The sequence below is a fragment of the Novosphingobium sp. IK01 genome (genome assembly GCF_033242265.1).
In the GTDB taxonomy this organism is placed as follows: domain Bacteria; phylum Pseudomonadota; class Alphaproteobacteria; order Sphingomonadales; family Sphingomonadaceae; genus Novosphingobium; species Novosphingobium pituita.
In genome coordinates this window covers 679203-732231 of sequence record NZ_BTFW01000001.1, presented here as the reverse complement: position 1 = coordinate 732231, position 53029 = coordinate 679203, and the positions used below count along the sequence as shown (strand labels likewise).

General features: G+C 62.6%; 73 protein-coding genes (2 of these 73 only partly in view). 47 read left to right on the top strand and 26 right to left on the bottom strand.

The features are described 5' to 3' along the window. The 12 genes from SBI20_RS03535 to SBI20_RS03480 all read right to left on the bottom strand — a co-directional run. On the bottom strand, positions 1-626 hold the 5' end (the start) of the coding sequence (locus SBI20_RS03535) for an RNA-directed DNA polymerase (protein ID WP_317973747.1). Its footprint begins 649 nt before the window's first position; the window shows 626 of its 1275 coding nt (coding positions 1-626); its start codon is at positions 624-626; its stop codon lies beyond the left edge, outside the window. Positions 627-672: 46 nt separating this feature from the next. Next, positions 673-1865, bottom strand: a protein-coding gene (locus SBI20_RS03530; RefSeq protein ID WP_411911491.1) for an IS3 family transposase whose coding sequence is annotated in 2 segments (ribosomal slippage) — positions 673-1607 and positions 1607-1865 — 1194 coding nt in all. Because the reading frame shifts where the segments join, the coding sequence is not laid out codon by codon here. 27 nt (positions 1866-1892) lie between these two features. Next, positions 1893-2282: a hypothetical protein gene (locus tag SBI20_RS03525; RefSeq protein WP_317973745.1), complete on the bottom strand. Its 390-nt coding sequence runs from the start codon at positions 2280-2282 to the stop codon at positions 1893-1895. Positions 2283-2612: 330 nt separating this feature from the next. Further along, complete coding sequence (locus SBI20_RS03520) at positions 2613-3128, bottom strand: hypothetical protein (protein WP_317973744.1); 516 nt, start codon at positions 3126-3128, stop codon at positions 2613-2615. A 14-nt stretch (positions 3129-3142) separates the two neighbouring features. Beyond that, positions 3143-3565 carry an N-acetylmuramoyl-L-alanine amidase gene (locus SBI20_RS03515; RefSeq protein ID WP_317973743.1) on the bottom strand — a complete coding sequence of 141 codons (423 nt, stop codon included), beginning with the start codon at positions 3563-3565 and terminating at the stop codon, positions 3143-3145. Positions 3566-3807: 242 nt separating this feature from the next. Further along, positions 3808-4545 (bottom strand): hypothetical protein, encoded by a 738-nt coding sequence (locus SBI20_RS03510; protein WP_317973742.1) that lies wholly within the window; start codon positions 4543-4545, stop codon positions 3808-3810. Then, positions 4545-6515 (bottom strand): hypothetical protein, encoded by a 1971-nt coding sequence (locus tag SBI20_RS03505; protein WP_317973741.1) that lies wholly within the window; start codon positions 6513-6515, stop codon positions 4545-4547. The genes SBI20_RS03510 and SBI20_RS03505 overlap by 1 nt, the downstream gene beginning before the upstream one ends. A gap of 1 nt (position 6516) precedes the next feature. Next, positions 6517-6756, bottom strand: coding sequence for a hypothetical protein (locus SBI20_RS03500; RefSeq protein WP_317973740.1), 240 nt, complete (start codon positions 6754-6756; stop codon positions 6517-6519). Positions 6757-6767: 11 nt separating this feature from the next. Next, positions 6768-7145, bottom strand: a complete 378-nt coding sequence (locus tag SBI20_RS03495; RefSeq protein WP_317973739.1) for a tail fiber assembly protein — start codon at positions 7143-7145, stop codon at positions 6768-6770. A gap of 3 nt (positions 7146-7148) precedes the next feature. Next, entirely contained in the window at positions 7149-8765 is a 1617-nt protein-coding gene (locus SBI20_RS03490) for a gp53-like domain-containing protein (protein WP_317973738.1), read from the bottom strand. Next, positions 8765-9403, bottom strand: coding sequence for a phage tail protein I (locus SBI20_RS03485; protein ID WP_317973737.1), 639 nt, complete (start codon positions 9401-9403; stop codon positions 8765-8767). The genes SBI20_RS03490 and SBI20_RS03485 overlap by 1 nt, the downstream gene beginning before the upstream one ends. Then, on the bottom strand, positions 9393-10346 hold the full coding sequence (locus tag SBI20_RS03480) for a baseplate assembly protein (RefSeq protein WP_317973736.1): 954 nt from the start codon (positions 10344-10346) through the stop codon (positions 9393-9395). The genes SBI20_RS03485 and SBI20_RS03480 overlap by 11 nt, the downstream gene beginning before the upstream one ends. Positions 10347-10459: 113 nt before the next feature. Between SBI20_RS03480 and SBI20_RS03475 the strand changes: the two genes are divergently transcribed. From SBI20_RS03475 to SBI20_RS03430, 10 genes are all read left to right on the top strand, one after another. Next, positions 10460-10972, top strand: a complete 513-nt coding sequence (locus SBI20_RS03475) for a phage baseplate assembly protein V (protein WP_317973735.1) — start codon at positions 10460-10462, stop codon at positions 10970-10972. A 14-nt stretch (positions 10973-10986) separates the two neighbouring features. Then, on the top strand, positions 10987-11334 hold the full coding sequence (locus SBI20_RS03470; protein WP_317973734.1) for a GPW/gp25 family protein: 348 nt from the start codon (positions 10987-10989) through the stop codon (positions 11332-11334). A gap of 13 nt (positions 11335-11347) precedes the next feature. Continuing rightward, the gene (locus SBI20_RS03465; RefSeq protein ID WP_317973733.1) at positions 11348-12454 is read left to right on the top strand and encodes a phage tail sheath subtilisin-like domain-containing protein; all 1107 of its coding nucleotides are present in this window, start codon (positions 11348-11350) and stop codon (positions 12452-12454) included. Positions 12455-12469: 15 nt separating this feature from the next. Next, positions 12470-12979, top strand: coding sequence for a phage major tail tube protein (locus SBI20_RS03460; RefSeq protein WP_317973732.1), 510 nt, complete (start codon positions 12470-12472; stop codon positions 12977-12979). A 115-nt stretch (positions 12980-13094) separates the two neighbouring features. After that, on the top strand, positions 13095-13442 hold the full coding sequence (locus SBI20_RS03455) for a phage tail assembly protein (RefSeq protein ID WP_317973731.1): 348 nt from the start codon (positions 13095-13097) through the stop codon (positions 13440-13442). Beyond that, positions 13439-13582 (top strand): GpE family phage tail protein, encoded by a 144-nt coding sequence (locus SBI20_RS03450; protein ID WP_317976027.1) that lies wholly within the window; start codon positions 13439-13441, stop codon positions 13580-13582. The genes SBI20_RS03455 and SBI20_RS03450 overlap by 4 nt, the downstream gene beginning before the upstream one ends. A gap of 4 nt (positions 13583-13586) precedes the next feature. Beyond that, entirely contained in the window at positions 13587-15737 is a 2151-nt protein-coding gene (locus SBI20_RS03445; RefSeq protein ID WP_317973730.1) for a phage tail tape measure protein, read from the top strand. A 12-nt stretch (positions 15738-15749) separates the two neighbouring features. Beyond that, positions 15750-16124 carry a phage tail protein gene (locus SBI20_RS03440; protein WP_317973729.1) on the top strand — a complete coding sequence of 125 codons (375 nt, stop codon included), beginning with the start codon at positions 15750-15752 and terminating at the stop codon, positions 16122-16124. Then, positions 16124-17140, top strand: a complete 1017-nt coding sequence (locus SBI20_RS03435) for a contractile injection system protein, VgrG/Pvc8 family (RefSeq protein WP_317973728.1) — start codon at positions 16124-16126, stop codon at positions 17138-17140. The genes SBI20_RS03440 and SBI20_RS03435 overlap by 1 nt, the downstream gene beginning before the upstream one ends. Continuing rightward, positions 17137-17619 (top strand): low molecular weight protein-tyrosine-phosphatase, encoded by a 483-nt coding sequence (locus tag SBI20_RS03430; protein ID WP_317973727.1) that lies wholly within the window; start codon positions 17137-17139, stop codon positions 17617-17619. The genes SBI20_RS03435 and SBI20_RS03430 overlap by 4 nt, the downstream gene beginning before the upstream one ends. Here the strand turns inward: SBI20_RS03430 and SBI20_RS03425 are convergent, their stop codons facing one another. Both SBI20_RS03425 and SBI20_RS03420 read right to left on the bottom strand, forming a co-directional pair. Then, positions 17620-18657 (bottom strand): class I SAM-dependent methyltransferase, encoded by a 1038-nt coding sequence (locus SBI20_RS03425; RefSeq protein ID WP_317973726.1) that lies wholly within the window; start codon positions 18655-18657, stop codon positions 17620-17622. Positions 18658-18834: 177 nt separating this feature from the next. Further along, positions 18835-19494 carry an XRE family transcriptional regulator gene (locus SBI20_RS03420; RefSeq protein WP_317973725.1) on the bottom strand — a complete coding sequence of 220 codons (660 nt, stop codon included), beginning with the start codon at positions 19492-19494 and terminating at the stop codon, positions 18835-18837. On the opposite strand from SBI20_RS03420, the gene SBI20_RS03415 reads away from it, so the two are divergent. From SBI20_RS03415 to SBI20_RS03370, 10 genes are all read left to right on the top strand, one after another. Then, the gene (locus SBI20_RS03415) at positions 19415-19888 is read left to right on the top strand and encodes a transcriptional regulator (RefSeq protein ID WP_317973724.1); all 474 of its coding nucleotides are present in this window, start codon (positions 19415-19417) and stop codon (positions 19886-19888) included. The two genes, SBI20_RS03420 and SBI20_RS03415, sit on opposite strands and share 80 nt — an antisense overlap. After that, positions 19885-20337, top strand: coding sequence for a hypothetical protein (locus tag SBI20_RS03410; RefSeq protein ID WP_317973723.1), 453 nt, complete (start codon positions 19885-19887; stop codon positions 20335-20337). Before SBI20_RS03415 ends, SBI20_RS03410 begins: the two co-directional genes overlap by 4 nt. A gap of 3 nt (positions 20338-20340) precedes the next feature. Then, positions 20341-20685 (top strand): Ogr/Delta-like zinc finger protein, encoded by a 345-nt coding sequence (locus SBI20_RS03405; protein ID WP_317973722.1) that lies wholly within the window; start codon positions 20341-20343, stop codon positions 20683-20685. Positions 20686-20781: 96 nt separating this feature from the next. Further along, positions 20782-20979, top strand: a complete 198-nt coding sequence (locus SBI20_RS03400; RefSeq protein ID WP_317973721.1) for a hypothetical protein — start codon at positions 20782-20784, stop codon at positions 20977-20979. Next, positions 20979-21233 carry a hypothetical protein gene (locus tag SBI20_RS03395; protein WP_317973720.1) on the top strand — a complete coding sequence of 85 codons (255 nt, stop codon included), beginning with the start codon at positions 20979-20981 and terminating at the stop codon, positions 21231-21233. The genes SBI20_RS03400 and SBI20_RS03395 overlap by 1 nt, the downstream gene beginning before the upstream one ends. Then, entirely contained in the window at positions 21233-21442 is a 210-nt protein-coding gene (locus tag SBI20_RS03390) for a hypothetical protein (protein WP_317973719.1), read from the top strand. Before SBI20_RS03395 ends, SBI20_RS03390 begins: the two co-directional genes overlap by 1 nt. A gap of 8 nt (positions 21443-21450) precedes the next feature. Next, positions 21451-21726, top strand: coding sequence for a DUF2312 domain-containing protein (locus SBI20_RS03385; RefSeq protein WP_317973718.1), 276 nt, complete (start codon positions 21451-21453; stop codon positions 21724-21726). A 26-nt stretch (positions 21727-21752) separates the two neighbouring features. Beyond that, the gene (locus SBI20_RS03380) at positions 21753-22013 is read left to right on the top strand and encodes a helix-turn-helix transcriptional regulator (RefSeq protein WP_317973717.1); all 261 of its coding nucleotides are present in this window, start codon (positions 21753-21755) and stop codon (positions 22011-22013) included. Positions 22014-22258: 245 nt separating this feature from the next. Next, entirely contained in the window at positions 22259-23524 is a 1266-nt protein-coding gene (locus tag SBI20_RS03375; RefSeq protein ID WP_317973716.1) for a tyrosine-type recombinase/integrase, read from the top strand. Positions 23525-23546: 22 nt separating this feature from the next. Beyond that, positions 23547-24497, top strand: coding sequence for a helix-turn-helix domain-containing protein (locus SBI20_RS03370; RefSeq protein WP_317973715.1), 951 nt, complete (start codon positions 23547-23549; stop codon positions 24495-24497). 502 nt (positions 24498-24999) lie between these two features. On the opposite strand, the gene SBI20_RS03365 is transcribed toward SBI20_RS03370, so the two are convergent. Together SBI20_RS03365 and SBI20_RS03360 are read right to left on the bottom strand one after the other, a co-directional pair. Beyond that, positions 25000-25329 carry a ribbon-helix-helix domain-containing protein gene (locus SBI20_RS03365; RefSeq protein ID WP_317973714.1) on the bottom strand — a complete coding sequence of 110 codons (330 nt, stop codon included), beginning with the start codon at positions 25327-25329 and terminating at the stop codon, positions 25000-25002. Then, complete coding sequence (locus SBI20_RS03360; RefSeq protein WP_317973713.1) at positions 25326-25967, bottom strand: nucleotide-binding protein; 642 nt, start codon at positions 25965-25967, stop codon at positions 25326-25328. The genes SBI20_RS03365 and SBI20_RS03360 overlap by 4 nt, the downstream gene beginning before the upstream one ends. A 354-nt stretch (positions 25968-26321) precedes the next feature. On the opposite strand from SBI20_RS03360, the gene SBI20_RS03355 reads away from it, so the two are divergent. From SBI20_RS03355 to SBI20_RS03340, 4 genes are all read left to right on the top strand, one after another. After that, complete coding sequence (locus tag SBI20_RS03355) at positions 26322-26753, top strand: hypothetical protein (protein WP_317973650.1); 432 nt, start codon at positions 26322-26324, stop codon at positions 26751-26753. Positions 26754-26804: 51 nt separating this feature from the next. Continuing rightward, positions 26805-27571 (top strand): IS5 family transposase gene (locus SBI20_RS03350; protein WP_317973651.1). Its coding sequence is split into 2 segments (ribosomal slippage): positions 26805-27117 and positions 27117-27571, totalling 768 coding nucleotides; the frame shifts between segments, so codons are not numbered across the junction. A gap of 138 nt (positions 27572-27709) precedes the next feature. After that, entirely contained in the window at positions 27710-29137 is a 1428-nt protein-coding gene (locus tag SBI20_RS03345) for an AAA family ATPase (RefSeq protein WP_317973712.1), read from the top strand. Between the two features lie 9 nt (positions 29138-29146). Beyond that, positions 29147-29752 carry an RloB family protein gene (locus SBI20_RS03340; RefSeq protein WP_317973711.1) on the top strand — a complete coding sequence of 202 codons (606 nt, stop codon included), beginning with the start codon at positions 29147-29149 and terminating at the stop codon, positions 29750-29752. A gap of 68 nt (positions 29753-29820) precedes the next feature. Here the strand turns inward: SBI20_RS03340 and SBI20_RS03335 are convergent, their stop codons facing one another. After that, complete coding sequence (locus SBI20_RS03335; protein WP_317973710.1) at positions 29821-30867, bottom strand: phage portal protein; 1047 nt, start codon at positions 30865-30867, stop codon at positions 29821-29823. Between the two features lies 1 nt (position 30868). Then, positions 30869-32716 carry a terminase large subunit domain-containing protein gene (locus SBI20_RS03330; protein ID WP_317973709.1) on the bottom strand — a complete coding sequence of 616 codons (1848 nt, stop codon included), beginning with the start codon at positions 32714-32716 and terminating at the stop codon, positions 30869-30871. A gap of 159 nt (positions 32717-32875) precedes the next feature. Here SBI20_RS03330 and SBI20_RS03325 point away from each other — a divergent pair, with 159 nt between their 5' ends. The 9 genes from SBI20_RS03325 to SBI20_RS03285 all read left to right on the top strand — a co-directional run bounded on the left by SBI20_RS03325 (position 32876) and on the right by SBI20_RS03285 (position 37918). Further along, positions 32876-33775: a GPO family capsid scaffolding protein gene (locus SBI20_RS03325; protein ID WP_317973708.1), complete on the top strand. Its 900-nt coding sequence runs from the start codon at positions 32876-32878 to the stop codon at positions 33773-33775. A 48-nt stretch (positions 33776-33823) separates the two neighbouring features. Further along, on the top strand, positions 33824-34852 hold the full coding sequence (locus SBI20_RS03320; RefSeq protein WP_317973707.1) for a phage major capsid protein, P2 family: 1029 nt from the start codon (positions 33824-33826) through the stop codon (positions 34850-34852). Positions 34853-34961: 109 nt separating this feature from the next. Next, positions 34962-35699 (top strand): phage terminase small subunit, encoded by a 738-nt coding sequence (gpM, locus tag SBI20_RS03315; protein WP_317973706.1) that lies wholly within the window; start codon positions 34962-34964, stop codon positions 35697-35699. Next, positions 35696-35896: a hypothetical protein gene (locus SBI20_RS03310; RefSeq protein WP_317973705.1), complete on the top strand. Its 201-nt coding sequence runs from the start codon at positions 35696-35698 to the stop codon at positions 35894-35896. The genes gpM and SBI20_RS03310 overlap by 4 nt, the downstream gene beginning before the upstream one ends. Before the next feature lie 104 nt (positions 35897-36000). Then, positions 36001-36483 (top strand): head completion/stabilization protein, encoded by a 483-nt coding sequence (locus tag SBI20_RS03305; RefSeq protein WP_317973704.1) that lies wholly within the window; start codon positions 36001-36003, stop codon positions 36481-36483. 19 nt (positions 36484-36502) lie between these two features. Next, on the top strand, positions 36503-36730 hold the full coding sequence (locus tag SBI20_RS03300) for a hypothetical protein (protein WP_317973703.1): 228 nt from the start codon (positions 36503-36505) through the stop codon (positions 36728-36730). Then, positions 36727-36945, top strand: coding sequence for a tail protein X (locus tag SBI20_RS03295; protein ID WP_317973702.1), 219 nt, complete (start codon positions 36727-36729; stop codon positions 36943-36945). Before SBI20_RS03300 ends, SBI20_RS03295 begins: the two co-directional genes overlap by 4 nt. Positions 36946-36949: 4 nt before the next feature. After that, positions 36950-37432: a phage tail protein gene (locus tag SBI20_RS03290; protein WP_317973701.1), complete on the top strand. Its 483-nt coding sequence runs from the start codon at positions 36950-36952 to the stop codon at positions 37430-37432. A 6-nt stretch (positions 37433-37438) separates the two neighbouring features. After that, positions 37439-37918, top strand: a complete 480-nt coding sequence (locus SBI20_RS03285; protein ID WP_317973700.1) for a phage virion morphogenesis protein — start codon at positions 37439-37441, stop codon at positions 37916-37918. A 169-nt stretch (positions 37919-38087) separates the two neighbouring features. Here the strand turns inward: SBI20_RS03285 and SBI20_RS03280 are convergent, their stop codons facing one another. The 8 genes from SBI20_RS03280 to SBI20_RS03245 form a co-directional block, all read right to left on the bottom strand. Continuing rightward, positions 38088-38876, bottom strand: coding sequence for a hypothetical protein (locus SBI20_RS03280; RefSeq protein WP_317973699.1), 789 nt, complete (start codon positions 38874-38876; stop codon positions 38088-38090). A 53-nt stretch (positions 38877-38929) separates the two neighbouring features. Beyond that, complete coding sequence (locus SBI20_RS03275; RefSeq protein ID WP_317973698.1) at positions 38930-39646, bottom strand: TIR domain-containing protein; 717 nt, start codon at positions 39644-39646, stop codon at positions 38930-38932. Positions 39647-39656: 10 nt separating this feature from the next. After that, on the bottom strand, positions 39657-40304 hold the full coding sequence (locus tag SBI20_RS03270) for a hypothetical protein (RefSeq protein ID WP_317973697.1): 648 nt from the start codon (positions 40302-40304) through the stop codon (positions 39657-39659). A gap of 281 nt (positions 40305-40585) precedes the next feature. Then, entirely contained in the window at positions 40586-40984 is a 399-nt protein-coding gene (locus SBI20_RS03265) for a hypothetical protein (RefSeq protein WP_317973696.1), read from the bottom strand. Then, a complete protein-coding gene (locus tag SBI20_RS03260) occupies positions 40984-41700 on the bottom strand; it encodes a hypothetical protein (protein WP_317973695.1) in 717 nt (238 codons plus the stop codon). Before SBI20_RS03260 ends, SBI20_RS03265 begins: the two co-directional genes overlap by 1 nt. Next, a complete protein-coding gene (locus SBI20_RS03255; protein WP_317973694.1) occupies positions 41697-42293 on the bottom strand; it encodes a lysozyme in 597 nt (198 codons plus the stop codon). Before SBI20_RS03255 ends, SBI20_RS03260 begins: the two co-directional genes overlap by 4 nt. Next, positions 42286-42513: a DUF7940 domain-containing protein gene (locus SBI20_RS03250; RefSeq protein ID WP_317973693.1), complete on the bottom strand. Its 228-nt coding sequence runs from the start codon at positions 42511-42513 to the stop codon at positions 42286-42288. The genes SBI20_RS03255 and SBI20_RS03250 overlap by 8 nt, the downstream gene beginning before the upstream one ends. Then, the gene (locus tag SBI20_RS03245; RefSeq protein ID WP_317973692.1) at positions 42510-42722 is read right to left on the bottom strand and encodes a hypothetical protein; all 213 of its coding nucleotides are present in this window, start codon (positions 42720-42722) and stop codon (positions 42510-42512) included. Before SBI20_RS03245 ends, SBI20_RS03250 begins: the two co-directional genes overlap by 4 nt. Positions 42723-42891: 169 nt before the next feature. On the opposite strand from SBI20_RS03245, the gene SBI20_RS03240 reads away from it, so the two are divergent. The 14 genes from SBI20_RS03240 to SBI20_RS03175 form a co-directional block, all read left to right on the top strand. Continuing rightward, complete coding sequence (locus SBI20_RS03240) at positions 42892-43896, top strand: baseplate assembly protein (protein ID WP_317973691.1); 1005 nt, start codon at positions 42892-42894, stop codon at positions 43894-43896. Beyond that, positions 43893-44444 carry a phage tail protein I gene (locus SBI20_RS03235; protein WP_317973690.1) on the top strand — a complete coding sequence of 184 codons (552 nt, stop codon included), beginning with the start codon at positions 43893-43895 and terminating at the stop codon, positions 44442-44444. Before SBI20_RS03240 ends, SBI20_RS03235 begins: the two co-directional genes overlap by 4 nt. Before the next feature lie 15 nt (positions 44445-44459). Beyond that, positions 44460-46079 (top strand): gp53-like domain-containing protein, encoded by a 1620-nt coding sequence (locus tag SBI20_RS03230; RefSeq protein WP_317973689.1) that lies wholly within the window; start codon positions 44460-44462, stop codon positions 46077-46079. 3 nt (positions 46080-46082) lie between these two features. Next, positions 46083-46472 (top strand): tail fiber assembly protein, encoded by a 390-nt coding sequence (locus SBI20_RS03225; protein WP_317973688.1) that lies wholly within the window; start codon positions 46083-46085, stop codon positions 46470-46472. Between the two features lie 2 nt (positions 46473-46474). Beyond that, the gene (locus tag SBI20_RS03220; protein WP_317973687.1) at positions 46475-46747 is read left to right on the top strand and encodes a hypothetical protein; all 273 of its coding nucleotides are present in this window, start codon (positions 46475-46477) and stop codon (positions 46745-46747) included. 75 nt (positions 46748-46822) lie between these two features. Then, positions 46823-47359 (top strand): phage baseplate assembly protein V, encoded by a 537-nt coding sequence (locus tag SBI20_RS03215; RefSeq protein ID WP_317973686.1) that lies wholly within the window; start codon positions 46823-46825, stop codon positions 47357-47359. Continuing rightward, positions 47359-47709 (top strand): GPW/gp25 family protein, encoded by a 351-nt coding sequence (locus SBI20_RS03210; protein WP_317973685.1) that lies wholly within the window; start codon positions 47359-47361, stop codon positions 47707-47709. Before SBI20_RS03215 ends, SBI20_RS03210 begins: the two co-directional genes overlap by 1 nt. An 11-nt stretch (positions 47710-47720) precedes the next feature. Then, positions 47721-48872: a phage tail sheath subtilisin-like domain-containing protein gene (locus SBI20_RS03205; protein ID WP_317973684.1), complete on the top strand. Its 1152-nt coding sequence runs from the start codon at positions 47721-47723 to the stop codon at positions 48870-48872. 42 nt (positions 48873-48914) lie between these two features. Next, complete coding sequence (locus SBI20_RS03200; RefSeq protein WP_317973683.1) at positions 48915-49424, top strand: phage major tail tube protein; 510 nt, start codon at positions 48915-48917, stop codon at positions 49422-49424. 90 nt (positions 49425-49514) lie between these two features. Further along, positions 49515-49865: a phage tail assembly protein gene (locus tag SBI20_RS03195; RefSeq protein WP_317973682.1), complete on the top strand. Its 351-nt coding sequence runs from the start codon at positions 49515-49517 to the stop codon at positions 49863-49865. A 23-nt stretch (positions 49866-49888) separates the two neighbouring features. Further along, the gene (locus SBI20_RS03190) at positions 49889-50005 is read left to right on the top strand and encodes a GpE family phage tail protein (protein ID WP_411911490.1); all 117 of its coding nucleotides are present in this window, start codon (positions 49889-49891) and stop codon (positions 50003-50005) included. Next, on the top strand, positions 50005-52491 hold the full coding sequence (locus SBI20_RS03185) for a phage tail tape measure protein (RefSeq protein WP_317973681.1): 2487 nt from the start codon (positions 50005-50007) through the stop codon (positions 52489-52491). The genes SBI20_RS03190 and SBI20_RS03185 overlap by 1 nt, the downstream gene beginning before the upstream one ends. Positions 52492-52503: 12 nt before the next feature. Further along, entirely contained in the window at positions 52504-52884 is a 381-nt protein-coding gene (locus SBI20_RS03180) for a phage tail protein (protein WP_317973680.1), read from the top strand. Next, positions 52881-53029, top strand: the 5' portion of a protein-coding gene (locus tag SBI20_RS03175; RefSeq protein WP_317973679.1) for a contractile injection system protein, VgrG/Pvc8 family. It continues 862 nt past the right edge of the window; only the first 149 of its 1011 coding nucleotides appear in the window; its start codon is at positions 52881-52883; its stop codon lies off the right edge, out of view. Before SBI20_RS03180 ends, SBI20_RS03175 begins: the two co-directional genes overlap by 4 nt.

Below are 53029 nucleotides of genomic sequence, written 5' to 3'. Positions count from 1 at the left end.
GATTTCTTTAATTTCTCATATTCCTCTCTCGCATTATCAGAATATGGGTCGAAATGTAGATCTATTTCTCGAAGATCTGTACTTGAATCGTCGCCGACACCTAGTTGCGTTGATATGAAATCTTTATAATGCTTGGCACTGAGGAATGTCGTTTTGCTTCGGTTCAAAGACAAGCCATAGTCGGTGAGGGCATGTGACAGTACGGACAACGCTTTATAGGCATCCTGCTGTGATCGGCAGACCAGTGTAAAGTCGTCGACATAGCGGTGCCAAATTAGTCCCGCATCAGACAGCGATTGGTCAATTGGGGTCATCATGACCTCTGCGAGCACCCGGGCACATTGCCCCCCGACCGGCAAGCCGAACGAGCGACCCGAGGCCAACTTGTTCAAAATGCGGTCGATCTGGAGCGCAATGGTTGATCCATTTGCGGCTAAGTCTAAGATGACGTTCTCAAGCCTGTGATGATAAATATGTTCGTAGAAGCTCGCGATGTCGGTTTGGATGACGACTGCGTCATCCTCCTTTAGTACAGGCTCTTGGAGCGTGGCTTCCTTATAGGAACGCCAAGACCTAGCCCGATCGAAAAAATCGGCTGCGTCTTTACTCAAGCGATAGGAATGCACGCGCGGGCTTCGATTGCCCTTGACCTGCCCCCCGTCAGTCCCTCGATCATAACGAGAGTCCAGCAGTTAAATACGATGCCCCCTGCGCCTGCACAAGCGCGTCGTGCGTGATGGCTTCGTCCTGCTCGAACGCTCGACGCGCTTGTGCAGGCGTTCGATTTCCCAAAGATGAGTGTGGCCGGACGTGGTTGTAATCGTAGCGCCAGATGGCCAGCTTCCGGCGGGCATCGGCCAGGCTGTCGAACAGTTCCTCGTTGAGGAATTCATCGCGCAGCGAGCCGTTGAAGCTCTCGATGAACCCGTTCTGCTGAGGCTTGCCCGGGTCGATGTAATGCCACTCGATCCCATTCTTGCCGGCCCATTCGAGGATGGCCCGACTGGTGAATTCGGTGCCATTGTCGCTGACAATGCAGGCCGGTTTGCCATAGAGCCGCACCAGCGTGTCGAGTTCACGCGCCACCCGGGCACCAGAGATGCTGGTATCCGCGATCAGGCACAGGTTCTCGCGGAAGCAGTCATCATTGATGGCCAAAATCATGAACTTGCGTGATGCGCCGAAGGTGTCGGACACAAAGTCCATCGACCAGCGTGCCCCCGGTGCCAGCGGCACGGGCATCGGCGTGCGGCTGCCCCGCGCCCGTTTGCGGCCACGCCGCCGCCGCACTGACAAGCCTTCCTCCCGATAGAGCCGGTAGAGCTTCTTGTGGTTCATGATCATCCCCTTGCGTTCGAGCATGATGCCGATCCGCCGGTAGCCAAACCGGCGGCGCTTGCCCGCAACCTCCTTCATGGCGGCACGGATGGCGCTATGGTCAGGCGGGCGTTCGCGCCGGGCTCGGCTTTGGGCCATGCCCCCGGCATGGCCGTCGCCTGCGCTCTTGGGATCGACACCAATCAGCACGCAGGCCCGGCGTTGCGAGATCTCATAGTCCCGCAACACCCGCCGCACTGCGTCCCGCCGCTGGCCCGGTGTCGTCAGACTTTTCCCAGCAAGTCCTTCAGGATCGCGTTGTCGAGCATGCTGTCGGCCAGCAGGCGCTTCAACTTGCCGTTCTCGTCCTCAAGCTGGCGCAGGCGGCGGGCGGCGGATACCTCCAATCCGCCGTATTTGGCCTTCAGCTTGTAGAACGTGGCCGTGCTCAGCCCATGTTTGCGGCAAACCTCCACAGTCGGCAGCCCGGCCTCCTGCTCCTTGATCATCCCGATAATCTGCGCCTCGGTGAAACGGCTCTTCCTCATGCGTCTGCTCCTTGCAGTTGGCAGACTCTACATCAGAATGAGGGATCTTTCGGGGGGCAGGTCACCCTCGTTGGCTTCCGCAATGGCCAGTCCGAGGCCATTCAGATAGAGATTCCAGAAAGGGTGGATTTTAGCGGTGATGCGAAATCCATGCGGACCTGACGGAACGAGCAATCGTTCGTATATAATCATCAGACCGTTCAGAAATTCTTTCACCTTTAAGTCGTTCGGCTTTCCGATATTTTCGAGCTTTCCACTTTCGATTGCTATGAATAGCTCGATGCAGATTCCAGCCAGATCGTCAGCCTGTTCCTTTACAAACGCGGCATCGATGTCATACGGAAGGGTGTCATTTTCACCACTTTGGCCAATTTCCAATGCGGCGCGCAGAAAATGATTCTTGTCGACTTTGATCATGCCAACCTTGTGCCTTGGTTAGATCGCTTCGCCAAGCCACTTGCCCCTTCTTAGCCCACATTAAAGGCAAACCGGCATTTGAGGGTAAGCTTTTCAGGAGCGACCGAACGCTGGCGCTATCAATCCTCACCTTCGATCATTCGAGCCTCACCTCGGTTTGCGAACGAAGTCAGCTAAGATCGATCCGCAAGGCGAAGGTGCAAAACGGTTTGTCCTCAGTACGGACTTAGGTGAGGTGGATCGCGCGGTACCTGAAACGCCCGGTTTCGGTGTAACCAGACGGCCTCTGTAGCTATGTTGACCGGCCGGACTGTCCCATTCCTTGCCATTTCAGGGCGTATTTTGTCCCTCGCCCAGGCCGAGCGCCCAGTCGCGCAGGGACAGGGCATAGGCGGTCACTTCGGAGCAGGCTTGCACGTCTGCTTCGGATACCACGACACCAACGGCGGGCAGGCTTTCGCGAAGGCCGGGATCGCTACTCTGGGCGCCGAGGGCGGGGTTGCCGGGTGTACTGCCAGCGGTTTGGCCACGCACGCGGTGAGCATCAGCATAGGCAGCGCCAGCAGCGCGAGCCTGGGCAAGTTCGGTTTCATGGGCGGTGTCCTGCTTGGCGGCCTTCATCTGATAGACCGCTTCCTGATGGTGGATCGCTTCGGCAGACAGGCGCGTGGCCTCGGCCTGGGCGGCGACATAGCTGGCGCGGTCGGCGGCGCGCCCGGCCTGTTCGGTGCGCAAGGCCCCGCGATAGTGGAGAGCCGCTGCGCCCAGCCCCGCGAAGGCGAGCAGCCCGGCCAGCGCCAGCCCCCACTTCCAGCGCGACAGCAGCGGAATGATCGTTTCGAGCATGGTGCGCCCTCCCCTCAAGCCGCTTGCGCCAGCCACGCGGCGACGTCGAAGCTCGGGCAGGCCTTGGCCACGCCCGGCCAGTCGCGGTGGCCGCGCACGATCAGGTCGGGGATGCGCGCGCGATAGGTTTCGACCAGCTTGCGCAGGGCGGCGCTCTGGGCCGGGGTGCGGGTGTCCTTCGGCTTGCCTGCCTTGTCGACCCCGCCGACATAGCAGACCCCGACATTGCCGGTATTGGCCCCGCCCACATGGGCGCCCTTGAAGGTATCGGGCAGCGTGGCATGGACCGAGCCGTCCAGCTCGATCACATAGTGATACGACACCTGCCCGAACCGGGCGGTGTCCCAGGCGCTGATCTTCTCGGCAGGCACATCGCGCCCCTCGGGCGTGGCCGCACAGTGAATCGTCAAAAACCGGATCGGACCGAGCGGGGGCATGGCAGACACCTCGTGTTGGGGAGAGGCCCTGCCATGCCATCATGCGCGCGCGGTTGAATCAGTGCGGGGTTGTGGTGCCGGTGCCTACAACCCCGCACTGATCTCCGCGGAGAATATTAACTGAAAACACCGCGCGCCATCGTGCGGGTATAGTCTGCATCCAGGCTCGCTGGTTTCGAGATGCGGGAACATCCCAAGCCCCCTTCCGTAAGGGGCGATAGGGACGCTGTGAAGCGAGCTGGTTAAACCGCTGCACCGCAATAGGCAGCAAGGGCTTTAAGGCGCGTCTCAACCGCACCTTTCTCGATGGTGGAAAGCACCCGGTTGTACCAGAGCAGAGCCATTATTTCCTCGCTGGCTTGGAACGTAGACAGGAAGCCTGCGCCTATGCGCATCGGCCTGGTCGATCGAAGATCGCGGACCAGACCAGATGTCCAGGTCTGTTGGGAGGACGTACCGGCGGTCAGGTCTCGCAGCGTTGCGGTACGGGCCAAGCTGTCAACCTCCACTCGCAGCATACGCCAGGGGGCATCAGCAAGAGCGATGGCCGCATAGCCGCCAAGCGTTGCGACCACTCGCGTGCCCGCGCTGGTTGCTCCGTCATATGTACCGGTGTGGAAGTTCAGCACACCGCCGTTCTCCATGTACAGGGCAGTGCCCCACGGGCCGTTCGTCTCGTAATTACCGATGAAGGTGCCGCGTCCCATCGCGTTCGGCCTTGCAATTGCATAGACCGTGCAGTCGGCTGTTTCGGCGACCTGTGTATCGACCCAGCCTGCACTGCCGTAGACCGCCGATTTCGGCGATACGGCGGGATTACCGGTGGCGGTGAACGCAAGACCGTCCTCGGCCATGTTCAAAGTCGAGCGGTCCACCGAGACGCCTGCGACGAGGGCAGCCTTGAGACCGGTTTCGACGCCAGGATGCCACTTCCTGGCAGTGGCATAGGCATCCGTGTCTTTGAGGAGGAAAGTAGGCATCAGGCTTCCTTCACGACATCAAGGCAGAACTGCACACACCAGTTCGCCCCGCAGTAAGGTTGATTGTTGAGGGCGGAAATGTTCTCGCCAGCGCTCAGATCGGGGGCAGGGTAAGTCCAGACAAAATCGTGCGTCCAGGGATCGCTGTCGCACAGTTGGCCCATGCCAGCGTGGTAGGTCTTGTCACCATACCAGAGCCGGGCGGTGCCGCTGATCACGCGGGAAAGGGTGATCCTGACCACAGTGTCCGCCACAATCTCGACTGCCGTGAGAGGGACTTCGCCACCGCCATCGGTCACCCGAAACCCCTTGTCGGTCGTATTGACCTCAGCGGCGCCATTGTAAGGCGTACCAAATCGCAGCGGGGCCGAGGGTACAAGGAAATCGACCAGCAGGGTCGTTTCCCTAACCGTTGCCTTGCGCGGGCGAAGCGGGTGCCACGCGCGCCCCAGCACCTGCGTGATGAAGGCGACCTTTCCGATCTGGCAGCCGTGCCAGCGATAGCTGTTGGCAAGGAGATGAGCGCCCGGGTCCGGATACTGGTAATAAGGTCCGACCAGATAGACGCCAGGTACCTCGTCGGCGACATCAAGGAAGGCCATCTGGACCCCCAGCAAGTTGTCATCCCGGGTATAGCTCCCTCCGGGAGGGGTCAGGTATACAAGGGGGGCGACAGCCTGCCCGGTCAGGGCCATATAATCGGCTCGCTTGTTGGAAATCCAACTGATTAGTGCGGCCTTGTAGGCAGCACGCGCCGCCCCCGCGTCATTTTCGCCCTGTGACCAGGACAATGACGAGACGATGGCAGTTTCACCCTGCGCAGCGGCAATAGCCGCGATCTGACGCACGGCATCGTTGCCACGCAAGTAGATTTCCGGCGCTGCGCCTTTTGACAGTTGCGCGATCGAGCGACCACCTACACCTGCCGCGACGGCAACCAATTTGCGGGACGGGATATCGGGTTGGAAAACCATCGCGGCCATCCTGGCCTTGAGCGTTCGCAGCCACCCACTCATGTACGTTTCACCGTAATAGGCGGTACCCTCGCCAGCGGGGACCACGGTGCTGCCACCAGATCCTGGACCCTGTCGCCCTTCGCTCAAAGGCTTGAGCATAGCCGGGCCGATCGGGGTATAATGGACGTCGTCGATACTGGCAGCACGAACCTGATCGCCCAGCATAAGGCAGGACAACCCCGATGTCGTGGTCAGCGCTGCCCCTGCCTGTGAACCGATGGAAAACGACTGGCCTTCGCTGACGGCAATCGCATAGTCACACGTCATCGGCGGTGCCGGGACGATCTGAGCGCGGATGTAGCTTGAGGCCGCCTTGTTTGCCTCGTCCCGTTCGGCAATCGTGGGGGTGGCCGCCGCAGCGGGGACACCAACGGTGGCTCCGGGCAGTTCGAAACCAAGCCCGTCGACGAAGTTCAGCCGCGATCCGCCCCCGATATAGCCCAGGAGCGGCGTATCGAACCGCTCGGCAGACAATTCGACGTGGTCGAGAACGGATTGGGTCAGATGAGACTGGTCGATATCAGAGCCAGACAGGCTTATGTGTTCAAAGCCGAGTGAATCAACAAAGTTCATTTTACGTCCGTCGCCAGCATAGCCCAGCAGCGGTGTGTCAAACGCGCCAGCAGTGAGCCAAACATGGCTCAAACGGCTGCTCTCGAAGCCAAGAGCATCCGTGAATGCAACGCTGCTGCCTACGTCGGTGGAAAGCAAATCGAGCCGCGCGCTGCTGGCGGCCATTTCCTCTGCATATATGCGCGCGCTCTTGCTGCCAGGACCATCTGGCTCGATCCCCTCGGCCCACGCCTGTGCCTGTTGCACATGAGGCTGCGCGAGCGCGTCCACGAGCGGCCTGGCCCGCAGGCGCACCATGTCTTCGCCCTTCACGACAGGCAGCGTTTCCTGGCCATCCACGTCATCGGGTGCAAGCACCGGCAGATCGGTAATCTTTGCCATGTCAGGCGTCCTCGTCGGGCGTGGCCGGTTGCGCCGCGATGGCGCCGACCGCGATCTTGTGGGCGACGCCCAGCGCGACCTGCGCGACGCGGGCCTGGGTGGCGGCCTGGTCGTAGCGGCCATCGTCGTTCAGGACCGCGTTGACGCGACGGTCATGGACGATGGCGCCGCTGGTGAAAGTCACTGGGACAGTGCGGGTGGCGCGGTCATAGGCGCCGATCTTCGTTTTCAGGTCAGCCATGGGGTGTCCTTTCAGGCGGGCGGCAGGGGCCATGCGAGAGGGGTGAGATCGGCAGCAGTGCCGGGTAGATCGCGCAGGGCCTGGCGGTATGCGGCCCAGGCGCTGCGAGCAGTGTCGGGGATCGGGCTGTCGGCGGCCTGCGTCCAATCGCAGGCCGCCAGCAGGACATTGCGGCGGCGGCGGATCACGGCCAGCACGTCGTCACGGGAGAGCGGGGCCGCGGCGACCACCGGCTTTCCATCGTCCCCGGCGACAATCCTGTGGCCGGGCCGCAGATCGGCCAGGGCGCGGTCGCGTTCGTCGGCGGTGATCGCGATGGCGTCAGGCGGCGCGGGAGCGCCGTGCCCGTCCTCATAGAAGCCGCAGGTCGAGGGGCTGAAGTAGATCATCGTTCACCGTCCGATTGCGATGTAGGGGAGCGTGACATTGGAGATGTCGGCGGCCTGAAAGACGGTAAAGCCGTTGACCGTCCTGGCCGTCAGCAGGGTATTCTGGTCGGACGCATTGTTGACGGCATCGATCGTCGGGAAGACCACGGCCGGGACGTTTTCAAACGCGATGGGAAAGGTTGCGTAGCTGTAGGTGTCCTGCGTCAACGGAACGGTCCCGTAGACGATCTTCAACCCGTTGCTCAGAGCGAGATAGCCGGTGCTGCCGATCGACTGGGCGGTGATCCGCGCGAAGGCATCGGCCTGAAAACCGTCGAACAGGTCCGCGTCGAGGCCTGAGCCGGAACCGTCGTTGTCGGGCCCCCACAAGTGGTTGTTGTTGCGCTGCACGTAGGCGGCGTTCACGTTCAGGGTCGCGTTCGCCAGATTGGGCTCGGTGACGATGTTGCCCTGATCGTAAGTGTCGACGGTCAGCTGCAACTTGCTGCCGTTCCAGCCAATCTTGATGGCATTGGACTGCTGGCCGACACCCGTGCCCTGTTGCACCGGGGCATAGCCCAGTCGGCCGATGATGTCCGCGTACCAGCTGCCCTGCTGCCCATCGAGCAGATCGGCATCGAGACCAGAACCGGCGCCGTCGTTACCCGCGTTCCACGTCAGCGAATTGCTGGGACCACTGTATATCTCGCATTCGTTGAAGTAAAACCGTGACCCATTGTATTCTATGTAACGCGTATTGCTGTCACCGAAGCGCAATATGCCGCGATCGGGTCCTGTACGGGTGTGCAAGTCGCCGCTGGCGCGTGCCTCCGCCCGGTTCCCACCTGCCGTTCCGAAAACAAAGGTGCCGGTAACGTTGTCCCCCGCCTTGTTGACCGGGGTGTATCCCAGACGCGCCGGGATGTTCACGAAATAGCTGCTGTCCAGACCGTCGAGCAGATCGGCATCGAGGCCACTCCCCGCCCCGTCGTTGGTCGGTCCCCATGGCACATAGCCGAGACGCGCGGCGATGTCGGTGTAATAGCTGCCCTGCTGGCCATCGAGCAGGTCCGCGTCCAGGCCCGAACCTGCCCCATCCTGCGTCAGCAGCCATCCGAGGATGGCCGCCTGGGCGGCCTGGGGTGTGAGGGCGCGCAGGGCGTCGATCCCGGCCTGCGCCTCGGCCACGGTGGCCAGTTCGACAAGGCCCCGGGTCTGTGTCGTGGCGGGCGGCGGGGTGAACGCCGGATTGCCGAACGAGATATTCTCGACGATTTCGGCAGTGAACGCGACGTCGAAGGCGACCAGGGCAAAGGCCAGACCGGCCTTTGACAGGATCGGGTCGGGCGAACTGATCGCGGCGAACAGGGTGCCATCCGACAGGTAGATCCCGGCACCGGTTGCGGTCCAGGTATCCTGCGAATTATCGAATGCCTCAATGTGGACGATGTTGTCCCCGGCAGAAGTACCGGCAACGCCATCGAGGCGCTTGAACTCACCGGGCAGCGCGGTGAGCGTGGGGGCAAAATCAAAGGCGGTGGCGGTCAGCCCGACTTGGGCGATCACCGTGGACGCCGAACCGGCAGCAGCGGTCACCGCCGCGACACCGGCAGCGGTGAGGTGGAAGACCAGGGAGGTCATCAGTGTGTCTCCAGATAGTCGCTGCCATCAGGCAGGAAGAGCGGCTCGCCTGTTTCTGTCTGGAACACCGCCGACCAGTCGCGGGAGGTGTCCAGCTGCGCTGCGGCATCGGTGCGGAACATCGCGCCACCGGCGCCCGCCACGGCAAGGAACAGGCTTGCACTCGTGTCGAGTACATGGACGAAGTGGAAATGGGAGCGGGCCGGTTTGGCGATGTCGACATCCGCGATGATCTGCTCGGACATCGCCGGTGTCAGGAAAAAGGCACCGACGTCCGCCGGGGCGCGTACCTCGAACGTATGCGGCTCGCGGCGGGGCACGGCCTCATGCCACTCGATCAGCTTGAGTGAGGGATGGTAGCGGCCCAGCACCTCTTCGACGGCGCTGCGGGTGCCCTTGCGACGATGATAGGGGATCGCGTCCGCGATGGCCGCGCGTTTGGCCTCCACACTCCAGCCCGTTTTCCAGTGGCTGATCGCAAGGCCCCAGGCGAGCCAGGGCAGCGCGGGCAGCGGGCAGGTCTGCGGGTTCCACAGATCGGCAATCGGCAGTTCCACCGCCGAGAGCCGCTGGCCAAGCCGCGCCAGCCCGGTTTCGAGCGGGGTGGCATTGGGCGGGAGCAGGCTATCAGTCGACATGGCCAGCAATCCGCACCGCCACGCCCAGGCATGCTCCCGCCTGCTGGCGGGTGATCGGCACATCCGCCGGGGGCTGGTTGATCACCGCGTTGTGAACCCCGCTGACCATCGCCGCGCCGAACAGCCCGGCGCGGGTGATCGCCCGGCCCAGCTTGCGCGCCCCGGCGCGATAGGCCTCGACCGCCTGCTGCACGGCGGCCAGCACCACGGTCTCGTCAGGGCCGGTGTAGATGGTCAGGTCGATGTCGATCTCGTAGGGCACGATGCTGGCCGAAACGACCTTCGGCCAGTCAGTCAGCGGGCGCACGTCTTCGGCGACGGCCATCTCGACCGCCTCGATCTCCGCCGCGCTGGCCGAGCCATCGCCCAGACTGGAGAGCAGCGAGATGATCACCGTGCCCGGCCAGACCATCGCATCGAGCGCGGCCTCCATCGCCGCGACCAGATCGGCCACGGCCCCTTGCGCGGCCAGGCACCCCATGACCACCGCGCGGATGTCGTCAGGCCGGGGCGCGGCGACGCTGGCATCGGCAATCGTGGGCGCGGCGGAAAGCGCATAGAAGCGATAGGCACTGGCAGGCCCGGCCACCGAGAACGCCTCGGGAGCCAGCTGGATGCGCGCGCGATAGGCCGTGTCGTCCTCGCCTTCCAGACGCCCCACATCGAGCAGCGCGCCCAGCTGATCGAGATTGCTGCCCGTGGCATAGGCCAGCATCACCTGTCGCGCCCGCTCGTTGAACTGCTGGCGGATCAGCATCTCGCGATAGGCGACCACCTCGAGCACCTTGACCGCCGGATCACTGGTCACCGTCGCGTCGAAGGCGGGCAGTTCGGCCACCAGCTGATCGACAATCGCGGCCCGGATCGCCTCATAGGAAAGCTGCTCGACCACCTCGGGAGGGGCGAGTTGCGACAGGTCGAGGGCGGACGTGCTGGATACCATGGCCCCGCTATCACCCCGGCCCCGGCCCCTGTGCCACCCGCGCGCGTTGTGAGGCCTGCTCTCACAACCGCGCCCCATGGCCCGATGCGCGCGGCCATGGCCAATGAGCATCCATGCGTAGCCCCGAAAGCACCCTCACCGATCCCGACGAACTGATCCGCTTTGGCCATGTGGTCTCGGTCGATCTGACCGCCGGAACGTGCGTGGTCGAGATCGACGACAACTTGCGCACCGGCCCGATCCGCTGGGCCGCGCCGCGCATGGGCCAGACCCGCGTCTGGGCACCGCCCGCCGTGGGTGAACAGGTGCTGGTGCTGTGCCCGGCGGGCGAGATCGGCGCGGCCATCGCGCTGGGCGGCATCACCTGCGACGCCTTCCCCCTGCCCGGCAACGGGGTGACCGACCTCGTCCGGTTCCGCGACGGCGCGGTGCTGTCCTACGATCCGCAAGCCCATGTTCTGGCCTTCGCGCTGCCCGATGGTGGCAAACTGGCCCTCACCGGCGATCTGGCCGTGAGCGGCACGATCACCGCGACGGGCGACGTGACCGGGGCCGGGATCAGCCTTTCCGCCCACCGGCACGGCAGCGTGCAGGGTGGCTCGGGCCAGAGCGGCGGTCCCCTGTGATAGTCTCGACCGGCATGAGCCGCACGAGCGGCGCCACGCTCTCGGGCGACGAACACCTTGCCCAGTCGTGCGAGGACATCGTCACCACCCCGCTGGGCACCCGCGTCATGCGCCGCGACTATGGCTGCCTGCTCGCCGAACTGGTCGACCGCCCGCTTAACCGCGCGACCTTCCTGCTCGCTTCGATGGCCATCGCCCTCGCGCTCGCCCGGTGGGAACCGCGCATCACGGTGCGCCAGGTCACCGTCTCGGGCGATCTGGCCTCGGGCCGGGCCGTTACCGAAATCACCGGCACCCGCGCGGGCACCACGGCCAATGCCCTCACCCGCCTGACCATCCCCCTCACCCGTCTCGCCGCCTGATCAGGAGAGCAGCATGTTGCACGGCATCAAGACCAATTTTCTTACCGATGGCGCCCGCTCGATCGCCTCGCTCTCGACCGCCGTGATCGGCATCGTGGGCACCGCGCCCGATGCCCCGGACGCAGCCTTCCCGCTCGGCGCGCGCGTGCTGATCACCGACGTCGGCAAGGCGCTGGCCACGATCGGCAAGACCGGCACCCTGCCCCAGGCGCTGGCCGCCATTGCCGATCAGGCCAGCCCGGTGATCGTGCTGGTGCGCGTGGCCGTCGACGCCCAGGATCAGGACACCGTGACCATGGCGGGCATCGACCTGCTGCTCGGCGCCGAGATGGAGACCGGCCAGCGCCCGCGCATTCTGGGCGCCCCCGGCCTCGACACCCAGACCGTCACCGCGCACTTTGCCGGGGTGGCGAAGAAGCTGCGCGGCTTCCTCTATTTTGCCGGGCAAGGCGCAAGCGTGGCCGAGGCGATCACCTATCGCGCCAACTTCGGCGAGCGCGAGATGATGATGATCTGGCCCAACTGGAGCGCGTCCTTTGCGGGCGATGCCGTGGCCCGCGCCATGGGCCTGCGCGCCCGGATCGATGCCGACACGGGCTGGCACAAGACCATCTCGAACGTCCCGGTCACCGGGGTCACCGGCATTGCTGTCGACGTCACCTTCGACTTCGGCAGCGAGGACACCGACGCGGCCCTGCTCAACGCCGCCGGGATCACCACGCTGGTCCGCTTTGCCGGTGGCTATCGCTACTGGGGCAACCGCACCTGTTCGAGTGAGCCGCTCTATGCCTTCGAAAGCGTTGCGCGCACCTCGCAGGTTCTGGCCGACGAGATCGCGCAGGGCCTCGCCTGGGCCAGCGACAAGCCGATGACCATCCATCTGGTCAAGGACGTGATCGAGACCATCAACGCCCGCATCCGCACTTATGTCACGCAAGGGCGGCTGATCGGCGGCGCGTGCTGGTACGACCCCGCGCTCAACGCCGAGGCCGATCTGGCCGCTGGCAAGGCCGTGCTCGACTACGACTTCACCGGCGTCGCCCCGCTCGAAGGCCTCGAACTCAACCAGCGGGTGACCGCCCGCTACTACGCCGATTTTGCCAGCCAGCTGGCCTCGTAACCAGGAGCATTCCCCATGGGGTTCCCCTTCAAGCTCAAGCAAATGGACATGCTTCTCGACGGCCTTGGCCATCTGGCCGAAACCGAGGAAGTGACCATCCCCAAGCTCGTCCTCAAGACCGAGGACTGGCGCGGGGGCGGCATGCTCGGCCAGGTGCCGATCGACATGGGCCTCGACAAGCTCGAGTTCGAGTTTTCCATGGGCGGTCTGATTCAGGCCGCGCTCGCCCAGTTCGGCACCACCGCGCTCGCCGGTGCCCTCGTGCGCTTCGTGGGCGCCTATCAGGAAGACCAGACCGGCACCGTCAAGACCATCGAGGTCGTGTGCATGGGCCGCTACACCGAGATCGACTTCGGCAATGCCAAGGCGGGCGACAACACCGTCCACAAGTACAAGATGGCGTGCAGCTATTACCGCCTGATCGTCGATGGCGTCGACTGGATCGAGATCGATCTGATCAACATGATCTTCATCGTCATGGGCGTCGACCGCTACGCCGACATTCGCGCCGCGCTCGGTCGCTGATCCCCCTTTTCCGTTCCGGGCAGTTTCCTGCCCGGCGCCCCTGCCGACAGCAAGGCGGTCCTGTCGGCAGGGGATCTGCCCGACCGCTGCCCTTCTTCTCACAGGATCGCCTCCCATGACCGAGCTCACCCCTGCTTCCCCCGCAACCGTCACCATCGCCTTCGGCCAGCCCATCGTGCGCGACGGTGGTCCCGTCGAAAGCGTGATCGTGCGCAAGCCCAAAGGCGGCGATCTGCGCGGGGCCAAACTGACCGAACTGATGGCCGCCGATGTCGATGCCGTCGCCCGCGTGATTCCGCGCATCACCACCCCCGCGATCCTGCCCCACGAGTTCTACGCCCTCGAGGCCGACGATCTGGCCGAAGTGGTCGGCACGGTGGTCGGTTTTTTTCTGAACAAGGCCCAGCGCGAGGCCATGGCCTCGATGGCAGGGGGGATGGCCGGGGAGATGAGCGGGGCCTGAGTGTCGAAAGCCTGATCGCCGATATCGCCGCCGTCTTCCACTGGCCGCTCTGGGAACTCAACCAACTGGAGCTTTCCGAACTGATCGACTGGCGCCGCCGCGCCGTGGCGGTGTGGAACCGCATGAACAACCCGGAGTAACCCCTTGGCCGACAACCGGCTCTCGCTGATCGTCTCGTTCACCGGCAACGACAAGCTCTCGGGCGCGATCAGGAACCTGATCGGCCTGGGGCGCAACGGCGACCAGGCCCTCAAGGGCATGTTCAAACAGGCCAATAACCTCAAGAAGGAAATGGCCAATCTCGACAAACAGATCGGCAAGACGAGCGGGAATGTTTCCCCGCTGATCGACCAGCAAAAGGATCTGGCCGCCCAGCTCGAAAAGGTGAACGCCCAGATCGACCGGCAGAAGGCGCTCAACGCCTTCCATGCCGATACCAACCGGATCGGCCAGCGCGGCGCGGCCCTGCGCAGTGCCGGCACCGACAATGTGCTGGGCGGGGCCGCCATGGCCGCACCGCTGATTCTGGCGGGCAAGGCCGCGATGGATTTCTCCTCGGGCATGGTCGACATCGCCCAGAAGGCGAACCTGTCGCAGGACCAGACCAACGCCATGGCCCAGGGCATCCTGCGCGCCGCGCAGGCCGCGCACCAGATGCCCGAGGCCATGCGCCAGGGCGTCGATGCGCTTTCGGGCTTCGGCATCGACCCGCGCGAAGCCATGCAGATGATCGGACCCATTGGCCGTCTGGGCACGGCGATGAAGGTCGACATCGCCGATGGCGCGGCGGCGGCCTCGGCCAACCTCCAAAACCTCAAGGTCGGACTGGGCGATACCGGCAAGGCGCTCGACATCATGGCGGCGGGCGGCAACGTGGGCGCGTTCGAGGTCAGGGACATGGCCCGCTACTTCCCCAGCCTCACCGCGCAGGCCCAGGCGCTGGGCCAGTCGGGCCTTGGCGCTGTGGCCGATCTGACCGCCGCCCTCGAAATCGCCCGGCGCGGCGCGGGCACCAGCGAGGAAGCGGCCACCAACATCGCCAACCTGCTGGCCAAGATCAACTCGCCCACCGTCACGCGGGCTTTTGCCAAGAACTTCGGCGTCGACCTGCCCGCCGCGCTCAAGGCCGCCTATGCCCAGGGCAAGACCCCGATGGAGGCCCTGGCCGCGATCACGCAAAAGGCCACCGGCGGCGACTTGTCCAAGCTGGGCTTGGTGGTCGAGGACATGCAGGCCCAGTCGGCCCTGCGCACCCTGATCCTCAACATGGACGACTATCGCAAGATCAGGGCCGATCTGGGCAAGAGCGGCGGCACGGTGCAGGCCGCCTTCGCCCAGCGCGAGGCACTCGATGCCTCCGTCGCCTGGCAAAGCTTCACCGGCACGATGAGCGCCCTTGCCATCACGCTGGGCGCCACCCTGCTCCCGTCGGTAACGCAGTTCTTCGGATGGGTGAACACCGGCGTCTCGGCCATCGCGCGCTGGGCGCAAGCCAATCCCGAACTGGCTGGCCAGATCATGACGCTGGCCAGCGCCTTCATCGCGGGCCGCATGGCGCTGGGCGCGCTGCAATTTGGGTTCGGGTCGGTGCTTTCCGGGCTTGCGACGTTACGTAACGGCTTCATGATGGTCCGCGCCGCATTTGCGGTACTGGCCCCGATCATTGGTGCCATCGGTCTCTGGCCCATCGTGATCGGCGCCGTCTTCGCAGCGCTCGCCTATGTGATCTACAGCCATTGGGGCGCGATCACCGGGTTCTTCCAGCGCACCTGGGCCTCGATCAAGGCTGTATGGGACGGTGCGCCCGCGTGGATGCGGGCGATCGGCGGCATGATGATGGACGGCCTGCTCAACGCCCTGATCCCCGGACGCCTCGCCTCGCGCCTGCTCGAAATCGCCCAGGCAGGGATGACCGCGTTCCGCAATTACTTCGGCATCAAAAGCCCTTCGCGCCTGATGATGGAGATGGGCGGCCACATCACCACCGGCCTTGGCCAGGGTATCACCGGCGGCACCGCACAGCCCTTGCGCGCCATGGGGCAGATGGCCCGCCGCGTGGCCGGCGCCGGGGCACTCTCGCTGGCCGGTCCCTCGCTCGCCCCCTCGGCCATGCCCGGCTTTGCCCGCACGGGGCCGCAAGGTGCCAGTGCCCGCGCAGCCCCTGCCGCGCCGATCACCATCAACATCCACCAGCAGCCCGGCGAAGATGCCGAGGCGCTGGCCCGCCGCGTCATGCAGCTGATCGACCGCGAAAAGCGCGCCTCGGGCCGCTTTGCCGACGATTTTGACACCTGAGAAAGGCCCGCCATGCTCGCCGCCATCGGCATGTTCGTGTTCGACACCCAGACCCTCCTGCCCGACCGCATCGGGCGCGATCGCGCCTGGCGCCACGCGCGCGATGATCGCTTCCTCGCCCCGGCGGCCTCGCAGTTCGTCGGGCCGGGCGACGACAAGGTGACGATCACCGGCACCCTCGTCCCCGAACTGGCGGGCAGCGCCTCGGCCATCGAGACCCTCGCCGAAATGGCCAACGAGGGCGAGGCCTGGCCCCTGATGGACGGCACCGGCACGATCCTTGGCACCTACACCATCGACCGTCTGGCCAACGAAGGCGCGCTGCTGATCGACAACGGTCTGGCCCGCAAGGTCGATTTTACGCTCGAACTCACGCGGGTGGCCTGATGTCTGATCCGTCCCCTTATGCCCAGCCCCGCGCCGCGTGGCGCGTCACGCTCGACGGCGCGGATCTGACCGCCACCCTCGCCCCGCGCCTGATCTCGCTGCGCCTGACCGAAAAGTCCGGCGAAGAGGCCGACGCCCTCGAAATCGTCGTGCAGGACACCGACGCGCAGTTCCTGCCCCCGCGTCAGGGCGCCACGCTGTCCCTCGCGCTGGGCTGGTCGCGCGGGACGGGCGTTCCCCTCGGCCTCGTCAACAAGGGCACGTTTACCGTGGACGAACTCACATGGTCCGGACCGCCCGACCGAGTGACCATCACCGCCCACAGCGCCAACTTCAAGGGCAGCTTCCGCACCCGCAAGACCCGGAGCTGGCACGCCACCACGCTGGGCCAGATCGTGGAGCAGATCGCCGCCGACAACGCCCTCACGCCCGCCTGCCACCCTGATCTGGCCGGGCAGATCGTCCCCTCGGCCGAGCAGCACAACAAGAGCGACATGCAGTTCATCCGCGATCTGGGCCGCCAGTTCGACGCCTTGGCCACCGTCAAGGCCGGAACCCTGCTCTTCGCCCCGCGCGGCACCACCACCAGCATCAGCAACAGGCCCCTGCCCACGCACACCATCACCCGCCAGCAATGCAGCACCGCCTCGTGGCGCCGCGCCGCGCGCGAAAAGGCGCACGACGGCGCCCAGGCCCAGTGGCACGACCAGCAGGCTGGCCGCCGCAAGACCGTCTCGACCGGCGGCACCAACCCCCGCCGCCTCAAGCGCATCTACCCCAACGAACCCGCCGCCCGCGCCGCCGCCCAGGCCGAAATCACCCGCCTCGCCCGCGCCTCGGCCACGATGGAAGTGACCCTCCCCTACGGAGACCCGGCAGCCACCCCCGGCACCCGCATAACCCTGTCCGGCTTCCGCCCCCACATCGACAAGGGCGTCTGGAAAGTAACCGCCTCCACCCACGACCACGGCCCCAACGGCCTGACCACCCGCCTCTCGCTGGAGACCGCAGCATGAGGCCCTATGCCATTTCATCGGTCCTGCTCGTGTGCTGGGGCAACTTCTGCCGCTCTCCCATGGCCGAAGCCGCCCTGCGCGCCGAGATGCGCCGCACCGGCACCATGGCGCCGGTTCTATCTGTCGGGATCGGGGCGAGGCGCATCGGCCAGGCCGTGGACAAGCGCGCACGCCGCGAAGGTTTCGTGCGCGGCATAGACATGTCGTCTTATCGCGTGAAAAAGCTGGCCCCGCACCACTTCCGGCAGGCCTCCCACATCTTCGTGATGGATCGCCAGAACCTCGCCGATGTGCGGGCGCTGGCCCCGGCAGACTGCACTGCCGGGATCAGCCTTCTGCTCGACACCATCAACGACCACAAGGGCCGCGAAATCGCCGATCCCTATCGCGGCACCCAGCAGGACTTCGCCCGCGTCTGGCGCCAATGCGCCATGGCCGCGCGGGAAATCGCAAAACAATTACCGCCGGGTGTGCTCTGATCAGATAACCTTCCCGACGACCAGAAGTTCATCGCCATCATGGTTCCCTGCCAACAGGCTGGCGTTCCCTCGCAAAACCTTTCTGTCCTCTTGCCACCATCCAAACAATTTCGATGAATTATCAGTACCGCTTGCGCGGGCGCTTTCCCGGTCCCAAGCTGGCGCCGCACGGGCGGAGCAGCGAGCCAGATGGATTCCGAAGCCGGTATCCCGCAGGGCATCCTGCATTGCCGACAACGTGTAGAGCCGCAAATGACGCGGCGCTTCATACCCGCGCCACCAGCGCCCCCATTTTCTGCGGTTGGCGCTATCGAGGTTGGGAGTGGCGATGACCACATGCCCGCCCTGGCGCAATACGCGCTTCGCCTCGGTCAAAGCAGGCCTGACCTCCCACAGGTGTTCGACAACATGGTGCAGGAAAATAATATCTACCGAGTTGTCATCCATCGGTATATTTTCAGCAGACCCCAGCAAAAGCTGACGCCCTGCCCTTTTTCCATTGGCTACAGCGATGGGATCAGGATCTACCCCGAGCGCTGTCCCCCATCCAATTTTGGATAAATAGTCGAGCCTTTCCCCCGAACCGCAGCCGACGTCCAACGCGACCTTCTGCTTTGAAGACGGCACAGCACCGGACAAAAGTATCCGATATTCTGCTTCTCGGAACAGAAATGGCAGAGAAGGAAACTTATCGCCATGGTGGCGATTACGCCGGTTTATCCAGCGACCAAGCGCGACTTCGATTTTATCAGGTGGCGAAGCACTATGCGTATAATAATTGCCATAGGCTTCAGCCAATTTTTCGGGCGTCAAAGGGTTGGCAATATGTGCAATCCCACATTTCTTTGACGAACAGCGATCATATCGCCACGCCCCTGGATACCCAAACCATGGATCGGTAACGGATTCTTCCAGAATGAAGGATTGGGAGCCGCAAACAGGGCACAATCCGGGAGCATCTGACATGCGCTCCCGTCCTTGCGATTGCTGCTCATCTGCAACGCTACGCGTCGCAGGAATGGCTGTGGCTTGTTCCATACTGCCCCTGAAAACACATCAAGTCCCCGTGCGAGCATTCGTGAAACGAATCGGGGGGATGCGCGGCCTTCTGAAGCAAGGCCTTGGAAGAGGCAACATATTGAAATTAAACATCCATTATGGATGTTTTTAACTCTCGGGCGTAATCTGAGGGAGCCATCCGGCCCCCTTCGCGGGTCACATCTTCCGAAAGAACGCGACCACGCGGCCCAGAACGTGGAGTTCGCCGTCGTAGGCGGTGATGGGGCTGATGGCTGGGTTGTCGGACAGGAGGAGCCAGCCTCCGTCGTTGGTGGGGCGCAGGCGTTTGACGCAGCCCAGGCCGCAGTAGCTTACAGCCCAGACCTGATCGGTCAGGCGCGGCGCATTTTGCGAGGTGTCGATCAGCAGCAGGTCATTGTCATGCATCGTGGGGACCATGCTGTCCCCTGAGCCTTTGACGATGAGGAGCTTTTCCGCCGAAGCGCGGGTATAGATATTCAGCCATTCGCGCGGGAACAGGTGCTGAACTTCCTCGACGGGCTGATCGAGATAGGTGGCGCCCATTCCGATCGCCAAGTCGACTTGGCGGACCTCGACCATGCCCATCTCGGCTGCAACGGCAGATGCAGATGGAACCGGCACGAATCCGGCAGAAGGATCGTCGGTCACCCCAGTCAGATATTCCGGGGTCGTTTCGAGTTCCCGTGCAATCACATGAAGGTGTTTTGAGCCAACTTTATTACGATTTATCAATGCGTGAATAGATGATTGGGCCATGCCGACCCGACGCGCAAGCTCAGACTGCGACAGCCCCATCACACTCAAACGTTCGGAAATTCGCTGGCCTAAGGTCATGCCAAGGCAGTCTATAGGTTTAGCTATAGATGCCCATTGCGCTTTTTCGTTTGACGCACCTAACGCTTTTTCGATAGATGGCGTTATGCACACTCAAATGTCCCCATTTGAAGCCCTACAGGCAGCCGTACATGCAACAGGTGGCCAATCTGCGCTGGCTCGTGTGTGCGGTCGTTCACAGCCTGCCGTATGGAAGTGGGTCCAGTCTGCCCAACGTCTCCCGGCAGAGCATGTCCTCACCGTCGAAGCCGCCACCGGCATTCCGCGTCACCTCCTGCGCCCCGACATCTACCCGGCCGATCTTGGCCCCTCGCCTGCCTGGAAAGGTGTAGATCAGGGCACGCAGCGCGTCTCTTTCAATCAGAACAGCGCTTTGCAGGAGCGCGCGGCATGACCAAGCGTCGCGATCCCCTCACCTTTCACCGCGCGCTCACGGTCATTGCCGGGCGCATCGGGTGGGACAAGTGCGCGATGATCGTCGGACGCAGCGAGCGTCTGGTGCGCATGTGGTCCGACCCGGATGCCGACAGCGAGATCTCGATCATCGACGCGCTGCGGCTCGACAAGGCCTTCCTCGCCGCCGGGGGCGATCATGCGCCCCTGCACCGGGTCTACAGCTTTCAGGTCGATCTGGAGACCGCCGCTGGCGATCTGTGCATGACCCGCGCCGCCGCCTCGGTCGCCAAGGAAAGCGGCGAGGCCGTGGCCGCGCTGCTCGATGCCGCGCTCAATCCCGACGATGCCCAGGCCCTTCGCCGCGCCCGCAAGGAAGGCGAGGAGGCGCTGGCCGCCCTCACCGATGGGCTGGCCGCGCTGGGCCGCTCGCAAGCCGGGGCGGCCTGACCCATGGCCTCGCTGCCCGATCCCGGCCATGATCCGCTGGCCCTTGGCCGCACCGACCGCTTGCGCTGCCCGCACTGCAAGTTTGCCGGGCGCCGCCGGTCGAGCCGCGAGATCACGCCGACCCATCGCGACATCTACTACCAGTGCACGAACCTGTTTTGCGGCCATACGTGGAAGGCCAGCGAGACCTACGACTATGGCATCGTGCCCAGCGCCATCCCCGATCCGCGCGTGACCCTGCCCCTGCGCGCCGTGAGCCGTCAGGACGCCATGGAGATCACCCGCCCCCGCGACACGGCCCAGCCCGAACTGTTCGACAGCGCCTGCCCGCCCGAGCTGCCCGGCTGATCGCCCCTCTTTCCTGACCGCCGCCACATTTTCGCTTCCCCGCCGCCGGGCCTCGTTTCCGGCGACGGGAAAGCCTTGCCCGAAAGGACCGCCTCCATGCGTCTTTCTGCCCAATCCCAACCCGCCAGCTTCGAATGCAGCTGCGGCAACGAACACCGCGCCGCTGACGGCCTCCTGCCTATGGGCTGGACTGCCCGCCACGGCGCCTGCTGGTGTCCGGACTGCACCCGCTCGGGCGCTCCTGCCCGCCAGCTGCTCCACGGCGGCACCCGCCAGCGCCGGAGGGCCGCCTGATGCCCCGCGCCGCGCCCGCCCACTTCCCCTACGACCACGGCTCGCTCGCCCGGAACAACACCAGCAACCCGCGCGCCTGGCATCTGGCCAACAAGGCCCACTTCGACGCGCTCTACCCCGTGCCCGATCACAGCACCGGGATGCGGCATGTGCACAGCAAGGACCGGCAGGCCTGTCTCGAAGCCGCACGCCAGTGGCGGCGCGACAACAAGGCGCGCTTCGACGCCCTCTATGGCCCGGAAGGAACTTGCTGATGCTGCGCCCCCGCTCCCGCCGCCTCACGCGCAAGCAGCGCGAGGAAATCCGCTACCAGCACGCGACCCACCGCCTCCAGCGCCATCGTGACGACCTGATCGACGCATCCGAAGCCGTAGGCGTGGGCGGTGTTGTGCTGGGCGTGGTCTGCGTCCTGTGGATGCTCACGCGCTGCGGCCCGACACTGCTGCCCGGCCTGTTCGGATGAGGGCCGCCATGAAAGACCAGCTCACCATCCCCGTCCCCCTGCCCGACAAACATCGCGCCGCCGACGAGCGCCTGGAACACGAGATCGAACGCATCGAGCGGCTCGAAGAGGAAAAGCGCGGGCTCAGCGAGGATATTCGCGACGTCTACAACGATATACGCGCCGCCGGATACGACACCAAGTGCGTCCGCCAGATCGTGCGCCTGCGCCGCATGAAGCCCGAAGACCGCCGCCAGATGGAAGCCATCCTCGACGTCTACAAGAACGCGCTCGGCCTCGACTGACCGCCCCCTTTCAAAGGATCACCTCAATGGTTCGCCGCGCCACTGCTCCCGCCCTGCCCGAAGACTTCGACATCCACGTCATCGCCCGCCCCGAGCGCCAGCTGCGCCGTCAGGAGGTGGAAGTGATCACCGGCCTCTCGGCCAGCTCGATCTACCGCCTCCTGGGCACCGGAGACTTCCCGCGCCCGCTGCGCATCACCCCGCGCTGCGTCCGTTGGCTCGAATCCGAAATCGCCCACTGGCAGGCCAATCAGGCCAGAACCGGTTCCCCAACCTTGGGGAACTGATGGGGGTATCGAGCAAAAAAGCATCCTTCGAACCCACGTAATTCTGCGAGTTTTCGGCAAATGTCAGACAGTCACCTCTTCCGCCATTAGCCCTTTCCCAGGGCTTCCAAACCGTCCCGAAAAGCTTGATTTTTGGTGGATTTTCAGCAATTCGCCCGGATCAAGTTCACCCATGCCTTCCCACGGCTTCCCCCATTATGCGGGGGCGTTGTGGGGGCATCCATTTGCGCGACTGGGGGCGTTTGGTGCTGACCGACAAGGAGTGCAAAGCAGCGAAGCCGGGCGACAAGCCCGTCAAGCTGTTCGACGGGCATGGCCTGCACTTGCTTGTCAGCACGACCGGGCACAAGAGCTGGCGCCTGAAATATCGCGTGCGGGGCAAGGAAAAGCAGTTTTCCCTGGGGCCCTATCCAGAGGTGCGGATCTCGCAGGCGCGCGAAATGTGCATGAAGGCGCGTGCGATTCTCAGGGACGGGCGAGATCCTGCCCTGGAGTTCAACACCAAGATACAGCGGCGCAAAATCACGGCTTCGCACGAAAGCAAGTTCGCGTCGGTGGCCGAAGCCTGGCACAGCAGGCAGGTTCCCCGGTGGAAGGAACGGCATGCGGACGATGTGATCCATTCGCTCCGGCGGGATGTGTTCCCGATCATCGGCGAAATGGATGTGCGGCTGATCCGTGCCGGGGATATTCGCGACCTGCTGCTCGATGTGCAGGAACGCGGCGCGCTGGAAACCGCGCACCGGCTGTTGCAGCGGATTTCCTCTGTCTTTCAGTATGCGATTGCGTTCGAGTTGACGGAATTCGACCCGACAGCGGGCGTGTCGCTGGTGCTGCAAAAGGTAATCAAGCGAAAGCAGCCGGCAGCCCTGTCGATCGATCAGGCGCGGGACTTCTTGCGGGCGTTCGAGCGCATCCCGGCGCACCCGTCGACGAAGCTGGCCTCGCGCCTGCTCGCGCTGACCGCCGCAAGGCCGGGCATGGTGCAGATGGCGCAGCCGGGCGAGTTCAAGGATCTGGACGGCCCCTCCCCGCACTGGCGCGTGCCTGCCGCGAAGATGAAGCTGCGCAAGGTCGACTCGCAAAGCGATGCCTTCGACTTCGTCATCCCGCTGTCCAGGCAGGCGGTCGAAACGGTGAAGGCGGCCATGGAACTGGCCGGGGCCTGCAAGTATCTCTTCCCCTCGGCGCGGCATTCGCATCGCCCGATCACCAGCAACGCCTTGAACATCGCGTATCGTCGCGTGCTGGGCTGGGAGGGCAAGCATGTGCCGCATGGCTGGCGGGCCAGCTTCAGCACGATCATGAACGAGCGGGCGCTCGATCTGGAGCGGCCCGGCGACAGGGCGGTGATCGACCTGATGCTGGCGCACGTCCCTTCGGGCGTCGAATCCCGGTACAACCGGGCCGCGTACATGGCGCGGCGCAGGCAGCTGGCGCAGGAATGGGCCGATATGCTGCTCAAGGGCTTCTCCTCGCCAGAACACTTCATGGATCTGCCGCGCCGCTGATCCCCGCCTGGGAGGCCGCACGATGAGCGCGGTCTCTTTCGGCTCGCTGCTGTCGAGCATCAGCCACAAGACCCCAACCGAAGCCACAGTCCGCTTCTGGCGCCGTACCTACAAGGTCAGCGATCCGCGCGCGCGCGTTGGGCGCCTCTGGGGCGACGGGAGCCCGGCCCAGGGCCGGATCGTGGGCGCTACGATCATCGAAGTGGCGACCAGGTGGTTCAAGCAGTCCAATCAAGATGCCCGGACGAGCTATGCGAAGGCCTGGCAGGAATATGTCGAGGCGGGCCGCCCGGAGGGCAAGGCTCCCAAGAAGGCCAGAAAGCTGAAATGGAACGTTCTGGCGACGCTCGAAGCGGTCTTGAGCTTCATGGACTACGCCACGGGCGAGTGCATCGCGACCTATGAGATGATCAAGGACGCTGCCGAGTGCTGCCGCGATACGGTCTATCAGCACCTCAACATTCTGCGCGACCTCGGGCTGATCGATTGGGTGCGTCGCTGTGAACCCACGGGCAACACTGAAGGCCAGATGACCAAGGCCGCGCCCAACGCCTATTTCTTCGAAATCTCCCGGCTCCCCCTCAAGGCACAGATCCTGATGCGCCAGATCCTGAAGCGCCGTGGCGTGAAGCTGGAAGCTCACCCGGATCGCCAAGGATCTGGCCCTGTGCCCAATCGGGCGCAGCGCCTGGCCGGGCGTATCGCCAAGAGCCTGTCCAGCACTGTCGGCACCATTCGCAGCCATGCACAGCGCAAGGCCCAGCTGGCAGATGCCGAAGCCGTCAGAAGCGAAATGGCGCTCATGGGGGACATTCCGACGCACCAGTGGGCCGAAATCCGCCACCCCGGCGATCTTGTCGCCCAGGAGGCTTACAACGCCCGCATGGGCATCCTTCCTTTTACCCCTGAGAGTCTGGAAATTCCGCTTCATTCCCCCCTTGCAGAACGAAGGGAAAAGGACAGAGGCCGCTAACGCGCCCTCTGGGCAAAATTTGAATTGCCCCCAAGGCCTGAAACTCGATTTTCCCCTTCAACGACCCGCTAGCGGACCTGTCGTGTAGGGGCGGCTGCGCCGCCCTGGGCTATCCAGAGGGGGCAAGAGCAAAGGGCGTGCCAGACCTGCCCCCGAAGTGCGTTCCGAGAGGGCATTGACCTGCGTAATTTTGCATAACGGGTCACATTGTAATGTGATGGGTCGGAAGGGCCGGAAAACGGCGGATTTCGGGCTGTTCCGGCTTCGCCTCGATCTCGGCCGAAGTGCGTAATTTCGGGGGAAAGAGCGCGGAGGCGAGGCGTGGGGGAAATGCCGATAGCCGGGGTGGTGGTGGCCCCCTTCCCCAAAGTTTTGGCCGGGGCGGGATAGGCAAAAAAATGGGGCCGGGGATCGATCCCGGCCCCGCTCAGGGCGCTTGTGCAGTCGCATGCGGGCCATGTCCATTCAAGCCCGCCCCCTCTGGGCGGGGCTCCCAGCCCGCCTATCGGGCGATCTTCCGACCGGCCTTCTTCGTCAACAGGTCTGCAATCGCCTCGGCCAACAGGGCCTGGACGGTGGTGTCCTCTTCTGCCGCGATCATGCGCAACTGCATGCTGATCTCGGGCGGGAAGTGTCCGCCGATCATCTTCGTCCCGACCCGCGAGGGTTTGATCTGCTTGCCCCCGGCGGTTTCGGTCGCTGCGCGATCCCGGCCACGAGGGCGCGCCCCTGCCATGCCCGATGGCGTGGCGGCGGCGACCGGACCTTCTTCTGCGCTCGATGCGCGGTCGAGCATCGCCTGGAGCGAGTTGCCTGCGGTCTTCTTGGTCATGTGGCCGAATCCTTCATGCCATCATATAGGCGTATACACGTATACTTGTATAGATTGAGGATTTCAGCCGCTGCCGCGCCCTTCGGCTCGAACTCTTGCGCGGTCAGTCCGGCGCCCTGGGCGCGGAAGAATGCCTTCCGGTTGCCGATGGTTACGGGGCAGACAGCGGCCCCCAACTGCTCGACAGCGGCTATGGCGTCAGCCGTTTCGGTGCCTTGTGGCGAGACAAAGGTCAGCACGACGGCTGAAGGCTTGGCAAGTTGTCGGACCAGATCCAGCGTGTGGGTCATGCTCATGGTGTCGAACACTGCCGCCTTCGTCGGGACCAGGACGAGATCCGCGTGGGCAGCAGCCTGATAGGCAACGTCGCGGGCGACTGCCGCGCCGTCGATGATGACCAGGTCTGTTCCGGCGCGTTTGGCCGCCGCGATCACCGGGCCGAGCCGGACGGCCTGCAACGAACTGACTGCCGGGGTTTCGCTCTCGCGCACGTCCGACCAGAAAGATGCCGTCGCCTGCGGATCAAGATCGAGGATGGCGGTCGACTTGCCGTCGGCTTCCGCTGCCACAGCCAGGCACGTCGACAATGTGGTCTTTCCGACGCCGCCTTTCTGGGAAAGAATAGCGATCACCTTCATGGCCTTGGGGTTCCTTCGATACCATGTGTATGCCCGTATAAATGTATACACGAATACACATAGAAAGCTAGAAAAACCCTGGCAACGTAGGCAAATTTGAATGGTCTGTTACCACCATTGAACTGCGGTTCTCCCCTCTGGCGTATATCGCCCAATTTATGCCGTTCCGGTGCGGCCCCGGGAAAGTCAGTCGACGCCAAACCGGCCTTCCACGTGCCTCGCCCCGTCGATTGCAACCGACTCGCAAGCGGCCATTGAAGCTCTGGACTAGGCCGTGAACCCATAAATCTGTGATGCTAGATTACCAGCGGCCACCGTGTGGACAGGCACGCCCTTCGAGCGCAAAGTGCAGGCATGAAGAAGCTGGCCGCCATCTATGAACGCAAGGGGCAACTGTTTGTGACGGCGTCGCACAAGACGGCGGCGGGTTTTTGGATCGACGATGAGCAAGTGGCTTGCCTCAGCCAGCCTTCGCATGATGAGTTGGGTCGCGCCATCGAACAGGCTTTGGCTCGATCGCAGGAAGGCGTCCCGACGCCGCCGCCCGATGCACACATCGACAAGCCATTGCTGGCGGCCGCCGGCGTTCGTTCGTGGACCACGTTCATGAAATTGTCCAAGCATGTCAGTGTCGTGAGCGACGGGAGTTTGCTCAAAGTCACCCCCTATCGCAATTTGGGTAGCAAAGAGGGCTTTGAGCCGGAGCCGGATATAGCGGTTCCATCTGCTAATTCGGCCTCGGCTTTGGGGCAGATCGTTGCAGACCTGCTCAGCCGAGCGGCATAGCGGCATTGGCTCGAACTTTCTTCTTCCGTCAAAATCTGATTCAGGCTTGGCATGAGCCGATATGACTTGACCGACTTCGAGTGGCGCGTGATCGAACCGCTGTTACCGAATAAGCCCCGAGGTGTGCCGCGCGTCGATGACCGCCGCGTGCTGAACGGCATCTTCTGGGTGTTGCGGTCCGGCGCGCCTTGGCGCGATCTGCCCGAGCGCTATGGCCCGCGCACCACCTGCTACAACCGCTTTGTAAGATGGCGGAAAGCAGGAGTGTGGGATCGGATGATGGACGCCATTACCGCCGCCCACGACGGCGACATTCAGATGATCGACAGCACATCTATCCGGGCGCACCAGCAGGCTGCGACGGCAAAAAGGGGGATCGAGATCATTGTCTCGGTCGCTCCAGGGGTGGACTCACAACCAAAATCCACGCGGTCGTCGACGGGCAAGGCCTCCCGATCCGGCTGAGCCTGACCGCAGGACAAAGCCATGACGGCCAAGCTGCCGACCATCTGCTCAAACATGTCGGTGCCGGAACAATCGTGCTGGCGGACAAGGCCTACGATGCTGATCGCATCCGGGCGTCACTGCGTGAGAAGGGAGCGTTTGCCAACATTCCGCCCAAGGCCAATCGGAGGTCGAAACCGTACTTCAGCACGTGGCTGTACCGCGAGCGGAACCTGATTGAGCGCTTCTTCTCCAAGCTGAAGCACTTCCGCCGTGTCGCAACGCGCTATGACAAGTTGGCAGAAAACTTCCTCGCCATGGTCCAACTGGCCTCAATGCGGCTGTGGCTCCGTGTTTATGAGTCTACGGCCTAAGCCTATCTGCGTTGGCTTACCCTGGACGCCATAATGCCACTCGACTTGGCTTTCCTGCCACAAGCGTAGGACTGAGGTGTGGCATATTTGTGCCGAGCGGTCATAGTAGCGAGGAAGGGGCGTGAAAAAATCTCCTGATTGAGCGCTTCACGCACACCAAATCCCTTGATAAGGCTGTTAGAAGAGATTTTTTCACGAAGTCATTCGGAAAATTCAGGAAAAACAATGCTTCTTAGATTTACGGTCCAAAATGCCTACTGTTTTGGCGCCGAGTCGGTGCTGTCCATGGTCGCGACAAATGACGATCGACACCCTTCACATGTCACTCAAGGCCCTGATGGCCGCCCAAACTCTCTGCGCTTGGCTGCCCTCTATGGGGCTAATGGGCATGGCAAAACCAATTTAGTTCGTGCGATTTCCGCTTTGCAAGATTTGGTTGCCGAGCAGAAATGGAGCGTTCCTCGCTTCAAACTCGATCCCGATCTTGGGAAAGAGCCGACACGAATGGTAATCGAATTTCGGCAGGGGGAGTTTGATTACGAGTATGGCGTTGTAGTTAATGGTAAAATAGTCTCTGAGGAATGGCTTTTTCGGACGGATGGATCGGGAAAGGAAATTCTTCTATTTGAGCGAACCAGTAAGAAAAATAATGATTCATTTGAGACATCGCTCGTTCCAGGAGATAGTCTTAAGAGGGAGCCTAGCCCGGTTAAGGGCTTAAAGATGAGCAAATATCTTGAAGTTCTTTCTGCAGGACTGAAGGAGAATAGGCCATTCTTATCCGAACTGGATGAGCGTAAAATTCCTCTTCTTGATCCAGCATATGAATGGATTACAAAAAAGCTTGTAACCATAACTGCAACGTCAAATTATGCGCCACTATTTGATAGGGTTGGTCGTGATGAAGAATTTCGCAAATTTCTGGAAGGATTTTTGCGTCGATGCGATGTTGGAATTTCTAATCTCTCATCTCGAACTATTAAGCTAGATTCTGCCTTTTCTGAAAAATTGCCGGACCATTTCATGCAACAAATATCGAGCATGGAGGCCGACGAATGCCTTCACGTCAAAGGGGATGACGGGATATCTTTTGTGCTGGATCGTGATGCGAATGGCGAGATCGCCATGAGGAGTCTCGAGGCTGTTCGCCTAGACACACGAGGAGAGAAGGTAGAATTTTCATTTGATGAAGAATCATCAGGTACAAGGAGAATGCTTGATCTAGCCCCAATGATCGCAGACCCGAAGGACGATAGGGTGTATGTTGTTGATGAGTTAGACCGCAAATTGCACCCGATGCTAAGCTATCGTTTCGTCGAGGAGTTTTTGCGTAAGGGAGCTGGACAGCTAGTCCTCACTACTCATAACACACACCTAATGGACCTCGACCTTTTGCGCCGTGACGAGATATGGTTCATTCAGAAGCGCCCTGACGGTAGCTCTGATCTCTATTCCCTGGCGGAAATGAAAATCCGTCCAGATCTAAATGTCAGGAAAGGCTATATAAATGGGCGCTTCGGTGCCATTCCATTTCTAGGGAATCCTGATGCGATGGTGGAATGTTGAGGCCGCTGTATGCCCATAACAAGTAGGCGGGCTAGGCCCTTAGATCGTACCACTGCAGTTCGAGATGCCACTCTCGTCGTTATCGCCACAGAAGGAAAGATAACTGAAAAGATATATTTTGATATTTTCCAATCCACTAAAGTCCAAGTCCGGACAATCGTCAGTGAAGACAATAAGAGTTCACCTGAGCACGTCCTTGCTCGCCTGAAGGAATTTCGTGACACTTTTGAGCTCAGCGACGACGATGAATTGTGGCTAGCGATCGATCGGGATCGCTGGACACTAAAATCGCTGGCTGAGGTTGGGCGACGCTCGCAATCTGATGGCTTTGGGGTTGCATTGAGCAACCCCTGTTTCGAGATCTGGCTGTTGCTTCATTATTCAGACTCTGTTCCTGAAAAACTGAAAAGTTCTGAGGCGGAATCCCTTCTTAAGAAAGCTAGAGGTAGTTATAATAAATCTTCATATGACCCCAAAGACTTTGTTGAAAAAATTCCATCTGCGATAATTAATGCTCGATCCTTGGATGCAAATCCAAGTGATAGATGGCCAAATAAAACAGGAAGTCGTATTTACAGAATTATAGAATCAATAAATTCAAAATCAAAATTATAGGATTTTGTTTTTATTAGGTGATGGGCGTGTCCGCGCCCTTCCCTCCGCCTCTCCGGGCGGGGCAGAACTTATTTCGCGGCGCCTGGCGCTACGCTGGCAAGCAGGGCCGTGATATCGTCCGGCTCCTTGAAGGCGACGGCCTCGAAGCCCAGGGAATCGTTGACCTCGGCCAGGCGTTCCTGGATCGGCACGATTTCGAGGTGATAGAAGGATCTGGCCGCGTCGATGACGTTGCCGAAGCCGGTCCCGTTCTTGGGCACGATGCCGAGCAGCTGGGGCGGCGTGCGGTGGGCCGACAGCATGTCGTCGCGCGTCACCTCCTTGATGCCCAGGAATTCGTCTTTTGCGGCCACCTCGGCGATGGGCTTGATCTGCACACCGTCCGGTTTCCCGTTAGGGATGTGCAAGAGCAGGTTGCGGAAGTTGCCGGGCCCTTTCGAGTTTTGCAGGGCCTTGCGCAAGGCCTCGATATCCAGCTCCTGCATCCCGGCTTCGCTGATGTAGAGGATGAACCCGGCGTGGCTGCCGTTGAGGTAGTAGCGCCGCCGGAACAGTGTGGCGTTTTCGTTGAGCAGGCCGGACTGCAACGCCGATATGTATTCGGGCATGCCGTAAATCTCCTGAAGCGGGTCAGGCTCCAGAATGTGATGCACGCGGCCCAGCAAATGGGGCTCGTAGGTCAGCAGGCCGGGCTGGATGAACCAGAACTGCCCCGGCGTGATGCCCTTGCGGGTCCATGCCGCCGGGCTTCTCTTGAGGCTCATCGGCTCGCCCAGGACGTTGGGCACCTCCTCGACATAGGCATTGCCGAAGATCAGCCAGTCGAGTGCCCAGGCCGAGAAATCGGCCCGGCTGAGCCACTTCGACGGCTTGTAGGAAGCCCGCAGCAGGTTGCGCTTGAGCAGGATGGCGCTCTGGTGGTGCGAGGCCATGCGATAGGCCTTGCCCAGCCCCACCGGGCTGATCGGGGGATCATACCACCGGGAACCGCGCACGACCTCGAACATGTCGAAAATCTGGCTGCGGTCCAGCACGCTTTCGGGCGCGCCGAACTCGTAGGAATGCCAGCCCTGGGCCGGGGCGACGGCATTGCCCGGATGCGCTTGACCGTCCATCTTAGAAAATCTCCATGGTCGAGGAACCGCCGGGCGATTGGGTGCTGTCGAGCGGTTCGAAATAGATCGCGTGCATCACGGCCCAGGCCACGTCCGCGTGGCCGATGCCGCCCGCGCGATCGGCGGTGTATGTCACGCCCTTGCTGGTGAATTCCGGCTTGATCGCCATGAAGGCCTGAAGGACATCCATCCACCCGGCATCGAATTCGAGGCGCCCGGCGCTGATCACGTTCTTGGCCTTGAGGACCATCTGGGCCTTCAGGTGGACCGAATAGTGATAGGCCTCGGCCAGGGGGAACCACTTGGACACGAGCTGGTGCACGGCCTTGCCCGCGCCGGTGGTGTCGATGCCGATCCGCGTGACGCGGTATTTCTGGGCCATGTCCTTGATCGCGGCGGCCTGCCCCTCGAAGTCCTTGCCCTTGATCCGCTGCTTTTCGAGGATGCGGAACTTGCCGCCGGGCTTGAGGGGCGGCGCGACCGCGACCAGGGCGGCCTCGTCGGCTGTCGCGCTTTCGCTGGCGTTCGGGTCGTAGCCGATCCAGACCTCGCCATCGCCGAACGGGCGCAGGGCATAGGGTTCGAAGTCCCGCGACCATGCGTCCCAGCTGTCGACCATGCAACGGCGCATGAGCGCGAAGGGGAACATGCTCTGGCTGTCGTCAAGGAAGATGCACCGGAACAGGTTGTCGAATTCGTCGGCTGCATATTCGAGTTGCAGTTCCTCCACGTCGACCAGATCGAAACCGCCCTCGATGGCGTCGAAGACGGTGACGATCTGGCGCCAGACATTGTCCGCGCCCAGGGCACCGGCCTTCAGGTGGTCGTGCGAAATGTCGATCTTGATCCGGTCGCGCTTGGCCCGCCGCTTGTTGACTCGCTCGCCGGTCCACATGGGGTGGGCCTCGTGGGCCAGCGTGCTGGGCGTCGAGAACAGCGTGCGGGTAAACTGCTTGTGGGTCGCGATGGCCGAAGCGACCTTGAACAGTTCTTCGAACCCGTAGATCCAGAAGCATTCGTCGATGATGACATCGCCGGTATAGCCCTGCGCGGTGCGGTAGTTGGTGCCCAGAAAATAGAGGGTCACGGCCTCGATAGGGGTGCCGTCTTCATCCGCGCCGCGCTGGATGACCATCGGGTCACCCTTCAGTTCGATGCCGCAGACCTTTTGCACCCATTGGACGATGTAGTTGCGAAAGATGTTCGCTTGAGCGCGCGAGGCGGAAATGAAAATCTGGTTCTTGCCGGTCTCTAGCGCGACGAGCAGGCGCTCGCGCGCGAAATACCACGTCGCACCGATCTGGCGCGACTTGAGGATCATCCGGGTGCGCAAGGACGTGGAAGTCAGCCAGACCGACTGATGGCCGAACAGCCCGGTTTCCAGATCCGCCCGCAGCTGCGCGGCCATCTCGGGCGTGATCAGGTTCTTTGTCTTGTCCTTCTTCTTGTTGGTGGCCCTGGCCCCCTTCGCCCGGTCAGGGTTGAGATCGACCTCGTTGCCGCCCTCGCCCAGATATTTGCGCTGGCGGGCCATCCGCTCGAACTGGCGGCCCAGAAGGTCGATTTCCTTGTAGTCGCTGCCGGTCTTCTGTTCCTTGGCGATCAGCATCAGATACCGTTCGAGCGTGCCCTCCTCGGCCCGCTCGATGGCGCTGGCCTGATCCCACTTGTGGCGGACCTTCCAGCTGGAAACGGTCGCATAGGGAAGGCCGAGTTCGTCCGCGATCTGGCTGATCGCCCACCCCCGCCAGTACAGCGAACGGGCCTGAACATTCTGGGCGATGATCGGGGCAATCGCCAGACTGGCCGGGTTCGGGTTGGGCGGGTTCTGGCTGGCGGCGTCTTCCATGGCTTCACGATGGGAGAACGCCCGCGCGAAGGGCACCGGGCGGCATTGTGAGGCCGGAAGCAACACTATGCGCGCGTTGAGAAAACGCGCGTCCGGCGGTGTTGTGTGGCCTCACCCGGCGCCGCCGCAATCCGCGCCATAACCAGGATGGAATCCAGCATGGCGACGAGCCCCAAGTTTTTCCGCGTGGCGACCGAAGGCGCGACCACCGATGGCCGCAAGATCGAGCGCGCCGATATCGATCAGATGGTGGCCACCTATGACCCGGCGACCTTCGCGGCGCGCGTCAATGTCGAGCATGTGCGCGGGATTGCCCCGGACGGCGTGTTCGGCTCCTACGGCGATATCCTTTCGCTCAAGGCCGAAGACGTGCAGCTGAACGTCGGCGGCCAGATGCAGACGCGGCGCGCGCTCTTTGCCGAAATCAAGCCACTGCCCTCTCTGGTCTCGCTGACCGGCGCGGGGCAGAAGCTGTTCACCTCCATCGAGATCAACCCCAATTTCGCGGGCACCGGCAAGGCCTATCTGGCGGGCATCGCGGTCACCGACAACCCGGCCAGCCTGGGCACGGAAATGCTCGCATTCTGCGCCGGGCAGGGGGCCGCGTCTCCCCTCGCCTCGCGCAAGCATGCCGAAGGCAACCTGTTCACCGCCGCGGAGCCGGTCGAGATGAATTTCGCAGATGCGAGCATCCCGGTGCAGGACAGCACGGGGATTCTGGGCCTCCTGCGCGCGATGTTCAATTTTTCGGTGCAGGGCAACACCGGGCCTTCGCCTGTCGCGGAACAGGTGCCGGCCACCCAGCCCCCGGTCGGCAATGGCGGGGCCACGGCGGCGCCTGCCGGTGGTCACGATACGGCCTTCGCCTCCCTCGGTCAGGCGGTCATCACCCTGGCCGAGCAGCACCGGGACCAGATGGAGCAGCTCGCAAGCCGTCAGCAGGCCACGGATGCGGCCTTCGCCGCGCTTCAGGAGAAGCTGGCGAACACGACCGCGCACACCTTCACCCAGCGCCCCGGCGCGACCGGCGCCGACAACGTGGAGCGCGCCGACTGCTGATCGCCTGATCGATCAGCCCTTCCCCCCCAGTTTCCCCAAGGATTTCCCATGAAGCCGCAAACCCTTGAACGCTTCACCAGCTTCGTTGGCCGGATGGCCGAGATCAACGGCGTTTCGCCGGACATTGCCGCCACCCGCAAGTTCACCGTCGCCCCCTCGGTCCAGCAGACGCTGGTGACGCGCATGCAGGAAACCATCGAATTCCTGAGCGAGATCAATATCATTCCGGTCGATGAACAGAGCGGTCAGAAGCTCGGCCTGGGCATCGGCGGGACGATTGCCGGGCGCACCAACACGGCAGGCGGCACGCGCCGTGCGGGCATCGATCCCACCGCGATGGATGGGTCCGACTATTTCTGCAAGCAGACCAACTTCGACACCGCCCTGCGCTACGACAAGCTCGACATGTGGGCCAAGTTCCCGGACTTCGAGACGCGAATCCGCGACGCCATCGTCACCCGCCAGGCGCTCGACCGGCTCACGATCGGCTTCAACGGCACCTCGGCAGCCGACCAGACTGACCGTGAAGCCAATCCGCTGCTTCAGGACGTGAACAAGGGCTGGCTTCAGAAGATGCGCGAAGACAGCCCGAAGCGTGTCCTCTCGGCTGTCGAGGGCGGCAAGGTCGCGGGCAAGGTATCGTATGGCCCGAACGGCGATTTCACCGGCATCGACGCGATGGTGTGGCGTGCAAAGCAGGTCCTGCTTCCGGCCTGGGCGCGTCAGGCTCCCGGTCTGGTCGTGCTCGTGGGCGACGACCTGATCGTCGACAAGTACGGCCCGATCATGGACGCGGCGGAAGGCTCGCTCGACACGCTGGCGAAGGCTGCCGTGATGGCCGACCGGCAGTTGGGGGGCCTGCCCACCGTCCGTGTGCCCTACTTCCCGGCCAATGCGTTCCTGATCACCACGCTCAACAACCTGTCGATCTACTACCAGGACGGCAAGTCGCGACGGCTGATCAAGGACGAGCCCGAGCTTGACCAGGTGACCGACTACCAGTCGTCGAACGAAGCCTATGTGGTCGAGGACTACAGCTTTTCGGCCTTGGTCGAAAACATCGCCCAGGCCGCCTGACCCCGTTTTGGGCAGGCCTGAGCCCCTCCCCTGACGGCCTGCCCAACTGGCCCCGCGCCGCGATTTTCCGCCTTTCTCGCGGCGCGGGCCAGATCAAGGAACTTGCCCCATGAAATGCCCCTTTCGCGCCCATGTCGAGCGCGTTTCAGCAGCCAAGGCCGGGACCGGCGCGCGGATGAATGGCCAGGGCCTGGCCCCGGCAGAGCATGGCGCCGGGGCCAGCGAATATCGCCTGCTTCTCGCTGCGCTGGGCAATGACCTGCGCCAACTGTCGAACACCCAGTCGCTCGAACGCAAGATCGAGATCAAGCGCGGCCTGTTCGACCGATACCGCGATTGGGTCGACGGGGCCCTGTCCGCCGAGCAGCCCGCCCAGGACGAGATCCTCGGCACCATGCTGGTCTGGTCGATTGATATCGGCGACTGGCCGCGCGCGATGGCCATTGCCGAGCATGTGCTGCGCCACGGCCTGACGCTGCCCGAACGATACAAGCGCACGGCGGGAACGCTGATCGCCGAAGAGGTGGCCGAAGCCGGTCTCACGCTGCCGTCGACCGTCGACCTTGCCACGCTTCAGCGCGTGGAAGCCCTCACCGCAGCGACCGACATGCCCGATCAGGTCCGCGCCAAGCTGAAAAAGGCGACCGGGCTGGCATTCAAGGCCGCCGCCGAAGCCTTCGACCCGAACGCGGAAAGCGGGGTTGCTGGCGGAAAGCCCGCCCTGATCCGCGCCGCCATCACCCAGTTTGAACGCGCCCTGGCCCTGAACAGCACCTGCGGGGTCAAGAAACTGATCGCCCAGCTTGAACGCGAACTTGCGCAAGCCGCTTCGGAGAAAGCCGAATGACCGCGATTGTCACCGTTCACGCAGCCACCGGCCCCGTGATCGTCTCCCAATTCCTGATGGACCAGGGCGAACCGGCGGATGATTCCCAGTGGGAAGATATCGGTGGGGTGGCGATGGGCGAGACGCGCGATTTCTACGCGCATGACCGCAAGGCCATCATGGTCCGCTCGATCCCGAAGGGAAGCCCCGAAATCTAGAGATGCGCCCCACAGCGCCGGGGGGCGGGCTGCGCCCGGCGGCTTCAGCCATGCTTGGCCAGACGGTCAAAGCCCCCACCCCCCACCTATCCTGAGGATGCATCATGTCCAGCACGCCCCTTGTTATCGCCCCGGTTCCCCTCGCGTCAGCCGTAGGGACCGTGCTGTCCGGTGACGGGTGGTGGCCGGATATCGACTGCAACGACATGCGCGAAGCCTTGCGCATCGGCGAGGCTGTCACGCATGCCCGGCTGATCATGGCGCTGGAAGGCGCCATGATCACGGTGACCGACGATCTGGCCCCCTGGCGGGCCGCCCAGGAGGCTGCCGGGTTCACCTCGCTGGCCGCCGTCCGACCGGCCCAGATGACAAACGGCAAGCCCCGGCTCGTGGTGCTGTTCACCAATGCCGTGCGCTACGGCGCGGCGGCCGAGCTGTTCGAGCATTCCACCGACATGACCGCCACCGGGGCGATGCAGGGCCGCGAAGAGGCCAAGCGCCAGCAGGGCGGCGATTTTGACGCGCGGCGGCTTCAGGCCGTGCGCTCGATCATGGGAACCACCCGTGTCGCCGTCGCCCTCTTGTAAAAAAGGAAAGGCAACATCCATGATCCTGCGAAAAAGCCCACCCAAAGTACCGACGCTAAAAGAATTTACGCCTAAAGGCCCTCCACCGGCCCAAGGTTATATCCCCAATGGGGAAAATGGCGATACCAAGACACGCCGCTGGGCTATCGAACAATCGATTTTGTTGAAAGGCAGCAAGGCTGAACCAGCTTCCATTATTGAAATGGCAGAAGCCATCGTCGCCTTTGTGAAGGGCGAAAGGCGGTGACGACCCGCGCCACCGCGCGCCAGAACGAGCCTCTCGATCTGATCTGCTGGCGCGTTTTGGGCACCACGGACGGTGGCGTTCTGGAACAGGCCCTGACGCTCAATCGCGGCCTGGCCGAACTGGGCGTGTTCCTGCCCGAAGGCACCGTCGTCATTCTGCCAGACATTCCCGACAATGCGACCAGCATCGTCGAGACCGTCAACCTGTGGGATTGAAGCCATGAAAGCCCAGAGCCTGCGCGACGGCATTTCCGCCGTGTTCCCCGATCTGGCCAAGGTGCCCGACCGCTTCAACATGTGGATCGACAAGGGCGTGATCCACGCGACCAATGCAGGCGGGCACGGGTTCGAATGGCAATACACCCTGAACATCGTCGTCGAGGACTTCACGGCCCACCCGTCGATGATGTTCCTCGTGATCTGCGAATGGGCGCGGCACAACCAGCCTGATCTGTTGCAGCCCGGAAAGGAAGCCTTCCGGTTCGAGGCGGATATCATCGACGCCAAGACCGTCGATTTGCATGTCGAGATCCCGCTGACCGAACGGGTGCAGGTGATCACCGACGCCAGCGGCGCGGCGCATATCGAGCATCTGGAAGAGCCGGCCTCCTACCTGCCCGATGATGACGAACTTGCGCCCGGCGCGGTGCTGAAGCGACTCATGATGGACAGCATGCAGGTTCTGCCTGCCACTCAGGGATGATCTGACATGGCTGATATGGATGCCCTCGAACCCTGGCTGGCCGATATCGCGGCCCGCCTCACACCCGGACGGCGCCGGGCCCTCGCAGGCAAGATCGGGCGCGTCATGCGCGGCGAGAACGCCAAGCGCGTGCAGGCCAATGTCGAGCCCGATGGCACGGTCATGGCCGCCCGGAACCCAAAGAAGCCCCGGCCCAACGCCAAAAAGAAGCGTGGCCGGAAGCCAACCGGCGGGCGCATGTTCAAGCGCATCGAACTGGCGAAGAACATGCAGGTCCAGACCTCGCAGGACGGCGCCCGGCTATTGTTCAAGGGTCGGGTTGCCGGAACCGCCAAGGTGCATCACTTCGGCCTTGAAGACGCGGTCGACCATCGCATTCGCAACTCGATCCGCGTCCGCTACAAAGCGCGCCGCCTCCTCGGCTTTGGCCCAGGTGATCGCGACACCATGACCGCCGAAATTATGACCTGGCTCAACGGGGAGTGATAAGCATATACTGAAGGCTGCAAGCGACCAACTTCCACCATTCCTACTTGGTTTTGGGGATGTCACCATACGTTGCCAACTGCCGTTCTCTGCGCTTTGGTGCGCAGTTCATGGACGCATGGACGCGATTGGCTCTACCCATCCTCCGAACGTCAAACAAATAAGCGCTTCACTTTACCGTATTATAGAGGTGGTCAAGTGCACGATAGCATTTTGGATAGTGATCATAACGAAGTATATGATGGCTATCTTCGCGTGGTACGGTTTCAGTCCAATTATCGAATGCTTCCTCGTCTATATCAATCAAGTGCCCAAGGTCGACATGGTAATCAACAGGCACGGAATCTGCAGTCATATGGCTTTCTAAAACACCCTCTCCTCTATGTTCATCCAGCGATCTCCTTTTTATCAATGCTGTCATGGCGATCTCGGCATAAATCCAAGGAGATCCCGTGGTTGATGAAATAACATTGCTCGAATTTATTGATTTTGGCGTGTTGACAAAAAACAAGCACTCGCAGCGGTTAATCATTTGCGAAAGTGCCACAGATAGCATCATATGGACATGCGATGTTGATCTATTTCTCTTTTGGTAAATGTATGATTTACCTCTGTTATTTGTACAATATTCGTCATCTATCATTTTCAAGAGTTTATCAGAATGCCCCCAAACCATCGAGTCAATAAATGATTTTATTCCAAATTTATAGTGAAGATATCCGGAGAGTGAAACGGCCAAATCTCTATCTTGGTGAGAATGCGAGATGAAAACATTGGCCTCAATATCCGGAAACCAACTATTTGTCATTTTTGAAGCATCGAGTCTTCCTGATTTGTTGATGAAATCAGACAGGATGCACCTTACCTTTTTACTACGATAATTGAATATACTTTCACCTGATTCAAGATATTCATCCAATTTGTGGCGATTTAATTTTAAATTATATCCTTTATACATCGAAATTATCCCGAATTAAAGATGTGTGAAAGGTCCAGTAATTATCCAGAAACCTATCGGCCCGCTGCGATAGCCGCTGCATCGGTCCAGTGCAGCAGGTTGTCCCGCCCACCGTCCGTGATCCAGTCATAGCAGCGAGCGCCCGAACTCAACGGCATAACGTGGCCTGCCTGGGGAATATCGAGCCACTTCGGCCAAGATGACAGTGGCGCGTTCAGTCGCGGATATATCCGCCATGTTTCGTTGAACCGCTCGTAGATGCGCGGCTTGTTCTGGGCATCATAGCCAACGGCCATTTGTGCTAGCGGATTGAGACCCGGAAGAGCATAGCCGTTGTTTGGGCATTTGCAGTTATGGATGGTGACGACCACCAATCCGTTCCCGCGCTGAAGGCTCTTGGCGATCTCGTACCGTACCCATTGGCGGTTCCAAGTCTCGTAGCCAGCCAGAACGCAAGTGACAGAAGTGCCTTCCAACCCCTTGTCGATCGTGCGCATGAGTGCGCTAGGGTTCTTGAGCTTGGCCTCTTCCCACAGGCTGCGATCGTGCGGGGTTAGCGTACGCCACTTGTCCAATGCCCGGAATTGCCCGGCCTTCCGAATGTGGTTAACGCGGAAGATGTCGGCCTGATAGTGGAAGGAGTAGAACACCCGCCTGATCTTTGGGGCTGCCAGACCTAGCATGAATGGATTGACGGTTTTGGGTGCGGGCATCGCTGCTTCGGGCAGCGTATTGAACTGGTCGGTAATCGTTCGGTTGGCTGCTCCCAACTCCGTTGCGTCAGTGAGGCCGAACAGGCCTCCCAACGCCTGGCGCGGCGGCGGTGGGGAGGCCGGCAGGCTCAGTGCATTGACCGGAGGTGGAGACGACTCCATTGGCAACCCGAGAAGCGCCCGGACAAGCGGGGACATCGGCTGGTTGTTCGGTGCGGATCGAGCTTGCCCCAGAAGAGCTGCAAGGGCTGTCAGATCGGGCCTTGGCCGGTTCGGGTTCGACATGGTTTGCAATAGTTAATAAAACCACGACGCCAATCAAGAGAAGTGCATAGAAACCAGCCACGGAAACACTTCGCGCGGCAGTCAAATAAGTGGATAAGTCGAGCTTGTCCGCCTTGATGCTCATGTTGGAGGCTTTATCGAGCGAACGTCCGGATACGTTTTTGTAAAGTTGCCGATACCGTCTTTCGAGAGCAAGGTAGTAACAGTCCATCAAGCCGAAGATCAGAACGACTACCAATGCTGCCCATATCAGCATCGGAACTTGCTTATCGAAGGCAACTGCAATAATGCCAACAATGATCGTGACGCAGAAATTCTTCACTCCGGCGCTGTAACCTGACATGCGGGTTATGATTCCCTGAATCATGTTCATATGCGCGATCCGCAGATCAACAAGTTTTTCAACGGATGGAAGGGTCTGATTGGCCATAGCGCATATCATATGCTTGACCGACTTCGGATGTGCAATGGAAGAGTGCGAACCTAATCAGACGAACCTGTCGCAATCGATACATTCTATCTTCAAGGCTGACTAAGCGGATGAGCGTATGGCAGTCGAACCCGATTCTCGATCTGAAACGGCCATTTCGGTCTGCTCTCAGGTCTGGGTAGGTAGGAAATAGGAATTTCCCTTATCACTTTTGCACAAATGGCAGATTCCGGCGTAACCAAACCCTCTTGGTAGCGGTTGTGATCGGCGGCAAAAGCCCATTAGATCGCTAAACCGCCGCGCTTTGCCAGTGATCGATATTCTCGCATCGTCGGATGCACATGATCCGGCCCCGTGTGCCTGATCCATACCAGGGCGTCGCCATGTCGGGCCGCCTCGGCCTCGACGGCCATGGCGGCCTGTGGATTGCAGGCCGGGACGACCCAGACGACCTGCCTTGCTTTCACTTGCTTTCTGATCGCTGCGATCTGGCTGGCGGTATCGCCCCGGCCATCATTGCTGCCCAGGCTGATCAGCACGCGGTCTGCCGACAGGGTGATCTTCGCATAATGGCGGTGCCACCGGGCCGATGACCACCCCTTGTGGGCCATGGAGGTGCAGGCGGGCGCGTAGTGGTGGATGCCGTCACCGATGCTGTCTCCGGCGGTGATACACGACATCAGCGCGCCCCTTCCCCGTTGTCGGCGGGGCCTGCCACGGCGATGCCCTGGGCTATCCACTCCTGCCCGACTTGATACAGCTGGGCGCGGAGAGCGGCTTCGGCGTTGAGCTTTTCCCAATCGGAGCGGGCAACGGAAACCATGAGGGCAGATCCGGCCTGACCGTCATCGCCTTGGGAAGCCGGATCGGTTCCGGGCACAGCGGCTGCGCCGCCTGAACCTTGAGCGGGGCCGGGGTGCAGGCTGCCGTCATCATGATGAGCAGCGCCAGACACAGCACCAGCGCCGGGCGCACAAGAATGACCAGAAGCGCGTGGAGCAGGAGCAGCATGCAGAGCAGCAGCATGCTCAACGGCAGCGTGATAATCGCCAGAAGCGGCATCGGAAATCCTCGCAATTTCGGCTGATATGGCCGCAGGTTCGTGATTTGCGGCGGCCTGGGCTTGGCCCGCTTGGGCTTGGGCCTTTTCCACCTGCGCCAATGCGGATTCGGCGGTGGCGGTCCGCTGGCGCAGGCCGGTGAGGCTGACGACGTGCAGCGAGATCGGGCCGACCTTGACGCCAAGATGAAGCCCCTCGATCCGCACGGTCTGCGCGCCCAGGGCCAGCACAGCGGCAACCAGGGCCATTCGGCAGGCATCCGCGGTCAACCATGCGAGGATCTGCCCGGCCCGCTTTTTGAGCGCGGCCAGCGCCGCAAAGAACAGCGCGCTCATGCGGCGGCATCCTTCAGGCACAGGGCCTTTTCGCGGCTGCGCCGGTTCACGAGCCCGGCCACCACCCGGCCACCGGCCTTGTTGAACCAGGTCAGCGAGGTGCAGCTGGCCGCGATATGGCCCGCGTTGATCTGGCGGCGCATGGTCGACCGGCAGTATGTCAGCCAGCCCACGTTGTAGGCCAGACTGACCGCCGCCCCCCGCACGTTGTCGCGGTTGGGGATGGTCAGGGCGAGGCCGGGCGTGCAGTCCATCACATGCTGCGCAGTGTCGGCCAGACGCGATTCCAGCATGATCGCGCACTGCGTCTCGGTGAAGGACTTGCCGGGGGCAATGCCCGCGCCCGTGAGGCCGTCGCACGCTGTCGCCTTGCCAACCAGGTCAAGATAGACCCGCAGGTATTGGGGGCCTGCAACATGCGTGATCGTCGCCACGCCGTCCGGTGCGATCCGGGCCGATACGGTGCGCCCGCTTTCCTCGGCAGGCACCTGCACAAGCACCAGCGAGGCGGTCGCAAGGCCGACGATGGAAGCCAGCGTGCCTTTCTTGAACGGGCTCATGCCCGGTTTGGGCGTGTCGAGCGGCTCAACCATTGGCCGCTCGCTTCCCGCGCTTCAGGTAGGTCGGGAGGGCAAAGACGATCACGCCCACGATGGCACCGGCTGCCGGTCGCCAATACGGCGGGACATAGGGCACCAGCCCGCCCAGGATATTGGGCTGCGACACGACCGCGCCGGAAAGGACAGCGAAAATCGCCGCCAGGCGCACATGCCAGTACCGCCAGAACTGGCGGGTTCGCGTGATAAAGCTCATCGGGGGGTATCCTTCCTGAAGCGGCGCAGGAGGCGCTGCACGGTGGCCATTTCGAAGATACGGAGCACCCACCAGATCACGGTCAGCAGCGTGACGACGTTCACCGTGTTGGCCATTGCGAACATGATGCCGACCGCCGATGCGAGCGCGTCCAGCACATGCCTGAGCGCCGGGGGCATCGTTGCCGACAGGCTTTCAAGCGCGGTCACGATGACACCAGGGCGTTGGGCATTTGGGGGGCTCCTTCAGTGAGAAGGACAACAGGCCCGCCCTCGCCCGATCATTCAACGCGGGCAGGCTGTTAGGCCCCGCGCTACAATGGCGCACCATAGATAGAGGCGGGGCGTTGGGGTCTGGTCGGGGCGAAAGGAGAGCCCTGTGGCCATCGCATCAGACAGCTTTGCCGGTGTTGACCTGTCGCGCCTGCCCGCTTCGGACATTATCGAGGCGCTCGATTACGACAGCCTCTTTGCCAGCAATCTGGCGCAGTTTCAGGTCTACTTCCCCAGCTTCGACGCCACGGTCGAAAGCGATCCGGTCTTCAAGATCATCGAACTGTTCACCTATCGCGAGCTGATCCTGCGCCAGCGCGTGAACGACACGGCGAAGGCCGTGATGGTGGCTTTTGCGAAGGGCAACGATCTGGACCAGCTGGCCGCGCTGTTCGAGGTCGAACGCTATGTCCTCACCCCGGCTGATCCCGTCACGGGCACGGACGCGGTGCTTGAGAGCGACGACGATTTCCGGCGGCGTCTGGTCCTCGCACCGGAGGGCTATTCTGTCGCCGGGCCGGAAGGGGCCTATATCTATCACGCCCTTGAGGCGAGTTCAGACGTGCTTGATGCCTCGGCCTACAGCCCGGCATCGGACGATATCAAGGCCAAGGTTCTGGCCTTGCTGGCCTCGCACAATGTCGGTGCCGACGTGACCAGTGCCATGCAGGCCATGCTCGATGCTGCCGTGTGGCCGGGAACGGTCATCACCACGGTTCTGTCGCGCACAGGCGACGGCACCGCGCCGCAAGCCACGCTCGATGCCGTCGCCGCGAAGGTATCCGCCGACACCACGCGCCCGCTGACCGATCATGTCACGGTCCAGTCCGCCCGGATCATCCCTTTCGAAATCGTGGCGGCGCTGACCTTCTTCGCCGGGCCGGACAGCGGGATTGTCCTGTCGGCGGCCAGGGCGCAACTGGACGCCTACCTCGCCACGTCCCTGAAGCTGGGCCGGGACATCACGCGGGCGGGCATCATTGCCGCCCTGTGCCCGGAAGGCGTGCAGAACGTCGACCTTCTCTCTCCCCCTGCCGATATCGTGATCGATCGGCAGCAGGCCGGGCACTGCACAGGCATCACGATCACGGACGGCGGCGTGGGAGAATGACGGCGGCCCCTTCCCTGCTGCCCCCCAACGCGACACCGCTGGAACGGGCGTTGGAAATGCTGGCCGCGCTGCGCCTGGGCAAGATCGACACGCCCTTCCGCGAGCTTTGGAATGCCCAGACCTGCCCGGAGGAACTTCTCCCCTATCTGGCGTGGGGGCTGTCGGTCGACCAGTGGTCGGCGGATTGGCCGCTGTACATTCGCCGGGCACGGGTCGCCTCGGCCATCGAAATCCAGCGCCGCAAGGGCACCCCGAAATCGGTCGTCGACGTGATCAACAGTTTCGGCGGCAGCGTGAAGATGCGCGAGTGGTTCGAGACGACCCCGCCGGGCGTGCCCCATACCTTCAACCTGTCTGTCTCGCTCGGCGGCCAAAGCAGCGATGCGCCCAGCGCCGACTTCATCAACGCGGTGATCGCCGAAGTGAACCGCACGAAGCCCGTGCGCTCGCAATACGACTTTTCCGTCGCCCTGGCGACCCGCGCGCAAGTGGGCCTGCATGCCGCCGCGCGGGCCGTGACCTACGCCCGGCTGTTCTGCCAAGCCTGATCCCTGGAGCCCCGAATGCCTTTTACCATCACCGTCACGAACGCCGGGCGTGCTGCCATCGTCAATGCAGCGAACACGGGGACGAACGCGGTCGAGATCGCCCAGGTGGGCGTGTCGCAGACGGCGATCACCCCCAGCGCCGATGCAACCAGCCTGGCCGGGGAAGCCAAGCGGCTGTCGACGATTGCCGGTGATGTGGTCGCGGACGACGTGATCCACCTCACCATGACCGACGAAAGTGCAGACACGTATACACTCAGGTCGTTCGGGCTCTACCTTGCCGATGGCACGCTTTTCGCCCTCTATGGCCAGACCGACCCGATCCTTGAGAAGGTCGCCGCTTCGATTGCCATGCTGTCGGTCGACGTGGTGTTCGCCGACATAGCGGCAACTTCCATCACCTTCGGGGATGCCGGTTTCGTGAACCCGCCCGCGACCACCGAACGGCAGGGCGTGGTCGAACTGGCGACCGTGGCCGAAGCACAGGCGGGGATCGATGCCCTTCGCGCCCTCACGCCGCAGGCCGCGCGCTCGGCCATCCTCGGGTGGCTGCTGGCGCAGGACGGCGCGGGCTCCGGCCTCGACGCGGATCTGCTCGATGGCCAGCAGGGCAGTTGGTACACCAACATCGCCGCGCGCCTCGGCTATGTGCCGTGGGGCCCGACCAACGATGGGGCCGGAAGCGGGCTCGACGCTGACCTGCTCGATGGTCTGGACAGCAGCTATTTCGTGAACATCCCGGCGCGTCTGGGATACACCCCGGCCAACAAGGCGGGGGACAACGTTACCGGCACCTTTGTTTTCGGAACGGCAGGTGGGAACCGGGCGGAGGCACGCGCCAGCGGCGACTTGCACACCCGTACAGGACCCGATCGCGGCATATTGCGCTTCGGTGACAGCAATGCGCGTTACATAGAATACAATGGGTCACGGTTTTACTTCAACGAATGCGAGATATACAGTGGTCCCAGCAATTCGCTGACGTGGAACGCGGGTAACGACGGCGCCGGTTCTGGTCTCGATGCCGATCTGCTCAATGGGCAGCAGGGCAGTTGGTACGCGGACATCATCGGGCGACTGGGATACGCCCCGGTGCAACAGGGCACGGGTGTCGGCCAGCAATCCAATGCCATCAAGATTGGCTGGAACGGCAGCAAGTTGCAGCTGACCGTCGACACCTATGACCAGGGCAACATCGTCACCGAGCCCAATCTGGCGAATGCCAGCATGAACGTGAACGCGGCCTATGTGCAGCGCAACAACAACCACTTGTGGGGGCCGGACAACGATGGTTCCGGTTCGGGCCTCGACGCGGATCTGCTCGACGGCTTTCAGGCCGATGCCTTCGCGCGCATCACCGCCCAGTCGATTGGCAGCACCGGGTATCTCGCCCTGAGCAACGGGCTGAAGATCGTCTACGGGACCGTCCAGCTGACGCAGGACTCCTACAGCTACGCGACCTTTCCGATTTCCTTCGAAAATGCCCCGGCGGTTGTTTTTCCGACGATTGCGACGGTCTCCAACAGTTCTGAACAGAACACGATACTGACAGCCCGGACCGCAAACGGCTTCACCGTCTTTCAGGCCGCCGACATCTCCAATGTCTCGCTCCCCTACATCGCAATCGGACGCTAAACGATGATCTACTTCAGCCCCTCGACATGCGGTTTCTACGAGGATGGACAGGGCGCCGCGCCCCCGCCCGATGCCATCGCAATCACCGCCGACGAACGCGACCGCGCCCTGGCCGATCTGCGCCCCGGCCACCGGATCGTCGCCGGGGACGATGGAAAGCCGGTGGTCGCCGCTGCCACGCTCACGCCCGACGAGGTGCTGGCCGTGGTCCGTCGCCGTCGCAACGCCCTGCTGGCGGCCTGCGACTGGACGCAGGCCGCCGACAGCCCGATCCCTTCCGCAGATCGCAGCGCCTGGGCCGATTACCGTCAGGCCCTGCGCAATCTGCCCGATACCATCACCGATGCGGGCACGGTCGAATGGCCGACAGCCCCCAGCACCAGGAGCGAATGACCATGGACATCACCACTTCGATTGGCGCTTTCGATGCCGCAACGCGCAACGTGCCGGTCACTTTTACCTATGCCGGGGTGACCCACCAGCGCGACGTCAACGCGGTCCTTGACGCGACGGGCGCCTATGATGCCCAGGGAACGGCCCAGCGGGTCGATGCCGTGGCACGGGGCGTGAAGGTGAAGGTGGATCTGGGCGTGATCAGCAATACCCCCGAACCCGCCGAAGATACCACGCCCGCCACCGGTACGGAAAGCTCGGCCGCGGCTTCCTGATTTGGTCTGTTGTGGCGGGGCAGCATACAAGGCCGGGTGCTGCCCCGCGCACAGTGTTCCGCGCATGCTTCGGGCATGCGCTCCCCGGAAGATACCCCTACTGATGCCGACCAGCTGATCCGCTTTGGCGTGATCGCGTCGGTCGATCTGTCTGCCGGGCGCTGTATCGTCTCGCTGGACGATGAGTCCCGGTCTCCCCCTATTCGCTGGATCGAGCGCCGTGCGGGCCGCACGCGCACATGGTCGCCGCCCAGCCAGGGCGAGCAGGTGGTCCTGCTGTGCCCCGGCGGTGAAATCGGCGCGGCTGTCGCGCTGCGCGGGCTGTTCAGCAGCGCCTGCCCTGCCCCCGGCAATGATGAAGCCGAACTGATCGAGTTCGAAGACGGCGCGGTCTTTTCCTACGACCCGAAAGCGCACGCCCTCGCATGCATCCTGCCTGCCGGTGGCACTGCGGAGATCACCGCGCCGGGCGGGTTTACCCTCGTCGGGGATCTGGTTGTCAGGGGCAAGGTTTCTGCCGATGGCGACGTTCTGTCCGGCTCGATCAGCCTGAGTAGGCATCGGCATTCCGGCGTATCCTCGGGCTCTTCCCAAAGCGGTGGGCCGCTCTGATGCTGGGCATGGACCGGAACACCGGAAAGCCGCTGTCGGGTGATGCCCATATCGTCCAGTCGGTCGGCGACATCATCACCACGCCTATCGGCACCCGCTGCGGCAAAATGCGCGATTACGGGTCGATTGTGCCGATGTTGCAGGATCAGCCGATTACGCGCGCGACACCCCTTCTCGTGGCCTCGGGCGTCGCCTCGGCTCTGGCCCGCTGGGAAAAGCGCGTGTCGGTCAAGCGTGTGGCCGTGACCGGCGAGTTCACCAGAGGGCAGGCCGTTTTGACCATCGATCTGGTCCGCCGGGGCACCGAGTCCAACGCGCTCACCACCATCACCATTCCCCTCTCCATCTGACAGGATCGCCCATGGCCCTCCACGGTATCAAGACCAATCTCCTGACCAGCGCCGCCGTTGCGATTGGCTCGGTTTCCACGGCTGTCATCGGCCTTGTGGCCACGGCTGACGATGCCGATGCGGCAACCTTCCCGCTCGATACGCCGGTGCTGGTCCCTGTCCGCAGCGCCATGGCCAAGGCGGGCAGCACGGGAACGCTTCACGCGGCGCTGACCGCTATCGCCGAGATCGCAACGCCTCAGGTCGTGGTGGTTCGCGTCGCGTCTGCTGCCGAAGGCGGGGACCAGGACACCGCCGTTCTGGGGACGGCAGCGGGCAATGCTTACAAGGGGATGCAGGCGCTTCTTACGGCTGAGGCGAAGACCGGCGTGAAGCCGCGCATTCTGGGCGCCCCCGGTCTCGATACCCAGGCTGTCACCAATGGTCTGGTCGCGATTGCCAAAAAGCTGCGCGGCTTCGTCTATGCGATGGCCCAGGGCAATGATGCCGCCAGCGCGATCACCTACCGCGCCCAGTTCGGCGACCGCGAGTTGATGCTGTTCTGGCCTGCCACGAGCAAGGGCCCCACCGACACCATCGCCCGCGCCCTCGCCCAGCGCGCCTATATCGATCAGGCCCAGGGCTGGCAGAAGACGATTTCGAATGTCGTCGTCACCGGCATCACCGGCATGAGTCACGACGTGTCGTGGTCGATGGATGACGACACCACCGACGCGGCGCTGCTCAACGCGGCGGATATCACCACGATCATCTGCTACAGCGGCTATCGCTTCTGGGGCAACCACACCACGTCCTCGGAGCCCTCCTGGCTGTTCGAAAGCGCGGTGCGTACCAGTCAGGTTCTTCAGGACGAATTCCAGCGCGGCCTCTTCTGGGCCATGGACAAGCCGATCACGGCGGGCCTGATCAAGGACATGATCTCGACGGTCAACGCCCGGCTGCGCAAGCTGGTCGTCAACAACCAGCTGATCGGCGGGCGTTGTTGGTATGATCCCGACAAGAATGCGTCCAGCGATCTGGCCGCCGGTCAGCTGGCCCTCGACTACGACTTCACGGCCTGCGCGCCGCTCGAAGGCCTGACCGAAAACCAGACCATCACCGACACCTATTACGCGGATCTGTCCAGCCAGATCAGCAGCACCGGCGCCACGTCGGGCACCTGACCGGATCACGGTTCCCTTCAACAGCATCGCTAGGAGCCAGACATGGCATTTCCCGCAAAACTCAAGGACATGAACCTGCATCTTCAGGGGCAGGGTCACAAGGGCGTCGTCTCCGAAGTGACGGTGCCGAAACTCACCCTGAAGCTGAACGAGTTCCGCAATGGCGGCATGATCGGCGCGCTTCAGGCCGATATGGGGCTCGAAAAGATCGAGCTGGATTTCACGATGGGCGGCCTCCTGGAAACGGTCCTGCCGGACTTCGGCGCGGCGGCCTATGATGCTGTGACGGCCCGGTTCTCGGGCGCCTATCAGGAAGACGGCTATGGCTCTGTCCGCGCCGTCGAAATCACCGTGATGGGCAAGTACACCGAAATCGACATGGGCAACGCCAAGGTCGGCGACGACACCCAGCACAAGGCCAAGATTTCGTGCATCTACTACCAGATGGACGTCGATGGCGTGAACTGGGTCACCATCGATATCATGGCCGGTGTCTTCGAAGTCTTCGGCATCGACCGCATGGCCGAAATCCGCGCTGCCGTGGCTGACTGACGCCCTTCCCCACCTCTGACGACCTTCGCCCTGGCGTGAATTGCGGTCACGCCGGGGCGACCCTCCCCGCAAAATTCAGGAGCTTTTCCGATGACTTCTCGCAAGACCGAAATCAACGCCGCCTTCGCGCCCGATCCCGCCAAGTCGGTGATGATCCCGCTGGCCAGCCCGCTCAAGCGCGATGGCGGTGTCGATATCGACCAGATCACCCTGCGCAAGCCGAATGCCGGTGAACTGCGCGGGCTCAAGGTGCCCGATCTGATCAACGGCGATGTGAACACGATCATCACGCTGTTGCCCCGCATCTCGTCGCCGGTCGTGTCGGTCCATGAAGCTGAAAAACTCGACGTGGAAGACCTGGCCGAGATCGCTGGCGCCGTCGTCGGTTTTTTTATGAACCAGGCGGCGCGGGCGCAGATCGAGAAGATGATGGGCGGCTGACCACCGAAGACCTGATCGCCGACGTGGCCGCCGTGTTCCAGTGGCCGCTGTCGGAACTCGAAGCCATGCCGCTCGATGAACTGTTGGCCTGGCGCGAGCGCGCGGTGTCGCGCTGGAACGCTATGCAGGGGCAAGAATAGTGGCCGACAACAAGCTCAATCTGGTGGTCCAATTCAGCGCGCTTGACGGCCTGTCAGGCGCGCTGAAAGGCATGATTGGGCTGGGGCGCGATGGCACGAAGGTCATCGGAACCCTGCACAAAGAGCTGAAGGATATGGAGGGCCAGCTCGTCGACGTGGAAAGGCGTCTGTCGAGCGGAAGCATGCAGGGCGGGTTGCTGATGGCCCAGCGCGAGCTTCGCGCCGGGATCGAGGAAACCACCCGCGCCCTTCAGCGCCAAAAGCGGTTTATGGCGATTGACCGCCGCACCGCGACGATCCGCGCCCAGGCCGACCGCTACAAGCAGGAAGGGCAGTCGGGCCTCATGTGGGGCATGGCGGCGGCGGTCCCTGCCTACGCGATGGCGCGCGAGGCGGGCGAATATCAGGCCATGGTCAACCAGCTGCGGATACTCGGCCTGGGCGACCGGGCGGTGTCCGATCTGACGGCCTATTCCAAGGCGATGAACGTCGCCGGATCGAGCGCCAAGGACAACCTGCGCTATCTGCTCGAAGCCCAGGGCGCATTCCGCGAAAGCGGCGAGCATAGCGTGGCCGATCAGCTGCGCGGCGCGAAGACCATGGCCCCGCTCATGGCCAAGATGGCCGCCACGTTGCAGGCCAGCGGGCACGCGATGGACGAAGAGCAGGAGCGGTATTTCCTGCGCTTTGTCGAGCAGGCAGGCGGAACCACAGATCCGCGCCGTGCTTCAGCCCTGACCGATGGCCTTTTCCGCGCGCTTCAGTCCTCGGGCGGGACGGTCGACCCGGCGGCCTATCAAGCGTTCCTCGCGCGAGCCGGCACGTCCGGGATGCGGCTGTCATCGCGTGCGATGTTCGCCGATTTCGAGCCCCTGATCGCGGAAATGCACGATCAGGCGGGCGTCGGGCTCATGGGGGCCTATTCGCGCATGAACGGCATGGTCAAGAACCAGGCGGCCATGCGCGAGTCGATCCGGCTCGGGCTGTGGGATCAATCGAAGATCGAGTTCAATTCGGTCGGTGGCGTCAAGCAGTTCAAGAACGGGCAAAACCCGTTGAACGCCAATGCTGCCGCCCTGATGGCCAGCGATCCGGTCGAATTTTACCGCAAGTTCGTTCTGCCTTCCTATCAGGCCAATGGCGTGAAGGACGTGCAGCGCGAGAACATGATGCTGTTCGGCAATTCTGGCGGCAAGCTCTTCAATCTGATCGACAAACAGCTGCCGACCATCTTGCGCTCGCGCGAGGCATACCAGCGCACGCAAGGGCTGGATCAGGCCTATAACCAGACAAAGAACGGGTTTTTCGGGGAACAGGGGCAGCTGCGCGCTGCGTGGAAGGATTTTCTGGTCACCGCCGGGTCCAAGGGGGGGCTTCTTGAGGGCCTCACCAGCGGCCTGCATGTGGCAACGGGTGCCCTTCGCACGCTGACCGATGCGGCAAATGCCCACCCGACCGCGTTCAAGTGGATCAGCATCGGCCTGACCTCGCTGCTGGGGATGAACCTCGCCATATCGGCGGGGAAGCTGGCCTTTGGCAATCTGCTCGGGCCGGTGGCCCAGCTGTGGGGCGTGTGGAGCAAATACCGTGCGGCGGGATCTATCGCCCTGGCATTTCCGCGTATCGCACGGGCATTTGGTCTGGTCCGTGGTGCAGCCGGTTTGCTGGGGCGCGGGCTTGCCCAAGCCTTCGGTCTCATGCGTGGGTGGACTGGTGTTTTCGCTCGTGGCCTGGTCCGCTCATTTGGCTTGGTCCGCTCGGCCACAATGATTCTTGGACGAGGCATGGCCTGGGGTTTTGGTCTGATTGGTCGTGCCGGGATGCTTCTTGCCCAGGGTCTGTTCCGGGCTGGAATGCTGATGATGGCCAATCCCATGGTGGCGATCATCACCGGCATCATCGTAGTGGTCGGCGTGCTTGGCTATGTAATCTATCGCAACTGGGACAAGATACGCGGTGCCTTTGCGCAAGGCATTGCCTGGATCAAGGCCAAGTTCAGCGCCCTGCCCGCCTGGCTGAAAAGCATCGGATCAATGATGGTGCAGGGCCTGATTAATGGCATCCCGATTTTGAGCCTTGCCTCACGGCTTATTCAGGTCGGGAAAGTCGGTGTTCAGGCGCTACGCGATCATATGGGAATCCGCAGTCCGTCGCGCCTCATGATGGAAATGGGCGGGCATGTCAGCAATGGCTTTGCGATTGGCATTGCGCGCACCAGCCATGCCCCTGTCCGCTCGATGCAGCGCATGGCAACCGCTGTGGTTGGCGCAAGCTCCCCGATCACGCGCGCTGGCCATCTGCAACTGGCGCCCGCCGCTGGCGCGCGTTCGCGCATGTCACACGCGGGAGGCCCCGCGAAGATCGAAATCCATATCCACCAGCAGCCCGGTGAAGACGCCCAGGCGCTCACCCGGCGCGTCATGGCCGAACTGCGCCGGGCCAAGCGCAAGGATGGCCGCGCCGAATTCACCGATAGCTACTTCTGATCGGAACCGCTGATGCTTGCCGCTCTCGGCCTCTTCGTATTCGATACCGACACCGTCCTGTTCGACAGCATGGAGCGCCAGCGCTCATGGCGGCACCCGCGCATGGATCGCCTCGGCGCCCGCGCGTCGGCGCAGTTCGTCGGCCCCGGCGATGACCGGATCTCGCTCCCCGGAACACTGGTCCCGGAGATCTGTGGCAGCTATTCCAGCCTCGACACCCTGGCCGAGATGGCCGATGCGGGGGATGCCTATCCTCTGGTCAACGGGGCCGGTTTCATCCTCGGGTATTACACGATTGAAGCCCTCAACGAGCGGCATTCCAACCTGATTTTTGACGGCTATGCCCGCATGGTGGAATTCCAGATCGAACTGATGCGGGTGGCCGACGAATGAGCCAGACCATCATGCAGCCCACCCCGGCCTGGCAGGTCATGCTCGATGGCAAAGACCTGACGGCAAAGCTTGCGCCGCGCCTGTTGAGCCTGTCCCTTGCCGAAGACCGTGCAGAGAAGGCCGACACGCTCGAACTTACCTTGCA

Coding starts and splice junctions, on each gene's coding strand:
- SBI20_RS03525 (WP_317973745.1), bottom strand. CDS start 2,282: ATGATCAAAGTCGACAAGAATCATTTTCTGCGCGCCGCATTGGAAATT.
- SBI20_RS03520 (WP_317973744.1), bottom strand. CDS start 3,128: ATGCTCGAAACGATCATTCCGCTGCTGTCGCGCTGGAAGTGGGGGCTG.
- SBI20_RS03515 (WP_317973743.1), bottom strand. CDS start 3,565: ATGCCCCCGCTCGGTCCGATCCGGTTTTTGACGATTCACTGTGCGGCC.
- SBI20_RS03510 (WP_317973742.1), bottom strand. CDS start 4,545: ATGCCTACTTTCCTCCTCAAAGACACGGATGCCTATGCCACTGCCAGG.
- SBI20_RS03505 (WP_317973741.1), bottom strand. CDS start 6,515: ATGGCAAAGATTACCGATCTGCCGGTGCTTGCACCCGATGACGTGGAT.
- SBI20_RS03500 (WP_317973740.1), bottom strand. CDS start 6,756: ATGGCTGACCTGAAAACGAAGATCGGCGCCTATGACCGCGCCACCCGC.
- SBI20_RS03495 (WP_317973739.1), bottom strand. CDS start 7,145: ATGATCTACTTCAGCCCCTCGACCTGCGGCTTCTATGAGGACGGGCAC.
- SBI20_RS03490 (WP_317973738.1), bottom strand. CDS start 8,765: ATGACCTCCCTGGTCTTCCACCTCACCGCTGCCGGTGTCGCGGCGGTG.
- SBI20_RS03485 (WP_317973737.1), bottom strand. CDS start 9,403: ATGTCGACTGATAGCCTGCTCCCGCCCAATGCCACCCCGCTCGAAACC.
- SBI20_RS03480 (WP_317973736.1), bottom strand. CDS start 10,346: ATGGTATCCAGCACGTCCGCCCTCGACCTGTCGCAACTCGCCCCTCCC.
- SBI20_RS03475 (WP_317973735.1), top strand. CDS start 10,460: ATGCGTAGCCCCGAAAGCACCCTCACCGATCCCGACGAACTGATCCGC.
- SBI20_RS03470 (WP_317973734.1), top strand. CDS start 10,987: ATGAGCCGCACGAGCGGCGCCACGCTCTCGGGCGACGAACACCTTGCC.
- SBI20_RS03465 (WP_317973733.1), top strand. CDS start 11,348: ATGTTGCACGGCATCAAGACCAATTTTCTTACCGATGGCGCCCGCTCG.
- SBI20_RS03460 (WP_317973732.1), top strand. CDS start 12,470: ATGGGGTTCCCCTTCAAGCTCAAGCAAATGGACATGCTTCTCGACGGC.
- SBI20_RS03455 (WP_317973731.1), top strand. CDS start 13,095: ATGACCGAGCTCACCCCTGCTTCCCCCGCAACCGTCACCATCGCCTTC.
- SBI20_RS03440 (WP_317973729.1), top strand. CDS start 15,750: ATGCTCGCCGCCATCGGCATGTTCGTGTTCGACACCCAGACCCTCCTG.
- SBI20_RS03435 (WP_317973728.1), top strand. CDS start 16,124: ATGTCTGATCCGTCCCCTTATGCCCAGCCCCGCGCCGCGTGGCGCGTC.
- SBI20_RS03430 (WP_317973727.1), top strand. CDS start 17,137: ATGAGGCCCTATGCCATTTCATCGGTCCTGCTCGTGTGCTGGGGCAAC.
- SBI20_RS03425 (WP_317973726.1), bottom strand. CDS start 18,657: ATGGAACAAGCCACAGCCATTCCTGCGACGCGTAGCGTTGCAGATGAG.
- SBI20_RS03415 (WP_317973724.1), top strand. CDS start 19,415: ATGCCGACCCGACGCGCAAGCTCAGACTGCGACAGCCCCATCACACTC.
- SBI20_RS03420 (WP_317973725.1), bottom strand. CDS start 19,494: ATGACCTTAGGCCAGCGAATTTCCGAACGTTTGAGTGTGATGGGGCTG.
- SBI20_RS03410 (WP_317973723.1), top strand. CDS start 19,885: ATGACCAAGCGTCGCGATCCCCTCACCTTTCACCGCGCGCTCACGGTC.
- SBI20_RS03405 (WP_317973722.1), top strand. CDS start 20,341: ATGGCCTCGCTGCCCGATCCCGGCCATGATCCGCTGGCCCTTGGCCGC.
- SBI20_RS03400 (WP_317973721.1), top strand. CDS start 20,782: ATGCGTCTTTCTGCCCAATCCCAACCCGCCAGCTTCGAATGCAGCTGC.
- SBI20_RS03395 (WP_317973720.1), top strand. CDS start 20,979: ATGCCCCGCGCCGCGCCCGCCCACTTCCCCTACGACCACGGCTCGCTC.
- SBI20_RS03390 (WP_317973719.1), top strand. CDS start 21,233: ATGCTGCGCCCCCGCTCCCGCCGCCTCACGCGCAAGCAGCGCGAGGAA.
- SBI20_RS03385 (WP_317973718.1), top strand. CDS start 21,451: ATGAAAGACCAGCTCACCATCCCCGTCCCCCTGCCCGACAAACATCGC.
- SBI20_RS03380 (WP_317973717.1), top strand. CDS start 21,753: ATGGTTCGCCGCGCCACTGCTCCCGCCCTGCCCGAAGACTTCGACATC.
- SBI20_RS03370 (WP_317973715.1), top strand. CDS start 23,547: ATGAGCGCGGTCTCTTTCGGCTCGCTGCTGTCGAGCATCAGCCACAAG.
- SBI20_RS03365 (WP_317973714.1), bottom strand. CDS start 25,329: ATGACCAAGAAGACCGCAGGCAACTCGCTCCAGGCGATGCTCGACCGC.
- SBI20_RS03360 (WP_317973713.1), bottom strand. CDS start 25,967: ATGAAGGTGATCGCTATTCTTTCCCAGAAAGGCGGCGTCGGAAAGACC.
- SBI20_RS03355 (WP_317973650.1), top strand. CDS start 26,322: ATGAAGAAGCTGGCCGCCATCTATGAACGCAAGGGGCAACTGTTTGTG.
- SBI20_RS03340 (WP_317973711.1), top strand. CDS start 29,147: ATGCCCATAACAAGTAGGCGGGCTAGGCCCTTAGATCGTACCACTGCA.
- SBI20_RS03335 (WP_317973710.1), bottom strand. CDS start 30,867: ATGGACGGTCAAGCGCATCCGGGCAATGCCGTCGCCCCGGCCCAGGGC.
- SBI20_RS03330 (WP_317973709.1), bottom strand. CDS start 32,716: ATGGAAGACGCCGCCAGCCAGAACCCGCCCAACCCGAACCCGGCCAGT.
- SBI20_RS03325 (WP_317973708.1), top strand. CDS start 32,876: ATGGCGACGAGCCCCAAGTTTTTCCGCGTGGCGACCGAAGGCGCGACC.
- SBI20_RS03320 (WP_317973707.1), top strand. CDS start 33,824: ATGAAGCCGCAAACCCTTGAACGCTTCACCAGCTTCGTTGGCCGGATG.
- gpM (WP_317973706.1), top strand. CDS start 34,962: ATGAAATGCCCCTTTCGCGCCCATGTCGAGCGCGTTTCAGCAGCCAAG.
- SBI20_RS03310 (WP_317973705.1), top strand. CDS start 35,696: ATGACCGCGATTGTCACCGTTCACGCAGCCACCGGCCCCGTGATCGTC.
- SBI20_RS03305 (WP_317973704.1), top strand. CDS start 36,001: ATGTCCAGCACGCCCCTTGTTATCGCCCCGGTTCCCCTCGCGTCAGCC.
- SBI20_RS03300 (WP_317973703.1), top strand. CDS start 36,503: ATGATCCTGCGAAAAAGCCCACCCAAAGTACCGACGCTAAAAGAATTT.
- SBI20_RS03290 (WP_317973701.1), top strand. CDS start 36,950: ATGAAAGCCCAGAGCCTGCGCGACGGCATTTCCGCCGTGTTCCCCGAT.
- SBI20_RS03285 (WP_317973700.1), top strand. CDS start 37,439: ATGGCTGATATGGATGCCCTCGAACCCTGGCTGGCCGATATCGCGGCC.
- SBI20_RS03280 (WP_317973699.1), bottom strand. CDS start 38,876: ATGTATAAAGGATATAATTTAAAATTAAATCGCCACAAATTGGATGAA.
- SBI20_RS03270 (WP_317973697.1), bottom strand. CDS start 40,304: ATGGCCAATCAGACCCTTCCATCCGTTGAAAAACTTGTTGATCTGCGG.
- SBI20_RS03265 (WP_317973696.1), bottom strand. CDS start 40,984: ATGTCGTGTATCACCGCCGGAGACAGCATCGGTGACGGCATCCACCAC.
- SBI20_RS03260 (WP_317973695.1), bottom strand. CDS start 41,700: ATGAGCGCGCTGTTCTTTGCGGCGCTGGCCGCGCTCAAAAAGCGGGCC.
- SBI20_RS03255 (WP_317973694.1), bottom strand. CDS start 42,293: ATGGTTGAGCCGCTCGACACGCCCAAACCGGGCATGAGCCCGTTCAAG.
- SBI20_RS03250 (WP_317973693.1), bottom strand. CDS start 42,513: ATGAGCTTTATCACGCGAACCCGCCAGTTCTGGCGGTACTGGCATGTG.
- SBI20_RS03235 (WP_317973690.1), top strand. CDS start 43,893: ATGACGGCGGCCCCTTCCCTGCTGCCCCCCAACGCGACACCGCTGGAA.
- SBI20_RS03230 (WP_317973689.1), top strand. CDS start 44,460: ATGCCTTTTACCATCACCGTCACGAACGCCGGGCGTGCTGCCATCGTC.
- SBI20_RS03225 (WP_317973688.1), top strand. CDS start 46,083: ATGATCTACTTCAGCCCCTCGACATGCGGTTTCTACGAGGATGGACAG.
- SBI20_RS03220 (WP_317973687.1), top strand. CDS start 46,475: ATGGACATCACCACTTCGATTGGCGCTTTCGATGCCGCAACGCGCAAC.
- SBI20_RS03215 (WP_317973686.1), top strand. CDS start 46,823: ATGCGCTCCCCGGAAGATACCCCTACTGATGCCGACCAGCTGATCCGC.
- SBI20_RS03210 (WP_317973685.1), top strand. CDS start 47,359: ATGCTGGGCATGGACCGGAACACCGGAAAGCCGCTGTCGGGTGATGCC.
- SBI20_RS03205 (WP_317973684.1), top strand. CDS start 47,721: ATGGCCCTCCACGGTATCAAGACCAATCTCCTGACCAGCGCCGCCGTT.
- SBI20_RS03200 (WP_317973683.1), top strand. CDS start 48,915: ATGGCATTTCCCGCAAAACTCAAGGACATGAACCTGCATCTTCAGGGG.
- SBI20_RS03195 (WP_317973682.1), top strand. CDS start 49,515: ATGACTTCTCGCAAGACCGAAATCAACGCCGCCTTCGCGCCCGATCCC.
- SBI20_RS03180 (WP_317973680.1), top strand. CDS start 52,504: ATGCTTGCCGCTCTCGGCCTCTTCGTATTCGATACCGACACCGTCCTG.